Annotated in this window: 51 protein-coding genes (2 of these 51 cut by a window edge); 9 read left to right on the plus strand and 42 right to left on the minus strand. The window is 51.9% G+C overall.

The genetic code is table 11. The annotated features are described in order from the left end of the window. From ACI1P2_RS19605 to metH, 4 genes are all read right to left on the minus strand, one after another. On the minus strand, nucleotides 1–320 hold the 5' portion of the coding sequence (locus ACI1P2_RS19605; protein WP_355321756.1) for an Fpg/Nei family DNA glycosylase. Its footprint begins 502 nt before the window's first position; the window shows 320 of its 822 coding nt (coding positions 1–320); it begins with the start codon at nucleotides 318–320; the stop codon falls past the left edge of the window. Between the two features lie 48 nt (nucleotides 321–368). Next, entirely contained in the window at nucleotides 369–1,157 is a 789-nt protein-coding gene (locus ACI1P2_RS19610; RefSeq protein WP_355321758.1) for a TIGR01457 family HAD-type hydrolase, read from the minus strand. 377 nt (nucleotides 1,158–1,534) lie between these two features. Beyond that, nucleotides 1,535–2,458 carry a ribonuclease Z gene (gene rnz / locus ACI1P2_RS19615; protein WP_355321760.1) on the minus strand — a complete coding sequence of 308 codons (924 nt, stop codon included), beginning with the start codon at nucleotides 2,456–2,458 and terminating at the stop codon, nucleotides 1,535–1,537. A 135-nt stretch (nucleotides 2,459–2,593) separates the two neighbouring features. Next, nucleotides 2,594–6,025 (minus strand): methionine synthase, encoded by a 3,432-nt coding sequence (metH, locus tag ACI1P2_RS19620; RefSeq protein ID WP_355321762.1) that lies wholly within the window; start codon nucleotides 6,023–6,025, stop codon nucleotides 2,594–2,596. 326 nt (nucleotides 6,026–6,351) lie between these two features. Between metH and ACI1P2_RS19625 the strand changes: the two genes are divergently transcribed. Next, entirely contained in the window at nucleotides 6,352–6,894 is a 543-nt protein-coding gene (locus ACI1P2_RS19625) for an acireductone dioxygenase (RefSeq protein ID WP_355321764.1), read from the plus strand. A gap of 152 nt (nucleotides 6,895–7,046) precedes the next feature. Here the strand turns inward: ACI1P2_RS19625 and ACI1P2_RS19630 are convergent, their stop codons facing one another. The 4 genes from ACI1P2_RS19630 to ACI1P2_RS19645 form a co-directional block, all read right to left on the minus strand. Next, a complete protein-coding gene (locus tag ACI1P2_RS19630) occupies nucleotides 7,047–7,841 on the minus strand; it encodes an HAD family hydrolase (RefSeq protein ID WP_355321886.1) in 795 nt (264 codons plus the stop codon). Nucleotides 7,842–7,909: 68 nt separating this feature from the next. Next, nucleotides 7,910–8,434, minus strand: coding sequence for a hypothetical protein (locus ACI1P2_RS19635; protein ID WP_355321766.1), 525 nt, complete (start codon nucleotides 8,432–8,434; stop codon nucleotides 7,910–7,912). 113 nt (nucleotides 8,435–8,547) lie between these two features. After that, on the minus strand, nucleotides 8,548–8,751 hold the full coding sequence (locus ACI1P2_RS19640; RefSeq protein ID WP_355321768.1) for a DUF896 domain-containing protein: 204 nt from the start codon (nucleotides 8,749–8,751) through the stop codon (nucleotides 8,548–8,550). A 159-nt stretch (nucleotides 8,752–8,910) separates the two neighbouring features. After that, nucleotides 8,911–9,276 carry a LysM peptidoglycan-binding domain-containing protein gene (locus tag ACI1P2_RS19645; RefSeq protein ID WP_355321770.1) on the minus strand — a complete coding sequence of 122 codons (366 nt, stop codon included), beginning with the start codon at nucleotides 9,274–9,276 and terminating at the stop codon, nucleotides 8,911–8,913. Nucleotides 9,277–9,560: 284 nt separating this feature from the next. On the opposite strand from ACI1P2_RS19645, the gene lexA reads away from it, so the two are divergent. Next, nucleotides 9,561–10,187, plus strand: coding sequence for a transcriptional repressor LexA (lexA, locus tag ACI1P2_RS19650; RefSeq protein ID WP_355321772.1), 627 nt, complete (start codon nucleotides 9,561–9,563; stop codon nucleotides 10,185–10,187). A 206-nt stretch (nucleotides 10,188–10,393) separates the two neighbouring features. Next, nucleotides 10,394–10,609, plus strand: a complete 216-nt coding sequence (locus ACI1P2_RS19655; RefSeq protein WP_355321774.1) for a hypothetical protein — start codon at nucleotides 10,394–10,396, stop codon at nucleotides 10,607–10,609. Nucleotides 10,610–10,753: 144 nt separating this feature from the next. Here ACI1P2_RS19655 and glnA read toward each other — a convergent pair whose 3' ends face one another. The 20 genes from glnA to ACI1P2_RS19755 form a co-directional block, all read right to left on the minus strand. After that, complete coding sequence (glnA, locus tag ACI1P2_RS19660; RefSeq protein ID WP_355321776.1) at nucleotides 10,754–12,082, minus strand: type I glutamate--ammonia ligase; 1,329 nt, start codon at nucleotides 12,080–12,082, stop codon at nucleotides 10,754–10,756. A gap of 74 nt (nucleotides 12,083–12,156) precedes the next feature. Continuing rightward, a complete protein-coding gene (locus ACI1P2_RS19665) occupies nucleotides 12,157–12,570 on the minus strand; it encodes a MerR family transcriptional regulator (RefSeq protein ID WP_305754158.1) in 414 nt (137 codons plus the stop codon). Between the two features lie 86 nt (nucleotides 12,571–12,656). Next, a complete protein-coding gene (locus ACI1P2_RS19670; protein ID WP_355321778.1) occupies nucleotides 12,657–13,910 on the minus strand; it encodes a methionine gamma-lyase family protein in 1,254 nt (417 codons plus the stop codon). Nucleotides 13,911–14,037: 127 nt separating this feature from the next. Beyond that, nucleotides 14,038–15,324, minus strand: coding sequence for a GTPase HflX (gene hflX / locus ACI1P2_RS19675; protein ID WP_355321780.1), 1,287 nt, complete (start codon nucleotides 15,322–15,324; stop codon nucleotides 14,038–14,040). Nucleotides 15,325–15,426: 102 nt separating this feature from the next. Beyond that, entirely contained in the window at nucleotides 15,427–16,392 is a 966-nt protein-coding gene (locus tag ACI1P2_RS19680) for an AAA family ATPase (protein WP_355321782.1), read from the minus strand. A 114-nt stretch (nucleotides 16,393–16,506) separates the two neighbouring features. Next, the gene (locus ACI1P2_RS19685; RefSeq protein WP_355321784.1) at nucleotides 16,507–17,178 is read right to left on the minus strand and encodes a YdcF family protein; all 672 of its coding nucleotides are present in this window, start codon (nucleotides 17,176–17,178) and stop codon (nucleotides 16,507–16,509) included. Next, on the minus strand, nucleotides 17,175–17,729 hold the full coding sequence (locus ACI1P2_RS19690) for a DUF402 domain-containing protein (RefSeq protein ID WP_355321785.1): 555 nt from the start codon (nucleotides 17,727–17,729) through the stop codon (nucleotides 17,175–17,177). The genes ACI1P2_RS19685 and ACI1P2_RS19690 overlap by 4 nt, the downstream gene beginning before the upstream one ends. 126 nt (nucleotides 17,730–17,855) lie before the next feature. Next, nucleotides 17,856–20,492 (minus strand): PBP1A family penicillin-binding protein, encoded by a 2,637-nt coding sequence (locus ACI1P2_RS19695; protein WP_355321787.1) that lies wholly within the window; start codon nucleotides 20,490–20,492, stop codon nucleotides 17,856–17,858. Between the two features lie 175 nt (nucleotides 20,493–20,667). Next, entirely contained in the window at nucleotides 20,668–20,916 is a 249-nt protein-coding gene (hfq, locus tag ACI1P2_RS19700) for an RNA chaperone Hfq (protein ID WP_355321789.1), read from the minus strand. Nucleotides 20,917–20,943: 27 nt separating this feature from the next. After that, entirely contained in the window at nucleotides 20,944–21,915 is a 972-nt protein-coding gene (gene miaA / locus ACI1P2_RS19705; RefSeq protein ID WP_355321791.1) for a tRNA (adenosine(37)-N6)-dimethylallyltransferase MiaA, read from the minus strand. Next, nucleotides 21,899–22,711, minus strand: coding sequence for a class I SAM-dependent methyltransferase (locus tag ACI1P2_RS19710; protein WP_355321793.1), 813 nt, complete (start codon nucleotides 22,709–22,711; stop codon nucleotides 21,899–21,901). Before ACI1P2_RS19710 ends, miaA begins: the two co-directional genes overlap by 17 nt. 241 nt (nucleotides 22,712–22,952) lie before the next feature. Next, nucleotides 22,953–24,962: a DNA mismatch repair endonuclease MutL gene (mutL, locus tag ACI1P2_RS19715; RefSeq protein WP_355321795.1), complete on the minus strand. Its 2,010-nt coding sequence runs from the start codon at nucleotides 24,960–24,962 to the stop codon at nucleotides 22,953–22,955. Nucleotides 24,963–24,998: 36 nt separating this feature from the next. Further along, the gene (gene mutS / locus ACI1P2_RS19720; RefSeq protein ID WP_355321797.1) at nucleotides 24,999–27,764 is read right to left on the minus strand and encodes a DNA mismatch repair protein MutS; all 2,766 of its coding nucleotides are present in this window, start codon (nucleotides 27,762–27,764) and stop codon (nucleotides 24,999–25,001) included. A 319-nt stretch (nucleotides 27,765–28,083) separates the two neighbouring features. Continuing rightward, nucleotides 28,084–29,319: a putative amidoligase domain-containing protein gene (locus tag ACI1P2_RS19725; protein ID WP_355321799.1), complete on the minus strand. Its 1,236-nt coding sequence runs from the start codon at nucleotides 29,317–29,319 to the stop codon at nucleotides 28,084–28,086. Nucleotides 29,320–29,612: 293 nt separating this feature from the next. Then, a complete protein-coding gene (gene cotE / locus ACI1P2_RS19730) occupies nucleotides 29,613–30,170 on the minus strand; it encodes an outer spore coat protein CotE (protein WP_355321801.1) in 558 nt (185 codons plus the stop codon). 324 nt (nucleotides 30,171–30,494) lie between these two features. Next, nucleotides 30,495–31,466, minus strand: a complete 972-nt coding sequence (locus tag ACI1P2_RS19735; RefSeq protein WP_355321803.1) for an aromatic acid exporter family protein — start codon at nucleotides 31,464–31,466, stop codon at nucleotides 30,495–30,497. A 238-nt stretch (nucleotides 31,467–31,704) separates the two neighbouring features. Beyond that, entirely contained in the window at nucleotides 31,705–32,499 is a 795-nt protein-coding gene (locus tag ACI1P2_RS19740) for an ABC transporter permease (RefSeq protein ID WP_408976280.1), read from the minus strand. Nucleotides 32,500–32,542: 43 nt separating this feature from the next. Then, entirely contained in the window at nucleotides 32,543–33,319 is a 777-nt protein-coding gene (locus ACI1P2_RS19745; protein WP_355321807.1) for an ABC transporter ATP-binding protein, read from the minus strand. A 41-nt stretch (nucleotides 33,320–33,360) separates the two neighbouring features. Continuing rightward, nucleotides 33,361–34,365, minus strand: a complete 1,005-nt coding sequence (locus ACI1P2_RS19750) for an ABC transporter substrate-binding protein (protein WP_355321809.1) — start codon at nucleotides 34,363–34,365, stop codon at nucleotides 33,361–33,363. Nucleotides 34,366–34,647: 282 nt separating this feature from the next. Further along, entirely contained in the window at nucleotides 34,648–36,168 is a 1,521-nt protein-coding gene (locus ACI1P2_RS19755; RefSeq protein WP_355321811.1) for a carboxypeptidase M32, read from the minus strand. Between the two features lie 156 nt (nucleotides 36,169–36,324). Between ACI1P2_RS19755 and ACI1P2_RS19760 the strand changes: the two genes are divergently transcribed. The 4 genes from ACI1P2_RS19760 to ACI1P2_RS19775 all read left to right on the plus strand — a co-directional run bounded on the left by ACI1P2_RS19760 (nucleotide 36,325) and on the right by ACI1P2_RS19775 (nucleotide 38,507). After that, entirely contained in the window at nucleotides 36,325–36,888 is a 564-nt protein-coding gene (locus ACI1P2_RS19760; protein WP_355321813.1) for a beta-class carbonic anhydrase, read from the plus strand. A 203-nt stretch (nucleotides 36,889–37,091) separates the two neighbouring features. Next, on the plus strand, nucleotides 37,092–37,658 hold the full coding sequence (locus tag ACI1P2_RS19765) for a PadR family transcriptional regulator (RefSeq protein WP_355321815.1): 567 nt from the start codon (nucleotides 37,092–37,094) through the stop codon (nucleotides 37,656–37,658). 102 nt (nucleotides 37,659–37,760) lie between these two features. Then, nucleotides 37,761–38,225, plus strand: a complete 465-nt coding sequence (locus ACI1P2_RS19770; protein ID WP_408976281.1) for a hypothetical protein — start codon at nucleotides 37,761–37,763, stop codon at nucleotides 38,223–38,225. Nucleotides 38,226–38,228: 3 nt separating this feature from the next. Continuing rightward, nucleotides 38,229–38,507 (plus strand): YxcD family protein, encoded by a 279-nt coding sequence (locus ACI1P2_RS19775; protein ID WP_355321819.1) that lies wholly within the window; start codon nucleotides 38,229–38,231, stop codon nucleotides 38,505–38,507. A 141-nt stretch (nucleotides 38,508–38,648) separates the two neighbouring features. Here the strand turns inward: ACI1P2_RS19775 and ACI1P2_RS19780 are convergent, their stop codons facing one another. The 5 genes from ACI1P2_RS19780 to ACI1P2_RS19800 form a co-directional block, all read right to left on the minus strand. Further along, nucleotides 38,649–40,121: an efflux RND transporter periplasmic adaptor subunit gene (locus tag ACI1P2_RS19780; protein WP_355321821.1), complete on the minus strand. Its 1,473-nt coding sequence runs from the start codon at nucleotides 40,119–40,121 to the stop codon at nucleotides 38,649–38,651. A gap of 65 nt (nucleotides 40,122–40,186) precedes the next feature. Then, nucleotides 40,187–41,710 carry a DHA2 family efflux MFS transporter permease subunit gene (locus tag ACI1P2_RS19785; protein ID WP_355321823.1) on the minus strand — a complete coding sequence of 508 codons (1,524 nt, stop codon included), beginning with the start codon at nucleotides 41,708–41,710 and terminating at the stop codon, nucleotides 40,187–40,189. 14 nt (nucleotides 41,711–41,724) lie between these two features. Further along, entirely contained in the window at nucleotides 41,725–42,378 is a 654-nt protein-coding gene (locus ACI1P2_RS19790) for an HlyD family secretion protein (RefSeq protein WP_355321825.1), read from the minus strand. A 516-nt stretch (nucleotides 42,379–42,894) separates the two neighbouring features. Continuing rightward, nucleotides 42,895–43,674 (minus strand): hypothetical protein, encoded by a 780-nt coding sequence (locus tag ACI1P2_RS19795; RefSeq protein WP_355321888.1) that lies wholly within the window; start codon nucleotides 43,672–43,674, stop codon nucleotides 42,895–42,897. 16 nt (nucleotides 43,675–43,690) lie between these two features. Then, on the minus strand, nucleotides 43,691–44,143 hold the full coding sequence (locus ACI1P2_RS19800; RefSeq protein ID WP_355321827.1) for a flavodoxin: 453 nt from the start codon (nucleotides 44,141–44,143) through the stop codon (nucleotides 43,691–43,693). A 149-nt stretch (nucleotides 44,144–44,292) separates the two neighbouring features. Here ACI1P2_RS19800 and ACI1P2_RS19805 point away from each other — a divergent pair, with 149 nt between their 5' ends. Beyond that, on the plus strand, nucleotides 44,293–45,156 hold the full coding sequence (locus ACI1P2_RS19805) for a class I SAM-dependent methyltransferase (protein WP_355321829.1): 864 nt from the start codon (nucleotides 44,293–44,295) through the stop codon (nucleotides 45,154–45,156). A 5-nt stretch (nucleotides 45,157–45,161) separates the two neighbouring features. Continuing rightward, complete coding sequence (locus ACI1P2_RS19810) at nucleotides 45,162–45,887, plus strand: RluA family pseudouridine synthase (protein ID WP_355321831.1); 726 nt, start codon at nucleotides 45,162–45,164, stop codon at nucleotides 45,885–45,887. Between the two features lie 124 nt (nucleotides 45,888–46,011). Here the strand turns inward: ACI1P2_RS19810 and ACI1P2_RS19815 are convergent, their stop codons facing one another. The 9 genes from ACI1P2_RS19815 to parE all read right to left on the minus strand — a co-directional run. Then, complete coding sequence (locus ACI1P2_RS19815; protein WP_355321833.1) at nucleotides 46,012–46,602, minus strand: DUF6320 domain-containing protein; 591 nt, start codon at nucleotides 46,600–46,602, stop codon at nucleotides 46,012–46,014. A gap of 74 nt (nucleotides 46,603–46,676) precedes the next feature. Continuing rightward, nucleotides 46,677–47,954 (minus strand): alcohol acetyltransferase, encoded by a 1,278-nt coding sequence (locus tag ACI1P2_RS19820; RefSeq protein WP_355321835.1) that lies wholly within the window; start codon nucleotides 47,952–47,954, stop codon nucleotides 46,677–46,679. A 39-nt stretch (nucleotides 47,955–47,993) separates the two neighbouring features. After that, entirely contained in the window at nucleotides 47,994–48,833 is an 840-nt protein-coding gene (locus ACI1P2_RS19825) for a GNAT family N-acetyltransferase (RefSeq protein WP_355321837.1), read from the minus strand. Between the two features lie 12 nt (nucleotides 48,834–48,845). Continuing rightward, nucleotides 48,846–49,442 carry a TetR/AcrR family transcriptional regulator gene (locus ACI1P2_RS19830; RefSeq protein WP_355321839.1) on the minus strand — a complete coding sequence of 199 codons (597 nt, stop codon included), beginning with the start codon at nucleotides 49,440–49,442 and terminating at the stop codon, nucleotides 48,846–48,848. Nucleotides 49,443–49,955: 513 nt separating this feature from the next. Next, entirely contained in the window at nucleotides 49,956–51,458 is a 1,503-nt protein-coding gene (locus ACI1P2_RS19835; protein ID WP_355321841.1) for a DHA2 family efflux MFS transporter permease subunit, read from the minus strand. Beyond that, a complete protein-coding gene (locus ACI1P2_RS19840) occupies nucleotides 51,436–51,900 on the minus strand; it encodes a MarR family winged helix-turn-helix transcriptional regulator (protein WP_355321843.1) in 465 nt (154 codons plus the stop codon). Before ACI1P2_RS19840 ends, ACI1P2_RS19835 begins: the two co-directional genes overlap by 23 nt. 416 nt (nucleotides 51,901–52,316) lie before the next feature. Then, a complete protein-coding gene (locus tag ACI1P2_RS19845; protein ID WP_355321845.1) occupies nucleotides 52,317–52,733 on the minus strand; it encodes a MarR family winged helix-turn-helix transcriptional regulator in 417 nt (138 codons plus the stop codon). Nucleotides 52,734–53,487: 754 nt separating this feature from the next. Continuing rightward, complete coding sequence (gyrA, locus tag ACI1P2_RS19850) at nucleotides 53,488–55,950, minus strand: DNA gyrase subunit A (RefSeq protein ID WP_355321847.1); 2,463 nt, start codon at nucleotides 55,948–55,950, stop codon at nucleotides 53,488–53,490. A 116-nt stretch (nucleotides 55,951–56,066) separates the two neighbouring features. Next, nucleotides 56,067–57,671, minus strand: partial view of a DNA topoisomerase IV subunit B gene (gene parE / locus ACI1P2_RS19855; RefSeq protein WP_355321849.1) — the 3' portion only. It continues 378 nt past the right edge of the window; the window shows 1,605 of its 1,983 coding nt (coding positions 379–1,983); its start codon lies off the right edge, out of view; the stop codon is at nucleotides 56,067–56,069.

The raw sequence follows: 57,671 nt of genomic DNA on the forward strand, positions 1-57,671 counted from the left end.
ATGAACAGCAGCCTTTGTCCGCCGAATTCGATTTCAACCTGGGTTGAACGCTCGATGGATTCGCCGGGATCGGCCAGATACAGCATACCTCCCAGCATCAAGTGCAGCAGCAGCCGCTTGCCTGAGTTCAGATGAAAGATCAGATGTTTTCCGCGCCGCTCAATGTACACAATCGAGCTGCTTAGCAATTGCGAGCGAAAGTCCGCCGCATCCAGATTGATTGATTTTTCCCGGTGGACCGTAACTCCGGTAATCGGTCTATCCAATAAACGCCCGGACAATAGTGCCCGGTAGTTCTCCATTTCAGGAAGTTCCGGCATATCGTATCTACCCTTTCTAGGCTGTTATATTTTGGTCAATTACAATGATTATTTGGCCGGCGGCAGACAGCCTCCCCAGAGCTCGCTCAGACTGCTGCATACATAATCAGGCCGTACCCCAGCCGTCTGGATGTGCTGTTCCATATTGGAGGGCGTTGTCACCCCGGTCATGACGAGTGCCGTTCTGCAGCCTGCGGCTGCGCCGGCTGCAATGTCTGTCAGCATATTATCCCCGATAACGACAGCTTGCTCCGCCTTGATCCCCAAGCGGTTAAGCGCGTAATCCATCAGGATGCCGGACGGCTTGCCGATGACGACGGGACTGGTCTGCGAGGCAGCCTCTATGGCCGCCCCGATCGTACCCGCGCCCGGGATGAGCCCTTCATGTGAAGGAAGCTGCACATCCGGGTTGGTCATAATAAAGGCCGCGCCCTGCATAATGCATTGCATGGCGGCTGACAGTTTGGCATATGTAAAATTGCGGTCAATTCCCTGCACAACATAATCCGGCTGCTCCTCAACGAGATGCAGGCCTGCGCTGATAAGCGCCTTTTGCAGACCTTCTTCTCCAATACAGTACACCCTGGCTTCGGGACGTTCCCGGGATACATACTGTGCGGCTGCCTGCGCGGAGGTGCATATTTCTTCTCCTGCTGCCTCGATGCCCATTCCGCGCAGCATATCCGCGATCGCCTCCGGGGCACGTGAAGAGTTGTTCGTCACGAATAGGAAAGGAATGTGCTGATCACGGCATGTACGGATAAACCGATCGGCTCCTTCGATCATACGATTCCCATGGTACATCGTTCCGTCAAGATCAATCAGTAGAGCTGTCAAGTTGTCTTCCTCCCTGCCCAAGCCCTAATTCATTTCATTAATTATTCAGGGCATAAGTCGATTTGCCTGCACTGCAGCGGCCTCATCTATCTATCTTAAAAAAATCAGAGCCGTACGTCCAATGATTTCCCCTTGAATTTAGCAGAGGAATTAGCGGATTTGTCAAAAAATTGTTATGTAAGCCATCTTTGCGCATAATCTGCGTCGAAAACCATCGACAGCTGTTTTTTCAAGGAAGCATTTTCTCCACACATTTGTCAGTTTCTGCGCTTTCCCGGAAAATAATCAGCCTCTCCTTAGCAGCTTTCTGAAAATAAAAGGTACCGAAACAGCTCCGGCACCTTTATTTCTTGGACACATGCGAGCCTTGCTTCGGCTCAGCAGGGAACCTGGAACAGCAAATGCTCTTCTGCCAGCATGCTGTTTGGAAAGACAGACTTGGCCTCATCCAGCAGTTCCTTCAGCTGCTCCATATCCTTGTACCTTGAGCTGAAGTGGGTCATGATCAGCCCGCACGCTTGTGCAGCTTTGGCCGTCTCGGCTGCCTGCAGCGCAGTGCTGTGATGGTATTCATGGGCTGTTTCCGCCAGCTCATGAAGAAATGTGGCTTCATGGATGACCAAGTTTGCGCCTTCGGACAACAGTACCGCGTTCCGGCAGGGACGCGTATCCCCCAAAACGGTAACGATCCGGCCTTTCTTCGGCTCGCCAAGCACCTCCTGCGGCTGCACAATACGCCCATCCTCAAGCTCAACCGGCTCCCCCCGCTTAAGCTTGCCGTACAATGGGCCAGGCCGGATACCGTATTCTGCCATCGCCTCTGCGTCCAGCTTGCCCGGCTTATCCTTTTCGGTCACCCGGTAGCCATAGCTGTCGATCCGGTGCTCCAGCAGCGCTGCCTCCACCTTGAACTGATCGTCCTCGAAAATCAGTCCCCCGTTATGCTCAATAACATCCAGCTCATAGTTGATGCGCGACTGGCTGAGCTCCAGAGACATGTCAATATATTGCTTCAGCCCGGCAGGCCCGTATACGGTCAGCGGAGACGTCCCCCCCTGGTACGCCCTGCTGGACAGCAATCCGGGCAGTCCGAACAGATGGTCTCCGTGAAGATGTGTAATGAATATTTTCTCTAGCTTGCTCAGCTTCAGGGGCGACCGCAGAACCTGCTGCTGTGTTCCTTCTCCGCAGTCGAACAGCCACATCGTTCTGCGCTCTTCCAGCAGCCGCAGCGCCACTGAAGTAACATTGCGCTGAAGCGTCGGAACGCCGGCGTTTGTGCCCAAAAAATAAATGTCCATACTTATCCAACCTTCTTCCTCTGGGCAGCAAAAAACCTCCGAAGCCCGGAGGATTCTGCTGCCAACCTCTTCTGCTCCTATACGCTGCGCACAACCCGGGAAGAGGCAGCACTCCTCCCGCTTGCCTCAGACCGCCTAGGCTTTATCCACATTGAAATATTGAGCCTGCGGATGGGCGAAGACCATGGCGGAAACGGAAGCTTCCGGCTCCATCATGTAGCCCTCCGTCAAAGCGACTCCGATATCCTCCGGCTTCATCAGACGGAACAGAGGCTCCTGATCCTCAAGATCCGGACAAGCCGGGTAGCCGAACGAGACACGGATTCCCTGGTATCTTGCCCCAAGCCGCTGCTTCATCGTCATATCTGGCGGATCCGGGAAGCCCCAGTTGTCCCGCATCATATGATGAATCCGTTCGGCAAGCCCTTCGGCCACCTCCAGGGCAACCGCCTGCAGCGCATGTGAGCGCAAATAATCCCCCTGATCCTTCCATGTCGTGGACAGCTCGCGGATTCCATGACCGGCTGTAACGACCAGAAAGCCGACATAATCCATTGTACCTGAACTTACCGGTTTAAGGAAATCCGCCAGACAGAGGTAAGGCTCAACCTGCTGCCGCGGGAAGGAAAAGCGATGCAGCACCTTGCTATGATCAGCCGGATCATAAATCAAAATATCATTGCCCTCCGATTGGGCGGGAAAGAAGCGGTACATCGCATGTGCCTGCATGATCGCATCCAGAACAGCCGACTGCAAAATCTCGTCCACCGTCTCCTTCAGGCTGACCGCTTTGGGGTCGCCTGCTGCCAGCAGCTGCTCAACATTGCCTTTCAGGCCCAGGTGGTGTCCCAGCAGCATCTGCATATTCACATATGGCAAAATGTGGCTGATCGGATAGTTGCGGAGCACATGGCGCTCAAGATCAGGCGGAATATAGACAGGTACATCCGTTGAGATATTGGAGCGTTCGACGCGGCTCAATTTCGGCAGCGGTTTCGGCTCGGCGATTGCTTCTGTATCTTTCTCGTTCTCCGCCTCTTCGATCATCACCCTGCGCGTGTCGGGATTCATTAATTTGTTGGCCAGATCCAGGCCGTCCATGGCATCCTTGGCATACAGGACAAGACCGTTGTATTCCGGCCTGATCCGGTTTTTGGTAAATTTTCGGGTTAACGCTGCCCCTCCAACCATGATTGGAGCATCAATACCCGCGGTTTTCAAATCCTGGGCGGTCACGACCATCTGCTGCGCGGATTTCACCAGCAGTCCGGAGAGACCGATGGCATCCGCCTTCTCTTCGCGATACGCTTCAATAATCCGCTCAGGTGGTACTTTTATACCCAGATTAATGATGCGGTAACCGTTATTGGAGAGAATGATTTCAACCAGGTTCTTTCCGATATCGTGAACATCCCCTTTAACGGTGGCGAGAATAATTTTACCCTTTACCGAGCTCTCGTTCTTTTCCATAAATTGTTCAAGATGCGCAACGGAAGTCTTCATCACTTCAGCGCTTTGCAGAACTTCAGCGACAATCAGCTCATTGTTGTTAAACAGCCGCCCAACCTCTTCCATGCCAGCCATGAGCGGACCATTGATGATTTCCAGCGGCGCATATTTCTTTAAAGCCTCATCCAAATCCGGAACAAGCCCCTCTTTGCTGCCCTCTACCACATAAGCGGCCAGACGTTCTTCAAGCGTCAGATTCGAGACCTGCTTTTTCTTTTCTACCTTTTTGTCCCGGAAAGCCGCCACAAAGAGCGCCAGAGTCTCATCATTCGTATTGTAAATGAGATCCTCCGCCAACTTCCGTTCATGCACCGGAATGGAAGCATAGCGCTCCAGCTTCTCCGTATTGACGATGGCATAGTCCAGCCCGGCTTTGGTACATTCATAGAGGAACACGGAATTAAGCACCTCGCGCCCGGCTTCCGGCAAACCAAAGGAAACGTTGCTGATGCCGAGAATGGTGTGCACGCCCGGAAGCGCCTCTTTAATGAGACGAATGCCCTCAATGGTCTCTTCGGCCGATCCGATATATTGCTCATCTCCCGTTCCAACCGGGAACACAAGCGTATCGAAGATCAGGTCTTCAGGAGAAAGGCCGTACTTGTTCACCAGCAGGTCGTATGACCGTTTGGCTACCTCCAGCTTATCCTCCCTTTTAATGGCCTGCCCTTGCTCATCAATCGTGCCGACCACAACGGCCGCCCCATATTTATGAATCAAAGGTACGACCATCTCAAATTTTTCTTCCCCGTCTTCAAGGTTAATGGAGTTAATTATTCCTTTTCCTTGCGTATATTTCAGGGCAAGATCAATTACGGCAGCGTCTGTCGTATCGATCATGAGCGGCACCTTCACTTTGTTGACGACAAGCTTCAGGAAGGCTTCCATATCGTACGCTTCATCACGGTCCGGGTCCTGTACACAGATATCCACGATGTGCGCTCCGCTCTTGACCTGCGCACGGGCGACTTCCGACGCTTCCTCATATTTGCCTTCCACGATCAGACGCTTAAACTTGCGCGAGCCGAGAACGTTCGTGCGTTCCCCTACCATATAAGGGCGGTTGTCCTGCTCAATGTAGACCGTTTCAATGCCCGCAATCGCTGGCGGATGCTGCCCGCGCAGAGGACGGGGCGGGTACTTTGCCATTTCGTCGGCCATCGCCCGGATATGGGCGGGTGTCGTACCGCAGCACCCTCCAGCAATGTTCAGCCATCCTTTTTCCGCGAATCCCCCCATTTTTCTCGCCAGCGATTCCGGAGATTCATGATACTGGCCGTTTTCATCCGGCAGCCCTGCGTTAGGGTAACAGCTGATCGCAGAGGAGGACATGTCTGCCAGTGAGCGGATATGGTCCCTCATAAATTCAGGGCCGGTCGCACAGTTCAATCCGATGGAAACTGGGCGCAGATGCTCCAGTGATATATAGAAAGACTCGATATTTTGACCGGCAAGTGTTGTGCCCATAGGCTCAATCGTACCGGAAATCATCAAAGGCAGTTCAATTCCGCTCTTGGCATACGCTTGCCGGATTCCGATGCTGCCTGCTTTTACATTTAATGTATCCTGTGACGTTTCAAGCAGCAGCAGGTCCACCCCGCCCTCAATGAGAGCCAGCGCCTGCTCCTCGTAGCTGTCAACAAGCTCGCTAAAAGTTACACCGCCTGTAACAGACAGCGTTTTCGTTGTTGGTCCCATAGCCCCTACCACAAACCGGGGTTTGTCCGGTGTCTGGAAGGCATCCGCCGCCGCACGGGCGAGGCGGGCTGCAGCGAGATTGATCTCCCGCGCTTTATCTGAAATGTCATATTCGGCAAGGACAACCGAAGTAGCGCCGAACGTGTTCGTTTCAATCAGATCCGCCCCTGCCTCCAGGTAGTGCTCATGAATCCGTTGAATGACGTCCGGTCTCGTCAGCACCAGCATTTCATTACAGCCTTCGAGCTCCTCACCCCCAAAATCCGCCGCGGTCAGCTCCTCCTGCTGTATCATCGTGCCCATGGCACCATCGAGAATAAGTATCCGCTGCTGTATTGCATGCTGCAAACTTTCTTTCATTGCCCTTGTTCCCCCTCGCAAAACGTTAAATCTTAGTTTAGCAGAAACGCTTCCACTTGAATACATACAACTGTGATATTTAGAATCTATAGTATTCAACAAAACTGAACAATTCTATAAGCCGGAAGAGAAAACTTTCTCATATCACAGTCAGTCTCCGTATACGCAGGTCCAATTCATACTTATAAGCGGTATCCTCTGTACGTTCTTTATAATCACCATGATATAATGGATAAAATATATCAAATTCACATCGACAGGTGACCCAATATTCGCTATAATGCATAATTAATATGATAATTCCAAGTGGAAAAGAGGGAGAAAAAATGGCTGAGATCGTAATCCGCAATACGAATGAACGCATCAGCGATGAGGCTGCTGTACAGGAATTTCTGGCCAAGCAAGAAGTACTGTATGAGAAATGGGATATCAGTAAGCTCTCTGACGAGCTTAAGGAGAATTTTACTTTATCAGATGAACAAAAAGCCCGGGTTCTGAGCACCTTTGACAGCGAAATCAAAGACCTGGCCGCCCGCCGCGGGTATAAAATTTGGGACATTATCACATTGTCCGAAGCGACTCCGAACCTTGAAGAGCTGCTGGCCAAATTTGAAAACATCCATACCCACACGGAAGATGAAATCCGGGCGATCGTAGGTGGCAAAGGCATTTTTATCATTAAAGGCGCCAGCGATCTCGGGTACTTTAATGTGGAATTGTCGCCTGGCGATGTCATTTCCGTACCGGAAGACACACCACACTTCTTCACTTTGATGGAAAATCAGAAGATTGTGGCTGTCCGTCTCTTTATTGAAGAAAACGGATGGGTGGCACACAACTATGATGATCCGACTTTCGTTAAAGCTTGAGAAAAACGTCTATCGACATACATTCACCGAAGAAGACCGCGTTTGTAAACAACCCTGTTGCAGTCTATCCAGGCTGACAGCAGGGTTGTTTTGTCGGTGAGCAGAAATTGAAAAACCGCCCGGCGCGCATTTCGCGTCCGGACGGTTAAAGATCAGGATAACGATTGAATTACATTCTCGAGTTCAGCAAGATGCCTGATTTCAAAGTCAGGCTGAATGCTCTCCGTATTTGTCTTGCTGTTCCGGTTTACCCAAACCGCATGAACCCCAGCTGCGAGCGCACCTTTGATGTCCGTCGTCAGCTTGTCGCCAACCATAACCGCCATGTGCGGATCAATCCCGAGCAACCCCAAAGCATGTTCAAAAATGGAGGGATCAGGCTTACCTTTGCCGAACGTGCCCGAAATGACGATATGATCAAAATAAGGGATCAACCGTGGCACTCCGTCCAGCTTTTCCTGCTGCAGCGAAGGAGATCCGTTCGTCAGCAGCAGCAGCTTATATCTGCCCCTGAGCTCGTCAAGCACCTGGAATGTTTCTTCATATACAAATGGGCGCGCTCTCCGTTCAATCCCGAACTGTTCGGCAAGTCTGCCTGCCAGCTCTTCATCGGCTACCCCCACCTTTTCGAGTCCTCTTCTCCAGGATTCCTTGCGGTATACAGGCGCCAGCTGTTCCAGCTGCCGGAATTCGGGCTGATCTCCGCCGGCAAAGGTTGCCCACAGGCCTTCAAAAGGATTAATGCCTATCATTTTGGTAAAAGGAAAGGTTTCATAGGATTCATAAAGTAATCTGGCCTCTGTCCTTACCGCTTCCTCCAGCTTGACCGGATCCACACCGGTTGCCTTGGAGGCCGTCTGACATACGGCCGCAAATGCTTCCTCAACACTGCGCTCATCCCAAAGCAGCGTATCATCCAGATCAAACATTACCGCTTGAATCGTCATCCCGCTCGTCCACTCCTTCATTCAATTAACCTGATGGCTGCTGTATCCTGCTCCCCGCATGTGATTACTTATTTATTTGACCCTTTCGCTTGAAACGAAAGCTGATTGGCGGTTGCAAATTTCTCAAGCCGTTCCGCGATGGAATCGGTATCATAACGGCCCAGTGTTTTATTAAAAACCCAGTTGCCGCCTTTGCCCTGCTTCTCAACGATAACATAACCGGACTGAACCTGGATGCTCTTGATCTGATCCGCAGGCATCGAACGCTCCCTTCCGCCCTTCAGCGTATATAGCGTGTTTTTGCCAACCCGCAAATACGGACGGCGGAGAAAAAATACGAGCGCAAGCAGCATATAGAGCCCAAACACAAGCCAATCCATGCCCCTCATGCCTACCTGTGTCCATAACATGGTCAAGACCAGATACAGGACGGACAGACCCGCCAACATAATCGGAACCGTTACATTACGCCCATAATATGTATCACCGGCATTTCCCGTGCTGCTGCCGATCGGTTGGCCCCCCTGCTTTTTACGCTGCTTGTTCACCTTCTCCATGTTTTTGCGAATTTTTCTTTCAAATGAACCAGCCATATGCACATTTCCTTCCTCTAAATAGTAACGGTTATATAGTGACGGTGCCTCCGCCCGGGCCGCCAGCAAGTGGACCGGACCAAAGCACCGGCTGTATATCGTTATAAATGTATTTAATGCTTCGGTCCTTTGCCATTGTCCGGCTCGTCATCCACAAGCTCGATGGATTCCAGCTGCTGCCGGAAATTTCGGCGGATGTTGCCCAGGTAAATTTCACGAAGCTCGGCTCTTTCCTTTGTTTCGGCTTCGGTCAGGCCCTCTCCTTTTGCTTTGCGCGCCAGCTCATTAATGCGCGCCACCAAGCTGTCAATATCCAAATTTTGTCCCCTCCAAATACGCAAAGATACTATACACTTTGACACGTTAAAAAGAGCTTGTCAAGGTTCCCCCGCAAGCTCCGTTCCATTCGTTCATATTCGTCTCAATCCCATATGTTGAGAACTATATATATGATTCGGCTGCAGTAGGCAAATCCCTCAAAATTCCGGCAGCAGCAGCACATCCCCTGCCCTGATTCCGGAGCTTTCGAGCCCGTTGATCCGAATAATTCCTTCTATATAAACTCTCGTATCCATGTAGTCCGGTTTATGCTCCTGTGCAATTCCCCACAACGTATCCCCCGAAAGCACAACCACTTTCTCATCAGATGCATGTAAATCGGACGAACCTGCAAATACTGTAAACAGGCCGGCAAAAGAAATCCAGAGCACAATTACGGCAACGAATAAACGAAGCATGCTGACCAGTGAGCTTTTGTTCTGCACAGCAGCTCTTCCGTCCGTGTGTCCGCCCTGCACCACTGCCGTATTATATATGCTTTGATAGGAGCTGTATTTTAACATGTTAACAACCTCCAAACATTTGTTCTTGTTTATTTCGAGAACACTATAACACGAACACATGTTTTGTTCAAGCAAAAATTAGAACACAAGTTCTCTTTTTTTCGCTTCCAGATTTCACAAGAAAAACGCAACTGTAAAAGCCCGGTTTACGGCTGTACTGCTTGCTGTCACAGCAGACATTCTGCCATGCAAATTGTTTGCCGACTTTCAGAACTTATGTTTGTACGAACGGAAGTTCTATGTTATAATTTTCCCAAACGTTACTTAAATGGGGTTGATGGGACATGTCTAAGATTTCCAGCAGACAGCAGGCAATTTTGGAATTTATACGTAATGAGGTTCGCTTAAAGGGATATCCTCCCTCTGTAAGAGAGATTGGAGAGGCGGTTGGACTTGCTTCCAGTTCTACTGTCCATGGGCACCTGGACCGGCTTGAGAAGAAGGGGCTAATCCGCCGGGATCCCACCAAGCCGCGGGCCATCGAGCTGCTCGGCCAGGAGGATTCGGATCAGACACATATGTTCAGCTACACGGTAACCCGCGTTCCGGTGGTCGGCAAGGTAACCGCAGGCATTCCGATCACGGCTACGGAGAATATTGAGGATTATTTCCCGCTGCCTCAGCAATTTGTCGGTGATGACAAGATGTTTATGCTGTCTGTTGTAGGGGACAGTATGATTGAAGCAGGCATCACTAACGGGGACTTTGTCATTGTAAGACAGCAGCAAACGGCCAATAATGGAGACATCGTCGTGGCGATGACCGAGGAAGACGAAGCGACCGTGAAGACCTTCTACAAAGAGAAAGATCATGTTCGGCTTCAACCCGAGAATCCGAAATACGAACCGCTCCGCTTGACCAAAGTCAGCATATTGGGCAAGGTAGTCGGTTTGTTCAGGGATTTTCACTAGCTCATATTAGACCTAAGACACCCCTGCAATTTGTGTGATCGAGCATAAATTGCAGGGGTGTTTCTGTCTATTCAAAGTTAATGCCAATGAGCGGTTGATTCTGCTTCTGTGCGAATGCTGATGAATGCCTGTCGTCAGGCAATTGTCCAGTCAAGCGCGGCTAAATGGCATATGTTATATCAACATATCCGAAAGGAGTTGTCAGAATGTCTTTTTATCCAACAGCAGGGCCTATCGTCTACCCTCCGATTCGATTCATCAATGATCGCTACTTTCCAACGGTCGTTCCGGTAGTTCACCCCATTGAAGTGATCAACCGCTGCCATCCGGTTCCAGTTCCGCATCATGTATTCCCTGTATCCGTGAGAAACGACCCAAGCTGTTACATCTGCTCTGTAGGCAAAAAAAGAAGAGGCCGCTAAGCAGCCCCTTCCAAATGTGACGAATCACAATCAAAAGCCTTGGACGCTCCAAGGCTTTTTCCGTTCGACATTCATTTGCACGTTTATTTTCCATCACCAAAAAAGATAAAGCCCTCAGCGCTGGCGCGCCAAGGACTCTCCTCCTTAATAAAGAGTCAAATACTGATCTCTCTCCCATTGGTGAACCTGCGTGCGGTACATATCCCATTCGATCTCTTTGAGCTCGTAGAAGTATGCAAGAGCGTGGTCGCCAAGAGCATCGGCAATGACTTCGCTGCGCAGCAGCTCGCCAAGTGCCTCTTTCAGATCAGCCGGCAGGCTGGCGATTCCTTCTTCTACCAGTTCTTCTTCCGTCATGACATAAATGTTGCGGTCGATTGGAGCTGGCAGCGAAAGCTCACGCTTGATACCGTCCAATCCCGCTTTAAGCATAACAGCCAGTGCAAGATAAGGGTTCGCAGCAGGGTCCGGATTGCGGACTTCAACGCGGGTGCTCAGACCGCGCGAAGCAGGTATACGAATCATCGGGCTGCGGTTGCTTGCAGACCAAGCTACGTAGGACGGTGCTTCATAACCAGGCACCAGACGTTTGTACGAGTTCACAGTCGGATTCGTAATTGCCGCCATGGCACGGGCATGCTTCAGAATACCGGCCATATAATGACGGGCTGTCCGGCTCAGGCCGAGCTTGTCATTTTCATCATAAAAAGCATTCTCGCCGCCCTGGAAGAGCGATTGGTGGCAGTGCATACCAGAACCGTTTACACCAAACAGCGGCTTAGGCATGAACGTTGCATGCAGGCCATGCTGTCTGGCAATCGTTTTCACCACGAGCTTAAACGTTTGAATCTGGTCGGCTGCTTTAATAGCGTTGGCATATTTGAAGTCAATCTCATGCTGCCCAGGCGCCACTTCGTGGTGGGAAGCTTCGATTTCAAAGCCCATCTCTTCCAGGGTCAGCACGATTTCACGGCGGCAGTTCTCACCCAGGTCTGTAGGGGCAAGGTCAAAGTATCCGCCTCTGTCATTCAGCTCTTCGGTCGGATTGCCTTTTTCATCGGTTTTGAACAGGAAAAATTCAGGCTCAGGCCCCACGTTCATGGACGTAAAGCCCATTTCCTCCGCTTCCTTCAGCACTCTCTTCAAAATGCCGCGTGGATCTCCTGCAAAAGGAGAACCGTCAGGCATGTAAACGTCACAGATAAGACGCGCAACGCGATCCGTGGCTACCCAAGGGAAAATGACCCAGGTGTCCAGATCAGGATATAAATACATATCGGATTCTTCGATACGCACATAACCTTCGATCGAAGAGCCATCAAACATCATTTTGTTATCCAGTGCCTTCTCAAGCTGGCTCACCGGAATTTCCACGTTTTTGATCGTGCCGAGCAAATCCGTAAACTGCAGACGGATAAAACGCACATTCTCTTCCTGCGCAATGCGGAGAATATCTTCTTTAGTGTAACTCAATGTAACCTCTCCTTTTATCTGTTATGTGTGGACGATATTCAAAAGGATTTTACATCAGAAGCAAGACGATTGCCTCACTTATTATTAAAAAAGCGTGAAAGCTCCCCTTGAATGAGCGATACCTGTCCCGGTCGCTTGCCCGCCACCAGCTGCTGCTTCAGCAAACGGTGCAGCTGCGTATCGGACAGCTCGCGGCGCTTGACCTCCGTATCGGCCGTGATGACCGTTGCCTCCTCGGATTCCTTGCTGACAGGGTTCATCACCTGCTTGATTCCTGCTATATTTACACCTTTTTCGATCAAAGCTTTAATTTCAAGCAGCCGTTCCACATCATTAAAGGAAAACAACCGCTGGTTGCCTGAGGTCCGCGCCGGAACGATCAGGCTGTGCTGCTCATAATAGCGAATCTGTCTTGCAGACAAATCAGTAAGCTTCATCACAATCCCTATCGGGAACAAGGCCATATTTCTGCGAATTTCGTCACCCATCGTTTCATCAACCTTCCAGTGATCTTTTCTACTGACCCCATTGTACATTTACCTGATGTAAAATGTCAACGGCGTGTTAGGTAAACTCACAGTAAATTACGGTCCTTCATCGTTTGCAGGGCCTTTAACACCCCGAATTTGACGTGCGAGTACGTTAGTCCGCCCTGCATATAGCCGATATACGGCTCCCGAATGGGTGCATCTGCGGACAATTCCAGACTGCCTCCCTGTATGAAGGTGCCTGCCGCCATAATAACAGGATGCTCGTATCCCGGCATATCCCATGGCTCTGGCACCACATGACTGTCTACGGCGGCAGCCTTTTGAATCCCCTGCACAAAAGCAATCAGATGCTCCGGCCCGTCAAAGGACACGGCTTGAATCAGATCGGTCCGATGCTCGTCCCAGGCCGGCTTGCTTGTAAAACCGATGGCTTCAAATACGGCGGCAGCAAAAATGCTGCCCTTCACCGCCTGTCCCACGAGCGTCGGAGCCAGAAACAGGCCTTGATAAATGCTGCGTGTCGTCCCCAGCATTGCTCCAACCTCGGCGCCAATTCCCGGTGCCGTCAGCCGGTACGCGGCCAAATCGACGTACTTTTTGCGTCCGCAGATATAACCGCCGGTTTCGGCAATGCCTCCGCCCGGATTTTTGATGAGTGAGCCTGCAATCAGGTCCGCTCCTGCCTCGGTAGGCTCCATCTCTTCCGTAAATTCCCCGTAGCAGTTGTCGACGAACACGATCAGATCACTGCGGATCGCTTTGATCCGCCGGATCATCTCCCCGATCTCCGCAACAGAGAAAGAAGAGCGCCAGTCATAACCGCGGGAACGCTGGATACCGATGACCTTCGTTGCAGGCGTAATGGACGACTGCACCCGCTCCCAATCAACTTGCCCATTCGCCGTGAGCGCCGTCTCGCGGTAGCTTACGCCAAAATCCTGAAGCGAGCCCGTTCCGTCCCCCGGCGTCCCAATAACCTTGTGCAGCGTGTCATACGGACGGCCTGTAATATACAGCAGTTCATCACCTGGACGCAGCACACCGAACAGCGCCGTTGCGATCGTATGCGTACCTGACGCAAAATGAGGGCGGACCAGCGCCGCTTCCGCGCCAAATACGAGGGCATACACTTCATCCAGCACTTCTCTGCCGCGGTCATTATAGGCATATCCGGTAGAACCGGCAAAATGAAAATCGCTCACCTGGCGGCTCTGGAACGCCTCAATGACCTTCCATTGATTGTGGTCCACAATCCGGTCAACCAGCTGCAGTCTGTCTTTGATCTTTGCTTCCGCTTCTTCTCTGATGCGTTCAATTTCCTCTGAAAATAAGGCCATTCCCTCTCAAGTCTCCTCTTCATGCAATCCCGATAACCGATTAGATCCGCCGGATCATATAACCCGCAGCTTATCTAACCTGTATCATAAAGCTCCTATTAAAATAACCTGGACACGCCACGAAATGTTAACCTTCTGTAAAGTTTTCGAGGGCGTGGCCGTATTTTTCGTACTCCCCTGTTTGGATGCGCACCTCGTACAGAACATCGTTGCCGTCGTATTCTGTGGCGATCACATCACCGATCCGGTACAGCACAGGAGTCAGATCGCCGCGCTCCGCCGGAATCCGGAAACGTCTCGTTTCGCCGGTTACGGCGTTCTGCACCGTCTCCCTGATGCGGAGCAAATCTCCTTCATCGAAGGCGCTGATTTTCAGGTAGCCTTCACCGGAAGGCAGCATCTCCAGCTGCTCCGGAGTGCAGGCATCCTTCTTGTTAAAGAGAACCAGCTGCGGCTTATCGGCAGCGCCCAGCTCCTCCAGAATGCTTTGCACCACTTTCATATGATCCTCACGCATATCCGAGGAGGCATCTACCACGTGCAGCACCAAGTCGGCCTCGTTCACTTCTTCAAGCGTGGCTCGAAAAGCGGCGACCAGATCATGGGGAAGATTCTGGATGAAACCGACCGTGTCGGTCAGAACCATCTCTTTGCCGCTTGGCAGCTCCATCGTCCGTGAGGTTGGATCAAGCGTCGCAAACAGCTGGTTTTCAATATATACGTCCGCCGCCGTCAACGATTTCAGCAGCGTTGATTTGCCGGCATTGGTATAACCGACGAGAGCCACCTGTACAATTCCGCTCTTCTGGCGGCGCTCGCGGTGCAGCCGCCGGTGGCGTGTTACCTCCTCCAACTGGCGCTTGAGCTCGCCGATGCGGCCGCGAATATGGCGGCGGTCCGTTTCAAGCTTGCTTTCCCCCGGACCGCGCGTACCGATGCCGCCGCCAAGACGGGATAAATTTTTACCCTGCCCTGAGAGGCGGGGCAGCAGGTAGGAGAGTTGTGCCAGCTCAACCTGTATAATCCCTTCTCTGGTTTTGGCCCGTTGTGCAAAGATGTCCAGAATAAGCTGGGTGCGGTCAATAATTTTCATATCCAGAGTCATCTCAAGATTGCGCACCTGGGCGCCGGACAGCTCCTGGTCAAAAATGGCCGTGTTGGCCCCGAGCGTGTCGCCAATGGCGCGCAGCTCCTCCACTTTGCCCTTGCCGATAAACCATTTGGAATCCGGCGTTTCCCGGTTCTGGCTGAGCACGCTCAGCACCTCCACGCCGGCGGTCTCCGCCAGCTTGACCAATTCATCAAGCGAGTATTGGGGATCAATCCCGCTGCGCTTTACTTGATCCGTTACAAGACTGACCAGAACGGCACGATCCTGAACCTCGGTTTGCGTATCATATGTAGAATTCGCCATGAACGTCAGCTCCTTTATTGGCAATAGGTCTCATCTCGTGCAGAAACCGACCTGATTACAGGCCGGCCTTGGTAAAACTTCCATGGAGAATCCTATTATCGTCTATTTCTTCCCGATTTTCAAATCCTCCGGGCGCAGCGTCATCAGCTCCAGTCTGCCCGGCTGTCCGCTGGCATATTGATTCAACAGCCGCACGGCCTGGTGGCGGATCGATCTTTCGATCACATTGCGCACATAGCGGGCGTTACTGAAATTATGAAGGCTTTCATCCTTGGCGGTGATCAGATGCTGCTTCATTTTAAATATGGTCTGCGGCATTAAAATATAATCCCGTTCCTTGGCCATCAGCTCACTGATTTGAATGAGCTGGTCAATCGTATAATCGGGAAATTCAAGCTGCAGCGGGAAACGCGAAGGCAGGCCGGGATTGGTGCTCAGAAAAAAGTCCATCTCTTCGCTGTACCCGGCCAGAATCAGAATGAACTGGTTTTTCTGATCCTCCATGGCCTTCACAAGCGTATCAATCGCTTCTTTGCCAAAATCCTTTTCCCCCCCTCTCGCCAGACTGTAAGCTTCATCCACGAACAAAATTCCGCCCAGCGCCTTTTTCACAAGATCCCGTGTTTTCTGCGCCGTATGACCGATATATTCGCCCACCAGATCCGCGCGCTCCGCTTCAATCAAATGCCCTTTGCCGAGCACGCCCATTCTTTGCATCATTTTGGCCACGATCCGGGCGACCGTCGTTTTTCCCGTCCCGGGATTTCCTTTGAATATCATATGATATACGTGCGAACTGCTCTGCAGCCCGGCTTCCGAACGCATCTTTGCAATCTGCAGGAAAGCGTAAATCTCGAATACCAGCTCTTTAATGCTGTCCAGTCCGACCAGCTGGTCCAGCTCTTTTTGAATTTCCTGGTACATGCTGTAGTAAGGCAGCTCTTTGACAGCCCCGGCTGTATCAGCTTCAGGCGTGCTTGGAGGCTCCTGGCTGCGGATTACGACATTGATCTGTCTGGAAGGTCTCTCCTCCGGCCGCTTACCGGCGGCTGCTCCCCGTCCGTTCATGCATCCATCACCTCGATATTTGTTCGGACTTCGGTCCCTTACACAAATGTATTCAAGGCGGCATGTCCTTATTAGCATTTTGCTGCAAGCCTGCTAAGTCAATATTGCTTGTTTTTACAACACGGTGAGCTGCAGCCGGTCGAGCTGCCATTTTACATACGCCAGCACCTCGCGGGAATGGTATTTCCAGGGGGACAGCACCCTGGATTTGACGAGCGCCAGCTGCGGTTTCTCATAGCCGAGATAATCCGCAATCTCCGCGGCGCGCGGCCCGTGAAACGTGTGCGTGATAATGATCGCTGAGGTCCAGCCCCTTTCCTCCATAATACTTTGGCTGTACAACAGGTTTTCATACGTGCTGGTCGCCTTGTTTTCCAGTACCATATCCGCTGCGGGAATACCCCGGTCAAGCAAATACCGCTGCATGCCTTCCGCTTCCGTGTACTTGAAGGACGGATCATCCAGCCCGCCGGTCAGTATAAGCTTGTTAACTTTTCCGCTCCTGTACTGCCGGACCGCTTCCTCAAGCCGCTCACGGAGTCCGGGGCTGGGAGAATCCCCCCACATAGAAGCTCCCAGCACGATGCCGACATCCGCAGCCTGCAAATCCGGTGTGCCTGCCGCAGTGCCGATCGTCCATAGAAAGGATGCTGCCCATATCAGAAAGGCAATAATCACGGCCGCCCCAGTAATCGTAAAGATTTTTCCCCTGCCAACCGGGAGGAGCAGCCTTTTCCAGAGCGGACGGCGCGGTGCTGGCTGCAGTTCATGCATCACATCTTTCATTTGCGCTTGAACTCTCCGTTGTGAAACCACTCCGCCCGATGGCGGAGCGACATCTGAAAATAAGGAAACTTGTGGGCATCAATCAGCCGCAGCAGCTCCGCAGCCGTCTTGTTGGCCAATTGCGCTTCACCGGCTGTGATATGACCCTTCTGGAGCGCCTCCTGCAGCTCATCCTCATCCACCAGAAACACTTCGCCATTGCCGAGCACGACAATGTCCAGATACAAGTCGTCAAACCACGGTACACCCTGATCGGTTACGCCCTGACTGCGGCATGTATCGATATACCACTCCACAATTTGCTGCTTGTCATTAAACATGGCGGTCACTACAAAATGTGCATCCTTCGGATAATACTGCAGCCAGGAATAACCTTTGTCCGCAATGCAGAAGGTGTGGCCGCCGTAGGTTTTCCACAACGGTTCTTTCAGCCCCAGCATCGTATACAGTGTTACATACCCGGTAAAAGAATCGCTTTGCACATATTTGCAGGCAAATTTTCGGCTCGTTATTCGCCTCCAGTTTGCCCTGTCTCCGAATTTCCGTTTCATTGTAGACTGTCCTCTCCAACATTGGTAAATTCAGCTTACCATATTTGCAGATTACACTCAAAAATGAATCAAGCAGCAAAAAACCTGCGGCTGTCAGACCGCAGGTTAACATAATTTTTTATACGTTTATCTGTTATGTCCATTTCCATTTCCGTTGCCGTTCATTAAACCATTGCCTTGGCCAGGGTTCTGATCTTGTGTAGTCATATCCCCGGGGTTACCTTCAGCTCCCGGATCGGGTGTATCCACCTGGCCGCTGCCCGGAACCTCTTCTCCGGCAGGCTGATCCTGGCTGCCCGGATCGGTCTGCCCATCCGGAAAGCCGGTGCCCGTGTCAGCACCCGTGCCGTCACCGGCATTCTGATCGGGCGGCGTTGTATCTCCCGGAACACCGCCGTTCTCTCCGGATCCGGTCCCGTCACCTGGAAGCGAATTGCCCGGATCAACCGGCGTGCCATCGCCCGGAGGCACCGTCTCGCCATCACCCGGCTGTTCGCCCGTTGTATCTTCCGGAGGAGCCTGGGCCTCGATGGAAATTTGCACCGTACCGGACGGCTCGGATTCCCCTTCAGCATTGTAGGCTGTCACATAGTAGTCGAACGTACGTCCTTCAGCCGCATCGATATCATCCGTATTGGTGACCGAAAGCCCGTCGATAATCGGTGTAAAGCTGCCCTCGGAGGCTTCCTTTCTAAATACCCGATACTGGACATTCTCTCCTTCCACCGTATTCCACGTCAGGGATACGATCTGTGTATCCGGATTGTAGGATGCGGACAATCCGGCAGGAGCTGTCAGCTTCTGCGGCGCCTCTGGCGGAGCTTCAGTCTCCGGCAGTCCTTCAGGCTTTTCAAAATCCTGCACCGGCTCGCCTTCCAGCGCCTGGCTCATCACCTTGGCAAAGAACGAGGCTGCGAGGCTTGAGCTGTTCTTCAGCATATGGGTGCTGTCAGGCTGATCATATCCCATCCAGATGGCACCCGTATATTGTGGGGTATAACCCACAAACCATACGTCACGGTTGCCGCTGTTGCCTGCGATTCCGCTTTGTGTCGTACCGGTCTTGCCTGCCAGCGGTCTGCCGATGTCCGCGCGTCGGCCTGTACCGCTGTTCACGACCTCCCGCATCATATCCGTCATCTGATAAGCCGTCTGCTCGCTCAAGACTTGTCTTGTATCGGATTTATGCTCATAAACGACGGTGCCTTCGCTGTTCTCGATCTTTTTGATCGAATAAGCGGACTGGAATTGGCCCTTGTTGGCAAATGCGCTGTAGGCCTGCGCCATTTCCAGCGTGTTTGTCCCTTTGCTCATGCCGCCAAGCGCAATGGCCAGCGACTTGTCTTCCTCGGTCATCGTAATGCCCAGCTTTTGTGCAAATTCGTAGCCTGTTTTTACGCCGATTTGGTTGAGCAGCCATACCGCAGGAATGTTTTCCGATTTCGTAATCGCGTCCTGCATGCTGATCGTTGAAGAGTATCCATGCAGGTTCGTCGGGCAGTAGTTGCCGAAACACTGCTTTTCATTGCTGAGCTGCGAATCGGATGTAAAGTTGCCCGTTTCCAGCGCAGGCGCATAGGAAACAATCGGTTTCAGTGACGAACCCGGCTGTCTGCGGCTGGCATTTACCCGGTTAAAGCCCTGACGCTGGTAATCCCGCCCGCCCATAAGGGCCGCGATGCTGCCGTTCTGGTTGTTCATAATGACCATGGAGCCCTGCACCGGCTTGTCGTCAGGACTTTTCTCGAACAGATCGTCATCATCAAAAGCCTTCTCAAGCGCATCCTGTGTTTTTGCATCCATCGTGGTATAAATCTTGTAACCCCCGACGTTCAGGTCATCACTCGTTAAGTTGGTCTCTTTCTCAGCTTCATCCATAACGTAATCGATAAATGCCGTGTACTTGGTTTCCGAAGCAGGTGGCTCATAGTTATAATTCACAGCTTTCGCTTCATCCATCTGTGCCTTTGTGATATACCCCTGCTCGTACATAAGCTGCAGCACAACCCCCCGGCGCTCCTTGGAGTTTTCCGGATTGGAGAGCGGGTTATATTTGGACGGCCCTTTCGGCAGCGCCGCCAAGGTGGCCATCTGCCACAGCTTCAGCTTGTTTAGATCGCTCTCACCGAAATAATATTCGGACGCGGCTTTAATCCCGTAACGCTGATGGCCGAAGAAAATCCGATTCAGATACAGCGTCAAAATTTCATCCTTGGTCATGTTGCGTTCCAGAGCCGTTGCGATGGACACTTCCGTTGCTTTGCGGAAAAACGTTTTGTCTCTGGTGAGGAACAGGTTTTTCGCCAGCTGCTGGGTGATCGTGCTTCCGCCCTCCACGGCCGCCCGGGCGATCACGTCACGGACAGCCGCGCGTCCGATCGACCATATGTCAACACCCTGATGCTCGTAGAACCGCTTGTCCTCGGTCGCTACGAAAGCATCCTTTAACAGCTTGGGGATCTCGTCGCTTTCAACCGGCTCACTCTTCTGGATGGAAAGCTCCCCCATGAGCTTGCCGTTGCGGTCGAAAATCTTGGAAGGCTCGTTAAGGGTGATTTTATCCAAATTCGCCTGATACAGCTTCTCTCCATTAACCATGACGTACAAATATCCAGCCAGTGCTACGATTACTGCAAGCGCCGCCGTAAAGAAGAGCGTCCAGCCGACACGCTTTGCCGTAATTTTTTTCTTCTTGCCCTTCGGCTTGCCCGCGGCATTTTGCCGATTGCGGTTACCGGACCTGGACAATGAATCGTTTGGCATTACTCTGACTCCCTTTCGGTGTTGCGTAGTTTTTTCTCTCTCTTTTTTCGAAACGATAAAACCTCTGAAACCGATGAGACCTCTTAATGAAAAGAACAACCTCTGTCAGGTTGCTCCGTATCAATTTCTATTCAACTAGACGAAATTTTACACTCAAAAGTTTCATCCTGAGGGGTCAGCTTTCGCTGCCGCCTTCCTGCTGCTGCTGCATCAGGGAAACATTCCGCTGCGGTGTAAATGTTGAAATGGCATGCTTGTAAATCATCTGCTGCCGTCCATCGGAATCGATCACAATTGTAAAATTGTCAAAAGCTTTAATGGTCCCCCGCACCTGAAACCCGTTCACCAAATAAACGGTGACTGGAATGCTTTCCTTGCGAAGCTGGTTTAAGAACGTATCTTGGATGTTGATGGACTTGTTCATTAGCCGTACCCCCAATAATCATTTGAGTTATTCTGAAATATATTCAAGATCTGTACCGAACTTTCCTGCCACAATTTTCTTCATCTCATCAGCAGTTTCCGAAAAATGTGCAGCATTCGTCACATCCATCCACCGGATATCCTTCATGTGCCGGAACCAGGAAAGCTGCCGTTTTGCAAAATGGCGGGTATCTCTCTTCAACAAAGCGACCGCGTCTTCAAGCGTTGCTTCCCCACGCAGATAGGATGAAATCTCCTTGTAGCCCAGGCCCTGCATCGAGATGGCATCACTTCTGACTCCGCGCTCCATTAAAGTCGCCACTTCCTCAACAAGCCCTTGCCGCAGCATGCCATCAATACGGTCTTCAATACGGTTATATAGCATTTGCCTATCCATTGTCAAACCCACAATGCACAAGTCGTAGGGAGATTCCTTTTTTTGAGCGGCTAACAGGGAGCTGAAGGTCCTGCCGCTGACATGGTATACCTCAAGCGCGCGAATGACCCGGCGCAGGTCGTTCGGATGCAGTTTCGCCGCGCTTTCAGGATCTACTTCTGTCAATTTGGCATGCAGAGCCTCGTTCCCCGCGTGTTCGGCATAGGCAAATTGTTCCTGCCGGAAGGCCTCATCCGCACCAACCTCGGAAAAGCGGTATTCATAACAGACGGACTCTACGTACAATCCCGTCCCTCCTACAATAAACGGCAGGCTGTTCCTGGCATGAATTTCCGGGATCAGCCGGCGGCAATCCTCCTGAAATTCCGCGACCGAATAAGGGTATTCCGGCTCATGGATATCGATTAAATGGTGAGGAATGCCTCCCATTTCCGCTTTTTTTATTTTCGCCGTGCCGATGTCCATATGTCTATAGACCTGCATGGAATCACCGGAAATGATTTCGCAATGAAAAGAGCGGGCTATTTCAATACTGAGCTGTGTTTTGCCGACCGCGGTAGGTCCGACCAACACAAGCAGCTTCTGCTTAGGCTGTGCTGTCAATCTGAATCACTCCGTACACTGTTTTCGTTTGTCCGCGCTGCTCAACCTGGAATCCGAGCCGGCTGAATTCACTGCTTTTTCGTTTCTCTTTCATGAGCACGGTCTTTCTTGCCACCCTGCATGCCTCCCGCACGCTCTCCGCCTCAAGGGGAGCCGGATTGGCATAGGTCCGCAGAGGCCCGATGGCGCTTGAATCCGCAACGGGGTCACGGAACATCGGATCAAAATAGACGATATCCACGCTCCGGTCGGGAAGACTGCGGAGCACATCCAGATGGTTGGCGCTCGTGACATGAATGCGCTTGAGAGCCTCGTCCACGGCAGGAAAGCCGGAACGGTAATATTTCATGCCTTCCATGAGCAGCGCGCATACGGGCCTTGAACTCTCGACGGCTGTCACAAATCCGTCCGGGCCTGAAGCGACGGAAAACACGAGGGAATCGGCTCCCATGCCTGCGGTACAGTCCAGAACGGTATCCCCCGTCTCAAGCCTTGCGGCAGTCAGCATCGGGTCAGCCTCTCCCTTTAATACCCGTCTGGCGCGAATATATCCCATGCTGGGGTGATATTCCAGCGGGGGATGTCCCGGACGGATCAGCCGCACGCCGTCCTGTACAAGCACGAGCACGTCAGAGGCGACGTGCCGCTTCGCCAGTTTGGCTACGGAAAGGCTGCCGCGCGGGATGTAAGGCGCTCCGGTGGAAGCTGATAGCCGCGCTGCCCGCTCCAGCGTCGCTGCGCCGGGCGAATCGCCTGTTGTGATGATAAAGCTGTGATGATTGGGTTGTATCAACAATGTCTCTGGCTCCTTAAAGAGGTAGTTCAAAAAGTCATCTTTTGATCACGAGGGAAGTCAGGAAGCGGACTCGACATCGAATCTTGAATTCAGCCGGGCCTAAGCGGATGCTTCCGAAGCATGTTTCCTACGGAAACATTTCAGGTGCTCACGTACCCCCACGTACGCTCCGCTCCTCAGTCCCTAGCTTCATTCAATCTTCTCGGTGCTGAAAACCTGACTTTTTGAACACGCACTTATATTACATCACTCGTTTGAACAGCTTCTCCAAATCATAGGTGGAGAAGGAAACGACAATCGGGCGGCCGTGCGGGCACGTATAAGGCTGCTTGCACCGGCCGAGCCGCTGCAGCAGCACACTCGCTTCCTGTTCGGTGAGCTTCTGGTTCGCTTTGATGGATGCACGGCAGGAGCACATGATGGACGAAGCCTCGCGCAGCTTGGCCAGGTCAATCGTTTTTTCCTGCAGCACCCACTCTGCCATCTCTTCAATGACGTCGGCCTCTTCACCCTTGGGCAACCAGTAAGGGTAGGAAGTAACGCGGAACGTCTGTCCTCCGAAATGCTCCAGATGCACGCCCGCCTGCTCGAACCAGTTCAGCCTCTCCTTCAGCTTTTCCGCTTCGGATGGCGTAAATTCGAGCGTAATGGGGAGCAGCAGCTCCTGGGAGGCTGCCTCCGGGTTGCCGAATTTCTCATAATAAAATTCATAGTTGATGCGCTCATGGGCGGCATGCTGGTCGATCAAATACAGACCACTGTCATTCTGTGCGATCAGATACGTTCCATGATGCTGCCCGATCAGGGTCAGCTCCGGAAAACGCGGTATTTCAGGGGCTGGGCCTTGAAGCGCCCGCTCTGCTGCAAGCTGCTGGGCCTTCTGTGCCGCCTCCTGCCGATAGGGAATTCTCCGTTCCTCTGCCGCCGGCTTGTAGGTTGATGCCGCCGTCTCGCGGATACCGGGCTGCTGCCTGGAGAAGCCCCCTCCGTCCCGCCCTGCAGCCTGACCATCCCGCTCACCTGTTCCGGAAAGGGCTGTCTGTGTTTCATACGGCGCCGCATGCTGGCGATCGGCGGAAAACCCAAGCTCTGGTGGCGGTGACGGCAGGTCCGCTGGTGCCTCAAGGTCCTCCTCTGCAGCGCTGACAACCGGCTGACGCGGTTCAGCAATTTCCTGCTCCTTCGAGAATTGAAATTGCTCCTGAATGATCGATTTGCTTTCCCTGCTGGCTGGCTCGCGTTTGACTGCCTTCGGGATCAGCACCTGCTGCTGCAAGGCGGCTCTGACCGTCTCCTCCACGAATTGATAGAGCTCCGCCTCCTTGCTGAACCTCACCTCAAGCTTCGCCGGATGCACGTTCACATCCACCAGCGAAGGATGCATCTCCAGCTTCAGCACGGTCAGTGGATAGCGGTTAATGGGCAGCAGCGTGTGATAGGCCTTCAGAAGCGCCTGATTCAAGCCATAGCTGCGGACAAAACGGCCGTTGACCACCGTAGAAATCGCGCTGCGGCTGGAACGGGTCCATTCCGGCTTGCTGACATATCCGCTGACCTTGTAGTCCAGGCTATCGCCTTCCACGGCCAGCATCGCTTTGGCGGCGGAGGTGCCGTATACGGCGGCGATGACTTGCAGCAGATCGCCGTTGCCCAGCGTCTGCAGCAGCACATTATCGTTGTGGCGCAGCGTAAAAGCGATCTCCGGATGAGACAGGGCCAGACGATAGAGCACGTCCGAAATGTGGCCGAGCTCCGTCTGGATCGTTTTCATATATTTAAGTCTTGCAGGTGTATTGTAAAACAATTCGCGGACCGTAAAATCAGTGCCCTGCTGTGCGGCGGCATCCTCATGCGACACAAGCCTTCCGCCTTCAATGACGATGCGGCGGGCGCGCCCGTCATCGCTGGCGGAGGTCAGCACCTCGACCTTGGCTACCGCCGCGATACTGGGGAGGGCTTCTCCCCGGAAGCCAAGGCTTGTAATCTGAAACAGATCGCGGCCATGCACAATTTTACTGGTGGCATGCCTGTAAAAGGCCGTCTCGACATCTTCGGGCTCAATGCCGCTGCCGTTGTCCAATATGCGAATGCTTGCCAGCCCGCCTTCTTCAACCATGACATCGATGCGCGAGCTGCCCGCGTCGATCGAGTTTTCAAGTAGCTCCTTCACGACGGAAGCGGGCCGTTCAACAACCTCACCCGCCGCGATCTGGTTGGCGATGTGCTCGTCCAGCACCTTGATTTTCGCCATGACGTTCTCCCTCCCCGTCCGAATATAATAGGCCGGTTACAAATCAACCGCGCTATGCTTCAGCTCGTTCAGCAGCTGCATCGCCTGCAGCGGCGTCATATTCATGATGTCCGCCTGTTTGACCTTGCGGATGATGTCCAGAACCGACGGATCTACTTCTGCCTCTGGCTGTTCAGGAGCTATCTTCCGTTCAACCGACTCCTCTTCCTCACCAAACATGGACAGCTGGACAACCGTCTCCTTCACCTGGTTGTTCCTGTTTTCCTGGTAATTCTTGCTATCGGTATCAGACTGTAATCCGACTGCGGGCATTTCCCGCGCTTCTGGCATCTGTCCGGCATCGGAGTCGGCTGCCGCTTCCACGCCGGCGGTTACCTGTGCGGCAGCCTCCACACCGGCAGTCACCTGGGCAGCAACCTGCTCGAAGCCAGCCAGCAGCCCGTTTGCCCGGTTTATGATCACATCGGGCAGACCAGCAAGCCGGGCACAATAGATGCCATAGCTGCTGTCAGCCGCTCCGGGAATCAGCTTGCGCAGGAAATTCACCTTGTCTCCGCTTTCCTGTACCGCCATCGAGAAGTTGCGCAGCGAGTGCAGGCTCTCCTCCAGATGGGCCAGCTCGTGGAAATGCGTCGATACGAGCGCCTTACAGCCGATTTTGTCATGCACATATTCGATGACCGCCTGGGCGATGGCCATGCCTTCGCTCGTGGACGTGCCTCTGCCGAGCTCGTCGATAATGATCAGGCTGCGGGCTGTCGCTTTCTCCGTCATGACCTGGATGTCCGCCATCTCCACCATAAAGGTGCTTTGCCCTCCGATCAGGTCATCCGCCGCCCCGATGCGTGTAAAGATGCGGTCCAGAATCGGCACCTCCGCCTTCGCGGCGGGGACAAAACAGCCGATCTGCGCCATGATGGCGATCAGCGCAACCTGGCGCATGTAAGTGCTCTTTCCGGCCATGTTAGGCCCGGTAATCAGCAGAATGCGAGCGGCCGCTTTTTCCAGACCAGTGGCGTTGGCGATAAAACCTCCGTCCTTCATGACCGCCTCCACGACCGGATGCCGCCCCTGCTCCACCTTGAAATCATACCCGTCCGTCATCTCCGGCTTCACAAATCCGCGCTCCGCGCTGACGGAAGCCAGCGACTGGTAGACATCAATCTCGGCCACCTGCTCGGCCAGCTTCTGCAGCCGCTGAATTTCTCCGTTCAGCTTTGCCCTTAATTCGCTGAAGAGGCTGTATTCCAGATCGGCCATCTGGTCCTCCGCCTCCAGAATCAGCGTCTCCTTTTCCTTCAATTCAGGAGTTATGTACCGCTCCGCATTGGCCAGTGTCTGCTTGCGCTCATATCTGCCTGCAGGCAAGGCGGAAAGATTCGATTTGGTGACCTCGATATAGTAGCCGAAAACCTTGTTGTAGCCGATTTTCAGGGAGCGGATGCCTGTCGCCTCGCGTTCCTTCGCTTCCAGCTCGGCAATCCAGCGCTTGCCGTTCACGCTCGCTTCACGCAGCTCATCCAGCCGCTGGTGATAACCTGCCTTGATAATCCCGCCTTCGCGTACCGACACAGGCGGTTCCTCCGCGATGGCCTTGTCGATTTCGCCGCACAAATCGGCGCACTCATCCATGGTGTCCGCTATGCTGAGCAGAGTCGTCGAAGGCGACTCGCTGCAAAGCTGCTTCAGCTCCGGGATGCGCGCCAAGGACAGCTTGAGCGCAATCAGATCGCGCGCATTCGCATTGCCGAAAGCGATGCGGCCGACAAGCCGCTCCAGATCATAAATGTCCTTCAGCTGCCCGCGCACATCCTCCCGCAGAATGAACTGGTGATACAGCTTGTCCACGGCTTCCAGGCGCTCTTCTATAGCGCTGCGGGACAGCAGTGGTTTATCGATCCATCTCCGCAGCAGCCTGGAGCCCATGGAGGTCTCCGTGCGATCCAGCAGCCACAGCAGGGAGCCTTTTTTCGAGCGCTCCCGCACGGTCTCCACCAGCTCCAGATTGCGGCGTGTGAACGGATCGAGAATCATGAAATGATTCGGCTCGTAGGCGGAAATAGTTGTAAGCTGACCGAGCGAACGCTTCTGCGTCTCATGCAGATAGGCCAGCAGCCTGGAGACACAGACGCGCCGCTCCATGGTTGTCCGCGCCCATTCGGCTTCGCCGAACTGCTGGCGCACAAGATCATCCTTCGCCTTGTCCCAGGCCGTATAAACAACCTTGCGGCCTGTAACCGAACTTCTGGATGCAATGAGCTCAAGCAGCTTTCCGTCCCCGATCATTTCAGAGGGCTCGTAAATGTTGACTTCATCCATCAGCCATTCCTCGGAATAAGGCGCGGAAGTCAGATAAAGCTCCCCTGTGGACAAATCGCAGGCAGCAAGAGCCAGCATGCCGCCGCTCTCTGTCGCACAAACCATGTAATTGTTCGAGCGCTCGCCCAGCGCTTTACCCTCCATCACGGTGCCCGGCGTCACCACCCGCACAATTTCACGTCTTACCATGCCTTTGGTGACGGCCGGGTCTTCCATCTGCTCACAAATCGCAACCTTGTAGCCTTTTTCAATCAGCCTTTGGATATAGTTCTCAGCCGAATGATATGGGACGCCGCACATCGGAATTTTTTCACCGATTCCCCCGTCCCGTCCGGTCAGCGTAATTTCCAGTTCCTTCGCCGCCAGCACCGCATCATCAAAAAACATCTCGTAAAAATCGCCGAGCCTGAAAAACAAGAACGCGTCCTGTGCCTGCTCTTTTACCTTTAAATACTGCTCGATCATCGGCGTGTACTTTGCCATAACTACCCCCACCAAACTTGCTTTTTTATAAAATCAGCCATCCTGTTGATTGTGTTGTATTTCCCGAATCTCTATTGTGCGTGTTCAAAAAGTCAGGTTTTCAGCACCGAGAATGTTGGATGAAGCAAGGGACTGAGGAGCGGAGCGTACATTAGGTACGTGAGCACCTGAAATGTTTCCGGAGGAAACATGCTTCGAAAGCATCTGCTTAGGCCCGGCTGAATTCAAGATTCGATGTCGAGTCCGCTTCCTGATTTCCTTCGTGATCAAAAGATGACTTTTTGAACAACCTCTATTATACCAAAAAAGGCCTCCCGGATCATGGGGGCGACGGGAGGCCCCACAGCGGGCGAATATCCCGCGTCTCATCCCACGCCTCCCTGCCGCGGAGGCAGCGGATAAACGGGGCTGTAAATTCCCTGTACTCCTCATAAGAGGGCAGGCGCTCGATATCGTTCAGGAGCGGTTCCAATGCCTTATACAGCTTGGGCTTATCTCCTTTGTAAAAAGCCTCATGGATGGCATCCTCCTGCAATGGACGCTGCGCCAGCTCCCTGTAATGGCGGGCGATCAGGTAGGCAAAACCGATGACACCTTTGGCAAGCAGCGGGGAGACGAGAAAGCTGGGGAGCGTGCGGTATTCGAAGCCCCCGTGGGGCTTGCGGCGGAAATCTCCCAGTGTGCCATAACGCGGACGCCGCGCATGGGTCCGCTGATCCTCAAGCAGCGCTACCGGCAGGGCAAGGTAGTTATCCAGCACCCGCAGCAGCTCGCCGCTGAGCTCAATTCCGCTGAAATGCAGATGGCCGCCCAGGGGCAGCCCGCGCTGCGGCATGCCCCCGGCCTGCCAGATCAGCGTCCTGTCCGTGATGCGCCGCGAGGCAAACGCCATCGCGTTCCGCAAGTGGCGCAGCAGCCGTGATGGCTCAGGACTCGGCGCAGGGCGCAGCTCCGCCACCGGGAAAAGCGTCCTTCCGCGCCGTGACACGGCGTCGCAGCCCGCTTCCCCCTGCCGGTCAAGATACCTGGAGGCGGGAACCACTCTTTTCTCGGGCAGCCTGACGAGTAAAAATTCGGGGTCCATGCCGATGAGCGGCCGCTCTCCGGCCTGAAGCAGCTCCTTCTCCGCGGCAGATACTGCAGCAGATAACGCGGATTGATACAGCTCCCTCAAGCGGCTGTCGTGCCGCCAGGGCTCTTGCCTTACGCGCGTTACCCCGTATCCCCCGTTTCGGTCAGGCATAAGCACAATTTCCCCGGAATCAAGCCCAAGGGTATACAGACTGCGCACCGCAAGCCTCCCCAGGCGGGTATGCAGGAGGGAGCCTGCTGCCAGCGGGCTGCTTATGTTCGACGGTGCGGCAATACCCGATCCTATGCTGCGGATTTCCAGTACTTGAAGCCGCTGCACCTGCACAGCGTAACCGAGCGTAAATGCATCCGAAGCTGACCGCACGGTCAGCATTTCAGCGATCCCCGTCCGCTGTAATCTGCGGCATTTCTCACGGACAGACATTTTTCTGAACACCTCCGGCAAACGATCCAGTTCCTGCATGCCGACCGAGCCTCCCTATAAGAAGTTGTTCAAAAAGTCATCTTTTGATCACGAAGTAAGTCAGGAAGCGGATTCGACATCGAATCTTGAATTCAGCCGGGACTTCCGGTGCTCACGTACCCCGAGTACGCTCCGCTCCTCAGTCCCTATCTTCATTCAACCTTCTCGGTGCTGAAAACCTGACTTTTTGAACTCGTACTATAAGGCATCAAAACTTAAAAAAAGAGGGCATTCGCCCTCTACTTTGCTGCAGCCCCCGCATATGATGCTGCATAAACCCAAAACAAACCTGATTACAATTCGTCGTCAATAAGATCCAGATCGAGCTCTTCAAAATCTTCTTCGCCCGAGACGTACTCATAATCTTTTTCCTCAGCATCCCCGCAGCTGTCGCATACGAGTACACACACCTTGGTTTCTGCAACCATTTCTACCGCGAACTCGCGCTCCACGCGGATAATGACGCTGCCCCCACCGGGAGATACACTGGCTTCGACACAGCTTGGTTCCTGCGTTGCCTCCGCAGAAACCTCAACTGTTGACTTCCTGTGTTTCGAATCCAGATAGGAGAGGCCCACCTGCTCGACGTAGGATACCGTTTCTTTAGCCACGTCGGTTTGGGAGTTGTTATCATAGGAGTACCAGATGTTGATATGGTAAGTTCCAACAACCTCAATCCCTTCACCGGCAGAAACCGCTTCATACTGGTGGTTGATAACCCAGGCCCCCAGGATGCTTGTCGGATTATTTGGCGGAGTCACGGTATGAGTTACGGTAGAGAATTTGCGGCCTTTACCACAAACCGCTTTGGTTATGACTTCTCTACATTTGTGTTTATGACTCAATGACATTTTGAACCTCCTCCATACAATCATTCACTACATGTGTATGCAGGACATGGGCGAATGTTGAGTGAATAGACATAGAGAAATTGATATTATTTAGAAAAGCCGGAGGCCTGCGGTTACCTTGAGCTATTTTTAGTATATGGGCGACCGCCCGCAAACATGATTGTTGGCCAAGGGGAAAGCGCATGTTTTGATAAAACATATTCGGCCGGACATCCAGTTAACACCGCTCGCAGGCAGCGGTGTTCTTTTTTTGTTACCTCTTAATCTTTTTTCACAACAAAAAAACCGAATCTCACTGTTCTGAGAAACGGTATTTAGGATTCCTTATGCTTCTGCCTGCTTCAAGTCCACCGGTGACGGAGCCTTGTCCTTTTTGGCGATTTTCAGGTATTGCGACAGTTCACGGCTGAGCTGCAGGATGGCCGATCTGACTTCGAATTCCTCACGCGTAGCCGGCAGATCCATTTCCTTGAATTTCTCATCCACCTGCTGCAGCAGCTTCTCCGTACGGCCTGTGTAGTGCTCCGTCACAACATCGACGCTCAGCTGCTCAAAAAGCTCCGCCACAAGCTCCGCCTGCGGCATATGAAGGTACATCTGCGAGATCAGCTGCATCATGTTCTGGATGGAATCCAGCTGCTGTCTGCGCATATAGAAATACACCTTCCAGTCCTCGCGCGGGTGCAGCACCTGATTTTCCAGCGAGCGGCCCGCTTCGCTGATCCCTTTCGTTATGGCCTGATCCGCCGCAATCATTTCACTGCCGTCCCAGTCATCATCCGGATTCCGCAGCGTTTGCGCGATTCGGGTAAATATAATGGAAAAAGTCTGATCAATGTGCTGGCGAATTTCCAGCATCGTATTATCCGTCCGCGGCATGTAAGCCAGGTTGACCACCATCGCGGAGCCAAGCCCGATCAGCAGCAGCCACAGCTGGGTCAGCAGCACCTCCATATCGACCACGCCCTCGCTGAACACCCGGAAGACGACAACAGATCCCGTTACAATTCCTTCCTTGAAGCCAACCCTGACAATGACCGGAAAAGCCGTTAAGATGTACAGGGCCAGCACCCAATAATGAAAGCCGAACACATCGAATAAAACGCTGGCAAAAAGCAGGCCCACCACGGAGGCAAAAAAGCGCGCCGAAATGGTGCGAATGCTTCTTTTACGCGTGACATCCACGCCAAGTATCGCAAGCAGCCCTGCCGATGTGGGTCCGGGAATGCCGAGCCCGTCCGCGACAAGCACAGCCATCAGCGCAGCAATCGCCGTTTTAATCACACGAAAGCCCATGAAAAAATTTCGCCCTTCCTTGAAAACTGATTGATTATTTTCATAATACCTTACTTTGTACACTTACGTAAACTTGGAAAGCGGCAAGAAAGGCATTGACGTGTTACCGGATATCGCCGGGATCACTGTTTTTACGCCAGCATACTACACTAACACAATTTACGCCAACACAAAAACGGCCGGGTACAGGAACTCTTGCCCCTGCTCCGACCGCCGTTTACCATGTCTTTTAATGCTTTTAGTACCGTCTGCCCGCCAAAAGCCTTCGCTCCATATAAGCAACCCCCTGGTACATCAAGGCCGCAATGATGGAAATCAGCAGCAAGCTCGACATGACGAGCGTAAAATTGAACACCTGAAAACCATAAATGATCAAATAACCCAGACCCGCACGGGCCGCCAGAAACTCGCCGACAATGACCCCGATCCAGGCCATGCCGACATTGACCTTCAGTGTGGAAATGATGGCCGCAAAAGAGGCGGGAAGCACCACCTTCCGGAATTCGTCCCGCTTGCTTCCGCCGAAGGAACGGACCACCTTAATATAATTGGCGTCCACCTCGCGGAAGCTGTTATAGACGACCAATGTCGTAATGATGATAATGATGGATAAGGTTGTCATCAGGATCGCCGTAAAGCCGGCCCCAAACATCACGATGAAAATAGGGCCAAGCGCTACCTTGGGCATGCTGTTGAATACGACCATATAGGGGTCCAGCACCCTGGAGAGAAACGGAAACCACCAGATCAGTACGGCCAGCGCCGTTCCGAGCAGCGTACCCAATACAAATCCCGCAATCGTCTCACCGACGGTAATCGCCAGATGGCCCCATAATTCCCCGCTGACGGCATCTCCGTAAATTTGCCCAAAAACCTTGCTCGGATAGCTGAAGAGCAGCACATCGATCCAGCCGAGCCTTCCCGCCAGCTCCCAAAACAGAAAAGAGGCGATCAGAATCGCCAGCTGAACCGCACGCACCCGCCATTTGGCGGCCTGGTTGCGCCGCTTGTATTCCAGATGAATGCCCTGCATCCATACCTGCGTTTCCGCTTCCGTGCCAGTATTCATAACTGTGTCACTCCTTTGCGCCGGAGGCTTCGAGCTCGGCCCAAATATCACGAAAAAGCTCGTTGAACCCCTCCTGCTCCCTTGCATAAAAGGGCTGCGCCTTCCGGATCGGTTCGGGAACCGTGAACGAGCTGCGGATTCGTCCGGGATTGCGGTCCAGCACGAGAATCCGGTCGCTGATTGCAATGGCCTCAGCCAGATCATGCGTAACGAGGACAGCCGTTTTTCCGTGGGCGTGCAGCGTATCTGCGATCAAATCCTCCAGTTGCAGCTTCGTCTGATAATCCAGGGCGGAAAACGGCTCATCCAGCAGCAGCAGATCCGGGTCCGTCGCCAGCGTCCGAACGAGGGCCACGCGCTGACGCATTCCTCCCGACAGCTGGGAGGGGTACAGATTTTCGGTGCCTTTAAGCCCCATGTCTCCCAGCAGACGCAGCACCCGCGCTTGTGAATCCTCCTTAACGGCCCGGGTCAGCTCAAAGCCCAGCATCGTGTTTTCCAGTATTGTACGCCAGGGAAACAAGTAGTCCTGCTGCAGCATATAACCCACTCTGCGGTCCGGTCCCGCTACCGGCTTGCCCTGAAGCAGCACACGGCCGCCTGCTGGTTGAAGCAGACCTGCGATCATGGACAGAATGGTGGTTTTGCCACAGCCGCTCGGACCGACAAGACTGATGAATTCACCGGGCGCAACCGTAAAGCTTACGTTATCGACAGCAAGTGAGGCCTCTTTTTCCGTAACGTAGACATGTTTAATATTTTGCAGTTCCACCAGAGGGATCAATCCGATTCCTCCTTCCCTCGTAAGCCTATCTTTTTTACCTGTTACTTGGAGCTTGCAGCCTTTTCCGCATACTGATTGTTGACGATCTCTTCCAGCGGAACCCTGCGCTGCAGTTCGCCTGCACTATCCATTACGTTCTGAAGATTGGTCCATTCCTTGTCATCGATCACCTGATTTTCCGCATAAGTGCCCTGTTCCTTGTACCGCTTGACGCTGCTGATCACAATATCCTTCTCCGTGTCCTTGAAATAAGGGAGGATCGCTTCGGCGATTTCTTCCGGAGAATGCTCTTTCACCCACCTCTGGGCCTTCTGCAGCGCATTCGCGAATTTTTGAGCGGTCTCGCCGTTCTGCTGCAGATAGCTTTGTTTCGCCATATAAACCGTATATGGAAGCAGCCCGCTTTCCGTACCGAAGGAAGCAACGACACGCCCGCGCCCCTCTTTCTCAAAAATGGAAGCCTGCGGCTCGAACAGCTGTACATAATCCCCAGTGCCTGACGCGAATGCGGATGTGATGTTGGCAAAATCTATATTCTGGATCAGCTGCATATCCTGATGAGGGTCAATGTTATGCTTGCGCAGCGCAAATTCTCCGGCCATCTGCGGCATTCCGCCTTTTCGCTGTCCGAGAAATTCACTGCCCTTAAGCGACTCCCAGTTGAACTCCCCTTCGGTGCTCCTTGCAAACAGGAAAGTCCCGTCGGTCTGTGTCAGCTGAGCAAAGTTAATTACCGGATCCTGGGTCCCCTGCTGAACGACATAAATAGATGTCTCCGACCCGATCAGCGCAATATCCGCCTGATTGGACAGGAGCGCCGTCATGGACTTATCCCCACCGGGAATCGTCGTCAATTCCACATCCAGTCCTTCCTCCGCAAAAAAGCCCTGACTTAACGCTACATACTGAGGCGCATAAAAAATGGTGCGCGCCACCTCGGCGAGCCTAACCTTCGTCCCGCCCTGCTCCGGCGAGCATCCCCCCAGCAGCAGCAATCCGCACAGCGCTACCGCGGCCGCGGCCTTCATCCAACCTGCTGCTTTCATCACCTTTTCCTCCATTTCACTGTGCAAGTCTGTAGTATGTATATGCACAGCCCGGATGGTTGGTCAAAGTGAATCATACCAAAGCCGCTCCGAAAACGAAGCATTCCTCCAGTCGCTGTTGACCCTGCGGGCCAAAGGCGAACGCTGCGCTCTTCCGGAATTGCTTCGTTTTCTCCGCAGGTGCGTGCAAATCCACTTGTGAACCAACTAATAGGTTGGGAGGTAACAAAAAAAGCCGGGAACCAGAGCGTGATAGCTCGGTTCCCGACCCTTTGCGTCAAGTTATAGTTTATAGATTTCGGTATATTTCGCTTCCAGATAATCGGCCAGATAGTCCGGATTCAGCTCCTCGCCCGTAATGGACAGGATCAGCTCGGACGGTGTGCGGCTCTTGCCGTAAACATAAATTTTGTCCGTGAGCCATTCCTTGATCGGCAGCAGATTGCCCTGCCCGATGAACTGGTCGAAATCCGGCATCTGTTTACGCAGCGTCGCCATAATCTGTGCGGCATACATATTGCCGAGCGAGTAGGAAGCAAAGTAGCCGAAATCCCCTCCCGACCAATGCACATCCTGCAGGACGCCCAGTGAATTATTCGGCGGCGTAATGCCCAAATATTCTTTATATTTGGCATTCCATACTTCCGGGAGGTTTTTCACTTCAAGTCCTTCATTAAACAGCATCTTTTCAATTTCATATCTTACAATAATATGCAGGTTATATGTAAGCTCGTCGGCTTCGATCCGGATCAGCGAGTTCTCCACCCGGTTCACAGCCAGATGGAACTGCTCCAGTGAAACCCCGGCAAGCTTATCCGGAAAATGCTTCTGCAGCTCCTTGTAGTACCGCTGCCAGAACGGCTTGCTGCGGCCGATCATATTTTCCCACAAACGGGATTGCGATTCATGAATGCCCATCGAAGTGCCTTCCGCCAGCAGCGTTCCGGCCAGTTCAGGGCTGATGTTCTGTTCATACAACGCATGACCGCCCTCGTGCAGGGAGCTGAAGATTGCGCTCAGCACGTCGTCGTGAACGTAATGTGTCGTGATGCGTACATCCCCCGGATTTAATCCGGTTGCAAAGGGGTGTACGCTTTCGTCCAGGCGGCCTGCCTCAAAATCATAGCCCATCTGCTCCAGTAAATACAGCCCGAACTTTTCCTGCTGGCCTACATCATATACATCCTTCAGAAAGGATACATCAGGCTTGAGCGGCGAAGCCTGTATTTTCTCAAGCAGCGGAACGAGCCTTTTTTTGAGCCTGTCGAATACCGCATCCAGCTTCTCCACCGTCATGTCCGGTTCATACATATCCAGCAGCGTATCATAACGGGTATTTTTAACTCCCCAGTAATCTATAAATTCCTGCTTCATCGCCACGATTTTGGTCAGATAAGGCTCAAACCCCGCAAAATCATTGTCGCCCTTCGCCTTTTCCCAATAGCTTTCCGATTGGGAGGCCAGAACAGCGTATTCCTTGATTTTTTCGGCAGGCACAGACTTGTTCTGCTCATAATCCCTGCGGCATTCCTCGACCAGCCGGCGGTCGATGTCTGCGAGCTGCGCGGCGGCTTCCGGCGCCGACAAAACCTCCAGCAATTCCTTCATTTCATCCGATACCTGAAGCTTAAATACCTCCGTTGACAGCATGCCTACCGTCTCCGAACGGATCTCAATTCCTTTGCGCGGCGCTCCTGTCCGCATGTCCCAATGGAGAAGCGCGATCGCCTCGCCATAACTTTTGATCTTGTGCACCAGTTCCTTGAACTGCTGCAAACGGTCCGTTAACTGCTGCTGCTCCATTCCATTCACCTCAATTTAGGTTTAAATACCGGTTTATCAACGCTCCCGGTTTGTTCCATACATCTTGATGATAATAATTAATCGCCGTATAATCAAATGCTAAGGGATCAGAACGTCAGACTTCAACTACAATAAATAAAGTGAGGAGATGGAGAGATGAACCATATTCAGGCCATTTTGGAGCATAATAAACAGTTTGTGGCGAGCAAAGAGTATGAAGCCTATCGGACAGGCAAGTTTCCGAACAAAAGAATGGTAATCATCACCTGCATGGATACCCGTCTGGTTGAGCTTCTGCCCCGTGCCATGAATCTGCGCAACGGCGATGTGAAGGTTATCAAAAATGCCGGCGCCATCATTTCACAGCCCTTCGGCAGCGTTATGCGCAGTGTGCTCGTCGCCCTGTATGAGCTGGAAGCTGATGAGGTCGTCGTTGTCGGCCATCATGAGTGCGGCATGGCGGCTCTGAATTCCGAGGTCATGATCCAGCATATGCTTGAGCGGGGAATCGATCAAAAGGTGCTGGATACGCTGGAGCATTCGGGAATCAAGCTGAAAAAATGGCTGCGCGGGTTTGACAACGTGCAAGAAGGGGTAAAAAGTACTGTGGAGATCATTAAGAATCATCCATTACTTCCCCCCCGAGTACCTGTACACGGCATGATTATCCATCCCGAAACCGGGGCGCTTGATCTCGTGGTTGACGGGTACGAAAATTAGGCATCTCTCTGTTTTGGGCACGGATTTCATAATCCGTGTCCTTTTTTTGCGCTTTGCAGCGTAAAAAGACGGGCTGTCCGCGGGTAAAGTTGAATACCATACAGTTCTAGTGTACACTTTCATTATGACAGCAGCAAATGCTGCAGTATCCAGCCGCTGATAAATTTCTTTTCTTGTAATAATGGATGAAGGAGATAACGCTTATGAATTTATTGTCCTATGGTTTGTTGGGACTTTTGGCCCGGCATGAATCCTCGGGGTATGATCTGATGTTGCGTATTCAGCCTTTCTGGCAGGCCAAGCACAGTCAGATCTATCCGCTGCTTGCCCGGATGGAGAAGAACGGCCTGCTCTCCTCCCGCTGGATTCAGCAATCGGATAAACCGGACAAGAAAATCTATATGATTACGGACAAGGGGATCCATGCGCTGCAGCAGTGGACCCATGAATCGGTGTCTCCTCCGGTTACCCGGGACGAAATGAGCCTGCGGCTTTTCTGCCTGTGGCTAGCGGATAAGGGAAGCGCCATCCGTATGTTTGAGGAGAGAAAACGTCATTTTAATCAGCGTATTGCTCACCTGGAGGACTACCTGAGCACCGTTCCTGCGGAAAATCTGAGCTTCGGCAGCCAGGCCTTCGGCGATTACATTCTCGTGCAGAAAGGGCTGCTGAACGCCAAAGCCGGGCTGGACTGGTGCAATATGGTGCTGAAAATGCTCGCGGTCGGAGACGTTCGGGAGGAGCAAAATCCGTTTATGCTGAGAAATTAATTTATTTCTTTTTGAAACCAAACTCCGTATTCATCGTATATAGGGTTAGCGGCTGGAGAACAATTATTTTTACAATAATCATTTTACAGGGGGTAATAACTTATCATGAAAGCATTTTCTTTCAAGAAATTCACCATGATCATGATGGCTTTGACACTGCTGTTCGCTGTAGTTGCACCGTCAGACGTGGATGCACGCCGTGGAGGATTCAGCTCCGGCAAGAAATCTTACTCCACAACGCCAAGCAGGTCAAGTGACAGTACCAACAATAATAACGTGAACCGCAGCGAGACAAGAAATAATAATAACAGCACGGTGGCCGGCTCCACTACCAACAGAACCGGCGGCGGATTTTTCGGTGGCGGATTTATGCGCGGCATGATGATCGGCGGTCTGGCAGGCCTGCTGTTCGGCGGCCTGTTTGCAAATATGGGCATGCTCGGAAGCCTGCTTGGACTCGCCATTAACCTGCTCGGCATTTATCTGCTTGTGGTCATCGGTTTTGCCATCTACCGCAGCATCAAAAATCGCCGCAAGCAGCAAGATTCCCGTGAAGGACGTTACTAATCCATGGTTCTAAGTATGGATGAAATCATCAACGCCGTCTGTCTTCATATGGCGGCCCGCAAGGACGTAAAACCAAGCGAAGTAACGGTTGAGCTTTTGTGGGATGAGGAAACCGGTTATTCTGCAGAAGTGTGGGTTCAGGAGAGAAGCCAGTATCTTGTGGAATCCAATATTATTGAAGCGATTCTGCGGTATGTTCATTCCGAACACGGCATTCGTGCCTACCGGGAAGACGTTACATTGGAACTGGATGAGGAAATAACCGCTCACGTACGGGCATAACATTACTATTACAAAGGCTGTTTCAAGTTCTGTTTTCGATTTTTGATGCTCCATATAGTATTACATTTGGTGTGAAAAAGGACCTCATGACCCACCTTTAACGTGGATTTTGAGGTCCTTTCGTTTGTTTAGAACTGTTTCTTACTTATGGAGTGTGATTTTGACTGCCGTATTGTCATCAAGCAGTGCCAGATTATTAACAGCTACCGTTTCCCCTTTTTCAATGCCGCTTGTAATCAAGGCCTGCGAGCCGGACTCGCTTGCGACAGTTACTTCTTTACGGGCCACATGACCGTCATTCACGACGAAAACATAAGCTTTGCCGTCTTGCTCCAGCACGGCACCGGAAGGTACAATCATGCCCTGCTGCGCATCGTTATTCACAAAGCTGATGTCAGCCAGCATACCTGATTTCAGCATCATGTCCGGATTGGCCACCGAAACTTTCACCGGATATCCCTTGCCGCTTGAATCCAGCGGACTTACATTTTTAACCGTTCCGGTCGTAATCAGGTCGGAAGCCGACACACGTACCTGAACTTTGTCACCGACTTTGACCTGATTAATCTGTTCCGCAGGGACATAGATAAGTGTATTTACCGTGCTAAGGTTTGCGATCACAAGAGCTGGCGATGAGGCGGATACCATTTCTCCCACCTCTGTATTTTTAACGCCCACAATCCCGTTAATCGGGGAAGTAATCACGGTATCCTCCAGTGCGTCCTGTGCGATGGAAATGTTGAGCTGAGCCTGCTTGAGGGACTCACGGCTCGATTCAACCGTTGCGGTGCTTTGCGAAACCTGCAGCTGCCGCTGCGCGTTGCTGTATCCGCTGTTAGCATTCTCATAGCTGCTGGTTGCATTTTTATAGGCCTCCTGGGCTACCGCCAGCGCTTTTTGGGCTGCATCCAGCTGATTGTCAGCATTGGACTTGGCATTCACTGCGTTTTCGTATGCCGTCTGGGCGCTTACCACTGCGGTTTGAGCCTGTTCCAACTGAGCCTGTGGAACAGAGCCTTCATTGAACAAAGCTTGTGTCCGGGTGAGCGTCTTTTTGGCATCAGCCAAAGCCTGCTCTGTCTGCTTGATGGTATTGCCTGCGCTGGATAGGCCGTTCTTCGCCTGCTCCACGGCCGTTTTCGCCTGATTTACGCTCCCCTGCGCCTGGTTAATGGCACTTTTGGAAGAAATGACGCCGTTCTTTGAGCTGACAATACCGGAGGTTGCCGATACGACACCGGACTCGTGGGAAGCTTCCGCCGTGCCGACGGCGGCTTCGGCAGCGGAGGCCGCAGCCTTGGCCTTGGCCAGATTATTGCGGAGATCGTTGTCCTCCAGCTTGAACAGTACCTGGCCTTTTTTTATCTCAGAGCCGACATCCACCGGTAGCTCCACGACTTTGCCCGCCATCTTAGGAACGATGTTGACCGTCTCGGCCGGAGTAACCACCCCGGTATAAATTTTGCCTTCACCTAAAATACCTTCCTGAGCCTGACCTACCTTCACCGGCACAACCATTTCCTGAGCCGCTCCTCCGCTGCCCGAGCAGCCGGCTAACACAGCTGTTCCGAGCAGAACCGCGGCTAACGTAGTTTCCAATTTTGTTATCTTCATTATGTTCCCTTTCTTTCTATCATTTTTAATGAGGGCGCATCACGATTGTCTGCCTTGCCTTGCCATTACTCGCTTGCTGCAGCTTCCTTCTCCGCTTTCTTCCGTCTGATAAACAGGAAAATAAGCGGGATGGAACAGAACAGCGGTACCGAGGATACCAGGAAGGTGTCCCCGATGCCTCTAGAATAAGCATCCAGCGATATTAGACCGGAAACCGTAGACTGCCAGGAGCTGCCAAGCAGTGCCTGGAATGATCTGGCGGAATCAGGCGTAATGGATTCGGCAATATGCTGGGAATGCATGGCCGTCCGGCTCTGCATAATGGAAGTGAATACCGCAATCGCCATCGAGGCCGCTACCGTCCGCACCAGATTCGATGCCGTGGAGGCGTTGCCTACCTTGCTTGGCGGTACTGCGTTCATGCCGACCGTGGATAATGGCATCATACAGATTCCGATTCCAAGACCGCGCAAAGCCATTACGATTTCCAGCCACTGGTGAGGCGTGTCCGGAGTAAGCTGGTGCAGATGATACGTCATAAAGCTGGTCAGCGTGAGACCGACCAGGCCCAAGGGCACAATCCCGAATTTATCGAACAGCTTGCCCGCGATCGGCATCATGACGGCCATTGCGAGCGCCTGCGGAATGAGCAGAATGCCGGTGTCTATCGGAGACACGGACTGGATATTTTGCAAAAACAGCGGTGTAAGGAACATCCCGCCGTACATCCCCATCATAACGAGACTGGAAGCAATAACGCTGATCGTATATCTGTAGTTTTTAAATAAGGAAATTTCGATCACCGCATTGTCTTTGCCGGCTTCAACGTAAATAAGGAACACCAGCGCCCAGAATGCAATGAAGAACAATCCCACAATTTTAAATGAAGTCCAGCCGTCGGATGAACCGTTCGACAAAGCGTACAGCAGGGTGCCTGCACATGTTGCTGCCAGTAAAAAACCGGGCAAATCAAATTTTCGCGGTTCCCCTTTAGGCGGTTCCTTGATCAGAACAATGACCATCAAAATCGCAAACAAAGCAAACGGAAGACTGATGATAAACAGAAAACGCCAATTGAACCATTCGATCAAATAACCGCTTAGCGTCGGGCCAATGGCGGGTGCCGCCATCGCGGAGATACCCCAAATGCCAAGAGCCATGCCAATTTGCTCCCGCGGCATTATTTTGTACACAATCGTCATACTGAGCGGCATAATGACACCGCCACCCAAACCGGCAATGATCCGCGCGGCAATCAGCGAAGAATCATTCCAGGCAAAAATACAAATCGCAGTACCAAGCGAAAAAACGCTAAGCGCTAATATGAGAAACTTTTTGTAACCAATGCGCTGCTCCATAAAACCTGTAATCGGGACGATCACCCCGGATGCGAGCGTATATCCCGTAATAACCCATTGAATCTTCGTCGTGGTCGAGCCGAGGTCTGTGGTCAGACTGGGGATGGCCACGTTGATCAGACTGTTGTTGAGAATGGCGACAAACGCCCCCAGGATAATTGCTAAAAAGGCAAGCCAGCGTTCTCTGACCGAGCCTGCGGAAGGAGCAGCGGCAGTATCTGCGGAAGACACATCGACTCCCCCTTTTATTTGGTATGAATTTTAACTTCCACGTTGGTTCCCGGAATCAGCTGCAGGTCCTCCGGCGAGTTAAGCACGATTTCCACCGGGATGCGTTGGGTCACTTTATTGAAGTTTCCGCTTGTGTTCGTGGCGGCAATGGCTGCGAATACCGAATTAGAAGCCTGCCCCACCTTGCGCACCTTGCCCTGGATGGTCCGGTCGCTCGCGGCATCAAGCGTAATGTCCACCAGCTGTCCCGGCTTCACCCGGCTGATGTCGGTTTCTTCAATGTTGGTCGTTACATAAGCGCTGTTCAAGTCAGCCATGACCGCAACAGCGGCGCTCGGCGATCCGATCTCGTGCACCTTGGAATTCACTTTGATCACAGTGCCGTCGATCGGCGCCCGCATGACCGACTTGCTGACGGAAGAGGCGTCAAGATTGGCAACGTCCTGTTCGGCAACCGGCTCATTTTGCTTGAGCACATCGCCTTCCTCCACATCGATATGGGTAATCTCTCCTGTAATCTGCGGCATCACCTTATACTGGTCCACCGTAATGCGGGCATCGTCACTGGTAACAAAATGGCTTCCCTGATACCAGTAATAATAACCAAGCGTGCCACCGCTTAAGATCAAAATCACAATGAGAATCGGCAGTACAGTCTTCTTACTCACTTCTTCCACCCCTGTTACTTGAAAAATTATTATTTAACGCTAATATTTTAAATTTAAAATATACGCGGTCAAATCAATAGATACAAATATGCTGAATAAAGAAAAGCATGACTTTTAAGCCATGCGCTTAGCGATACAAAAGCGATCAACAACTAATGTAACTAATTATATTTAAAAAGTTTCATATCGAGCTCACAAAAATTAATTATAGTTAAATTTATCAAATTGGCAAGTAGTTCTTTTGGACTATTTTAGGGATTGTACCGCTTTCAACACGCAAAAAGACGCCCAGGGTCATAGACCCTTTGGGGCGTCATCGATACATTTTTCGCACTAAGAGGTAGTTCAAAAAGTCATCTTTTGATCACGAAGGAAGTCAGGAAGCGGACTCGACATCGAATCTTGAATTCAGCCGGGACTTCCGGGGCTCACGTACCCTAAGTACGCTCCGCTCCTCAGTCCCTAGCTTCATCCAACCTTCTCGGTGCTGAAAACCTGACTTTTTGAACACTCACTTTAAGAAATGTAGAGTGTGCCGCTTTTTTTCTCTGTCCGCGGAAGCAGATTAGTTTGATGCCGCTTCGCGCAGCCCGGACAGAGACATCCCCCTGACATATGGCCTGATTCCTGCAAGGAGTCACGCAGCAGCATGACATAATCCATTGATCTGCCCAATGAGGACGGGCCAATCACATAAGACACCTTCTTCCCTTCCAGCAGGCAGTAGAATTCAATCATTTCGGGCACATAACCAAAGGCGTAATGGCTGAACACGGTAATAAGATGCATATATGTGCTTATTAAATAAGGGTCGTAAGAAAGCATGTATTTCTGAATAAGCAGCGAATCGGAATGCTGCCCCATCATCCAGGCTGCCTGTATGATCACCGACAGTTCCACGTTCAGCTCTGCTGCTGGAATCTGAAACTGCTCGAACAATATGGCAGGCTCGTGGAGTTGCCGGTTAGCCGCCCCGATTTTACATATCCCGCCGGTCACCTTGTCTTTAACCTCCCAATAATGGGAACAGGACTCAAAGTCTGCGTGCTGCTTCGGCCACCACTTTTCAAGCATGTACTGCACAGGGATTTCACTTCTGACCTCATATGGGGTGCTGTAGTATTCATGCAAAGCATGGCTGACCGCATACAACACATGTTCCCGCCAGTGTCTGCCCGGCTTGCGCTTGTCGCTGCTGCTGGACTGCTGAAGCTTGCGGGGGAGGTCCCACATGTATTCTATTTGATAATCGTAAAGCACAGGCACGGAACTGCTGCGCTGCTCTTCTCCCATCATCACATCGGTCCTTTCCTCAGGATACCGTAATGTCTGTCTGCAAAAACCTGCGGCCGAACTCACGGCATGTTTCCTTTTCCGCATCCTGCGGATTAAATTCAATCTTAAGGCTGTCCTGCACCAATAACGCTCCCCGCTCCTTCAGCTTCTGCTCCAGCACGTCAACTGCACCGCAAAATTGCGCATAGGACGTATCCCCGCTGCCAAAAACCGCCGTTTTGGACCCTTCCAGCTCAAGCTCGTCCAGTTCCTCATAGAAATCAAGAAACTCATCGGGCAACTCTCCGTCGCCCCATGTGTAGACTCCAAGCAGGTAACCGTCATATTCAAGCAGCTCCGCTGCATTGCATTCATAAGCTTCCTTAAGCACCGCCGTATGCCCTGTCTGCCTGATGCCTTCAGCAATCAATTCGGCGATTTCTTCGGTATTTCCCGTCATCGAAGCGTAAGCAATCAAAATCTTGGCCAAAATGAATCCCTCGCTTTACTATCATCTTGTTAAGATGAATATAAATGATAATGATTCTCATTGTCAAGTTCTTCCCCTCCCTGCTGGCGGCGCAAGCTGCAATTGTGTACAATAGTGTGCATACGACTTTTTGAAGGATGGATTATGACATGTATGTAGCTGACAAGTGGAAAGATTATGAAGTGATTGATACCGGCGGCGGCGAAAAGCTCGAACGCTGGGGAGATGTAATTTTGCGGCGCCCTGATCCGCAAATCATTTGGCCTTTGACCAAGGAAACGGCGGAATGGCGCAGCACGCACGGCCATTACCACCGCAGCTCGTCCGGTGGCGGCAGCTGGGATATGAAGAAGCCTGTTCCCGAGCGCTGGACGATCAGCTATGAAAACCTCAAGTTCCATATTCGCCCGACCAGCTTCAAGCATACCGGCCTCTTCCCTGAGCAGGCGGCCAACTGGAGCTGGATGATGGATAAAATTGCCGCGGCAGGCAGACCGATCTCGGTGCTGAATCTGTTCGCTTATACAGGCGGTGCAACGGTTGCCGCCGCTTATGCCGGAGCAAGTGTCGTTCACGTGGATGCGGCCAAAGGCATGGTGCAGTGGGCGAAGGAGAACGTGCAGCTGTCCGGCCTCGCTGACAGACCGGTGCGTTTTATTACGGACGATGTGTTCAAGTTCGTGCAGCGGGAGCAGCGGCGCGGCAACAAATACGATGCGATCATCATGGACCCGCCTTCCTACGGCCGCGGACCCAGCGGCGAAACGTGGAAGCTGGAGCAGAGCCTCTATCCTTTCCTGGAATCGTGCATGAGCATCGTATCGGACAACCCTTTATTTTTGCTTATCAACTCCTATACAACCGGCATTTCGCCTACCGTATTAAAAAATATGCTCAGCATGACGATGCAGCCCAGATATGGCGGCAGCATCACTGCCGGCGAAATCGGGCTTCCGATCACCCGCTCTGGGCTCATTCTGCCCTGCGGCATTCTCGGACGCTGGGAGGCGTAGCCCCCATGCCGCTTGTGCCAAACGAGGAATCCGGGATCAAGGTATTGTATGAGGACAACCACGTGCTGGCGGTTGAAAAGCCGGTCAACGTTCCCACCCAGGAGGATGCGAGCGGAGATCCCGATCTGCTGACCCTGCTGAAGCAGGATTTGAAGATCAGGCATCAAAAGCCGGGCAATGTGTTTTTGGGGCTGGTTCACAGACTGGACAGGCCCGTTGGCGGCGCGATGATTTTTGCCAAAACGTCCAAAGCCGCATCCAGGCTGTCCGAGGCCGTCCGCAGCCGCGGCTTTCACAAGCTGTACGCAGCCGTGGTGCACGGCTCCCCTGGAGCGCAGAGCGGCCGGCTTGAGCATGATCTGCTCAAGGACCCGCGCACCAATACGGTGCGGGCGGTCAAGCCCGGCACACCGGGAGCCAAGCAAGCCTTGCTGGACTATAAGGTTGTAGGAGAAATGGGCGGATTAAGCCTGCTCCTGGTCGAGCTGCATACCGGCCGTCCCCATCAAATCCGTGTGCAAATGCAAAGCATCGGCTGCCCGCTATACGGGGATCAGAAATACGGGGCCAATGTGAACCGCCCGGGCCAGCAGCTCGCCCTTTGGTCACTCTTGGCCGGCGCTCCCCATCCTGTCACTAAGGAGCCTCTGTTGTTCCGGTCGCTTCCACCGCGCCAGTTTCCGTGGAGTGAATGGCCGGAGGAGGTTTATGAAGAGACTCATACTAAATAAAATATCGGCTGCCAAAGACGTAGGATTTTGTCTTTGACAGCCGAAACCCTCAGAACCCTATAACCAGTTCGTACTTCGAGTGCCGTCCGTCACTTCAAATTGAACTCACTGTTCGTGCCTTCTGTTAAAAATGTAATCTGCGCTTCATTTCCTTGCGGAATCCCTTGTCTGTGAGCAGCCACATACCGAAAAATGTTAACAGGGAATATAACCCGGCCGCAACAGCTGTCCATAATACTTGTGACATGCCTACGGCATATAACAGCAAAGGGATAAATCCAAGGAGAATCAAAGCCAGCAAGTATCCTGTGAACTCCCGCCACCGCATACTGCACATAATAGTAACCAAAAAGGTTGCAGCCATCACCAGGAACGGAATGACATAACCGGTCGACCAGTAATTCTTGCCTGCCACCGCATTGATCCACAATAGCAAACCAGACAGCCCGAGCAATTGAACGATGACTTTGGCGCCGAGGTGTGATCGTGATATCACAGTATGTCTTATGAACAGCCAGACGTACAATACACAGGGAATCAGATACAGACTCCACCAGACATCGCTTTTTCCTAACGTGTTGATAAGGATGGAGAGGCTGATAACGACTAGCACGATAAAGGCAAGCCACTTGGAAAAAAGATTGCTAACATGCTGCTCTTGTGTAAATGTATAAACAGGGTACCAGCGATTGCCGGCCGTTTGTGTTGCACCCATGCCACTTAAGTTTCTTCGGCATAAGGGACATGCGGTATGCGCCGGATCTACGGATACGCCACAGCTCATACACCTCATACTCCCATCCCCCAATCATTGCTGACAATCCTCAAGTCCAGTCCGCTTAGACTGGAGAGATGGCGAAAAAAATGCATGATCACATCGCTTTCGACAATATTGCGTGCGAAGGTGATCGTGAGTTCCTCATTGATGGAGCATACAGCACAATTTATCGGGCTTTTAGCTGTCGGGTACAACGTGGCCTCCATGGCCTCGACATGCGCTGACATACTGGAAGGAATAGCGATTCTGCCCAGATTGGTAAGCGTAAGCGTTTTGACTTCTTCACCGTAATGGTCGAAGCCATACCGGAGAGCCAAGTTCTTCAGCTTGAGCGGTGTAAATCTGGACAAAAGATTATTCTCGTATTTCATGCTGGCAGCCATTACTTGACTTAAATAGGGCTTGGTTGTTTTTTCTTTCATCTGTGCATGTACGATTTCGAGCACTTGCTCGAATGTCATGTCTTCACCCATCTCCACACCAATGTTAATCACTGCAAAAAAGTTCCTCAGACTGCTGGAAGGGAATATTTTTCGCAGATTCACCGGTATGCATATTACAATGGGCAACTTCTCGTTATTGAAAGGCAATGTGGAGGCATGAACCGCCATGATCAGAATCGCTGTCAGATAAGCCGTGAGGGTTACGCCCTTCTGCTTGGCCACCGTATTCAGCCGGGAAGCGTGAATCATTCCATGTATCACATTGTGTCCATAAGGCGTAAAACGTGTACCCGGAATCTGCAGGGCCTCCGGTGTCCTAATTTCCGTTTCTGATGAGACAGGAGCGTAATGGGCTTTAAAGCTGTCCTGTTCTTCAGCATAACGAGCAAACGACGCGGGGGGTAAAATCAGACCTTCCTTGTCCTCCACGTTCTCGCCGCTCAGATATAAATATTGGAATACCAAGGTTTTGAGAAACTCAAGTGCCCCTCCTCCGTCTGTCAGTGCATGAAAAATCTCCACGCTGACTTTGTTGCCATAATATAAAACTTTTACCAGACCTCCGCTCTTATCCGAAAGGGTTACTGGCGCACAGGGATAGGTCGTTTCAGGTTCTATCGTCAGAGGCGTCTCTTTCTCGCGCAAAAATTTCCAAAAAAGCCCATTTCTCAATTCCATCTTCAAGAGTGGAAACCTCTTAATCACCCCGTCCAAAGCCTGCTGCAAGAGCGGCGGATTTACGGGACTTGTGAGTATCATTGACAACCGAAAAGTTGAGGAGTTCTCCTGACCCGCAACTGCCGGGAACAGCTTCCCGGCGTGGTCAAGTTTATACCATTCTGCCATACGTTGATCTCCTTCTTTTGTAACATCGTTTCCAAACTCTTATAGCTTGACCTGCAGCACATGAAAATCCAGTGTTTTGCGAAATCCGATCTTCTCGGCTACACGGATGGAAGAAAGATTGTCGTCGTCGCACACCCAAAGCGGGAGGCGGCCGTTCTCCAGACAATACTCAACGCAAGCTGCAGAGACCATTTTAGCGTAACCTTTGTTGCGGAAGGCCTCGTCTGTAAACAAGGCAAATTCCAGCTGATTCCCGGAAGCAAAGACGGACAAACACCAGCTGGCTATTGTCCCGTCCTCTACGATGCAATAGCCGATTCCCTTCCTTGCAAAATCGCCGATGGATCGCCAGGATAGCCGGATCCACTGCAGAAGCGCATCCCTATTGTTGAGCAAATCGTCATTCAAGAGACTTTCATCGATCTGCTTCAGACCGGATTGTGTCTGTATTTCCTTCCTGGGCGAACGGTTGGCCGGATCGAACGTATAAAATCGTTTTCTGACAGTCATTAGCTCCAGCCGGTCGGACAATGCCCATTGAAGCGCCCTTTTCCATGACTCGGAAGGAAAGTACACATTGATACCCGGCATCCCGTACGTTCTGGCATTCGGGATCAGTTTGTGAACAAATAAATTAGCAATCTCTCGATGGAACGACGCATCCCTCGGATCTCCTGAGCATAACACCTCAAATCCTATTCCGTAAATGATCCCTGTCTTCGGGTCCTCGATATCGTCTACATAAATCTCACCACGAGTGTTCCCGTCGATGACGGAGGAAACGATCAATTGGTGATCATAACCGTCGAATATCGGCCTTGCCTTCGGATACCGCTCTGTGGGCAGTGCATGCACGGCCTTCATCCCCTTCCTGATCATTTGAAAATCGCATTATTGATAGAGAAAAGTCATCACATCCTCGACCGGAGGCACCATGAAACGATCTCCCATAAACAGCTTCATATCAGCAATCCCCTGAATCACGGAAAAGAAGAAGAGCGACAATTGATAAGGATCCCCTTGCTTAAATTCGCCCAGCTGTTGCCCTTCTTCAATTAAGCGGGCGGCCTGTTGGAACAGCAGCAGATCGATCTTTTTCAGCTCCGCCATTTGGGGCAAAGGCTCCAGTGCCAGCAGCGAGCGGGTCATCAATATAAAATACTGCGAAATCAGCTCATTCTCCTGAATATCCTTAAGCAGACCGGACGCCACCTGAGTCAATGTCCGGGAAGGATTCCCATCGGAATCGAGAAACTGTATTGTTTCCGCCATTTCCATCATCGTATTGTCAATCAGTTGGGTAAACAGCTCCTGCTTGGAGGCAAAATGCCGATAAATCAGACCTGTGCTGATGCCCGCCGCTTTCGCGATATCCTTCATGCTGGTTAAGGCAAGGCCCTTTTGGACAAAACATGCTAGACCGGCGGATTCGATTTTTTTTCTTGTTGCCGCCGACATTTGGTCGTTCTGTTCCTTTGTGCGGGCCATTACGATTTCTCCTTTATATAATGAATTAAAGGTAAATTCATTATATTTTATTGGGGATGGCACGTCAATAAAAGTACAGACACGGCATCACCTTGTACTTATCTTTGCTTTATTCGCTATTTTAGAAAGGCTTGTGCTGTGATATTCAATTTCCGCCAAGACCACTATCAGCTTTAATGATTTGTTCTCTCCGTGCATCAGCTATCAAATATTGTTTGTTTTCCATTTATTCATCCACCTTTATATTATTGATTGTTCGTTTTTTATTTTGAACGATTAATCAATTTTTATTTCAAACACTTTTCTGGCTCCTGTCAATGGTTATGGCGCTTCTATAATCAGCGCTGCTGCATGGAAAATGACATTAAAGAGGCTAAAACATAGACACGGGCACGATATTGCATCCTCTTCTTGTCCTGTGACAGAGAACAAAAAGACGACATTCCTTCATATATTTCCGAGTGAAATGTCGTCTTTTTTGATGAATTCTTTTTTTGAGCTTTTGAAAAGTTATTACGAAGAAACAGCCGTGCGTCTCTTTTTCTCCACCACTTCACGCTGCTTCTGCGGATTTGTATTTTGAATAAAGAATGACAGGATCAGGGCGGCAATGCTCAAGCCTGTGGCAATCATAAACGCATAGTTGATGCCATAAGTCATAGCATGGTTGGTGATGCCCGCCAAGCCTGTGCTGTCCGTCATGGATACTCCTTGCGCTGTGGCCAGCTCCTGCGTGCGGCTCTGCGTTTTCATCGTCATGACCGTTACGAGCAGAGCTGTCCCGATCGAGCCTGAAATCATGCGCAGCGTATTGCTCATTGCCGTGCCATGAGCATTCAAGTTTTGAGGAAGCTGGTTCAGCCCCGCCGTTTGGATTGGCATCATAATCATTGACATGCCGAACATGCGGGCTGTATAGATGATCATTAGCTCCATAAACGATGTGGTTTCAGTAAGCCGTGTAAACTCCCAGGTCGTGATGCTCATAATGGCTAATCCGATGACGGTCAGCCAGCGGGCTCCGATTTTATCGAAGATGGTGCCCGTAATGGGAGACATGATGCCCATCAGAATCGCTCCGGGCAGCAGCAGCAGCCCCGACTGCATGGGTGTAAAACCGCGGATGTTTTGCAGATAGAGCGGCAGCAGGATCATGCCCGCATACAGAGCCATGGTGACGATCACATTAATAATCGTGGTCAGACTGTACATGTTGTAATTAAAAATACGGAATTCCAGCATTGGCTCATCGCTTTTAAACTCACGTATAATGAATAATACCAGCGCAATGGCGCCAATGGCGAGCGTTGCAAGCACAACCGGGCTGCTCCAGCCGGCATTGGCCGCCTCACTGAAACCGTACAGCAGGCCGCCAAAGCCCAGTGTGGACAAAATGACAGCCGGAATGTCCAGCTTCGGATTGGACAATTTCGTCACGTTTTTCAGAAAAAACGCACCGATTAACGTTGCGAGCACCGCGATCGGCAGGATAATCCAGAACAGCACACGCCAATCATAATGCTCGACAATATATCCGGAAAGCGTCGGTCCAACGGCCGGGGCAAAGGTCATGGCAATACCCATCATGCCCATTGCCTGTCCCCGTTTCTCAATGGGGAAAATATTCAGAAATACAACGGTCATCAGAGGCATCGTAATACCGGCCCCGGCGGCTTGAACAAGTCTTCCGAGCAAGACAACAGTAAAGTTAGGAGCAACAGCACACAGAAGCGTTCCGATGCTAAATAAAATCATAGAGCTTAAAAAGAGCTGTCTGGTGCTGAACCGGGCAATCAGAAAAGCGGTCACCGGAATCAGCACACCGTTGACCAGCATGAAGCCTGTTGTCAGCCACTGGGCTGTCGACGGCTCGATGGCCAGATCAGCCATCATTTTCGGTAATGCGATATTGATTAACGTCTGATTCAGCAAACCTACAAATGCGCCGAGCAGCAGCGCGGCAACGATCGGCGCTTTTCGTATTTCGCCTGTGTCAGCAGTTTGGGGATTGTTCACGTTGTGTCATTCCTTTCTCTCGAAGCTTCTGTACGATTTGCTGATGGACCTGCAATGTAAAATCAAGATCCTCTTTCGGAATCTCCAATATGCTTGAAACTCGCTCCATCCAAAGTGTATCAATGCGTTCCCGGACGTCCTCTCCCTCAGCAGTCAAATTCAATGTCAGCGACCTCCGGTCGTTCATGAGACGGGCACGGGTTATATACCCTCCCTTGCACAGCCGCTCCACAACGCCGCTCATCGTACTGCTTCCCATGTTGGCCAGCTTTGCCAGCTCGGCGAGACCGATGTCCGGCCGCTCATGCAGAATGGAGAGCACGAGATACTGGACAGACGTTAACTCCAATTGCAGATCACTGTGCCAAAACACCTGGAACAGCGTCTTGTTAACCTGCCTAAATGATTGAACGATGCGGTATATCTCATGCTTATCGTCCAATGTTTAAGCCTCCTTCATTTCTAATTAGCATCATAATCATTCGTATGCGAATTGTTATGACTCCATCCATATATTTTAACCTTTCATTTATGTAATAGTCAACATAACACGCTCTTTTTTTCTGTAAATTAGCAAAAATAAAAGACAGTTTTCTGAAAATCGAAAATAAACTGTCTGATTGCATCCATTATTAAGATTCCAGAAAGTATAAACTTCCTGGTATAAGCTTCCTGGAATCGCAAGAAAAACTACCGCTAAACGCGGTCTGTCTTCTGTGAATGTACGTCGATGGACGTTTTTCTTTAGATTATAGAATTTACAAGTTTTCAGCGGAGCTGAACAATTCTATAATCGCAAGAAAAACTACCGCTAAGCGCGGTCTGGCTTCTTTGAATGTACATCGATAGACGTTTTTCTTATACTTGTCCGGCCGCTGTAATTTTACCCAATAGATAAACGAGCAGGCTCTGGTTATGAATGGAGATTCGGCCAAGCGCTGCAGACAAAAAATCATTACGAATTTGAATGCCCCGGTCTGCTTCCTCCTTGCCGCGGTCCGTGATCAGGATCCATACGATTCTGCGGTCCTCCTGATCCCTCACCCGGGTGACAAGCTCGTTCTTCTCCATTCTGTCCAGCAGCATGGTAACTGCGGCGGGTGTCGTGGCAAGGACCGGGATCAGCTGGGAGGGCTTCATACGGCCGTTCTCCTTAAGCACTTCCAGCACCGTTAGCTGGGACTCGGTCAACGAAGGCGCCAAGTGCTGTTCCATATATGCTTTATAATCTTTGGTCAACTTAAACCACAGCTTGGCAAATTCAGACGTTTGCACTCTTTCATCTCCTCTCAGAAGTCATCTGTATGCACGTCGTAAAGCAACTTATTCATGCTGTTAAATTTCGCCGTGGCGCCTTCTTTTCCTGCCCTGTTCTGCTTAAGACAACCAAAACAGGAAATTAGTCATACATACACCCAAGGGGTATGCTGCATTTCGACAGCCGTCTTTAAAAACCTTGCCTTCCTGACAGACAGAGCCCGACAATAAGCGGAAAAGCCAAATCGGAAGCCTCATAAGACTCGGCGATCCTTTATACGTTCTGAGGCGCTCCAAGAACGAAGCATTCCTACAATCGCTGTTGCCCCCAAATTTCTCAATGATTTTTTGAGCGGTAGAAATTCGGAGGCAAAGGCGAACGCTACCGCTTTTCCGGAATTGCTTCGTCCTTTCCGCTGCTTCGTGCGCGTGCCTAATTAAAAGGAATCGCCAAGCTTACGCGATTCCTAAAATAATAAGAAAGGTCGAGAACAGGTGAAACCCTCGTTCTCGACCTTTGTGATCATTAAAAAGCTTTTTATTCTTTTCATCTTCGAATCAGCAAACAAAAAAATATCCCTTGAACAGGCAAAGTGTTCAAGGCATACTACCCTGCCAAGTGCCCGGAATTGTCCTGAAGAAGCGGAGCGCTCGCCTTTGTCCCCGGATTTCTTCCGCTGCCTATTCAATCAGGAAATCCGGGGACAACAGCGATCGGAAGGACAATCCGGGTACGCCCAACCAGCGATCGGAAGGACAATCCGGGTACGCCCTACTCGACTTCCGACGAGCTCTGCGGCTCTGGACGGAGCAGCACGTCCGCGACAAGATCCTTCTTCTCCATCGTAACGAGCACTTTTCCTGTATCCTTGCGATCCATTAACGGCGCTTTCTCGGAGAGGAAGGACAGGACTTGCCCTTCGGCGGTAACGACGCTCACTTGCACTGCGTCCGTAACGTAGAAAGCGGCCACCAGCCTGGAGCCGTTCGGACGCACCCGCTTCCCTTCCTTGAATTCAAAAGTCGCGATGCCTTTGCCGCCCCGGCCCTGAGCCGGATAATCGAGCAGCAGCGATCTCTTTCCGAATCCGAGATCAGACACGACCAGAATCTCTCCTTCATCTTCCTGAACCCACAGCGCGGCGATGACTTCATCATCGTCCGCCAGTTGGATGCCACGGACACCCGCAGACACACGCCCCATCGCATTCACCTCGTTCTCACGGAAGCGAATGCTCATTCCGGCACGGGTGACCAGCAGCAGACCACGCGAATTGTCGCTCAGCGTGACCGACAGCACTTCGTCATCCGCAGCCACCCTGGCCGCGGCCACCGCGCTGGAACGCTTGGTCGCGTATTCCTTCAGTTCCGTGCGTTTGACCTGTCCTTTGCGGGTGACAAAAACAAGACTTTTACCCTCTTCTTCTATGTTCTTCACCGGAATAATGCTGACAATCCGGTCTTCCTTGGATAAAGGAATGACATTGACAATCGCCGTGCCTGGCTCTTTCCACTTGTATTCAGGGATCTGATGCACTGGCAGCAGGTAGTACTGTCCCCTCTGCGTAAAGATGAGCAGCGAATCCAGGGTGTTCACATCCAGCAGCTCTGTCACATAATCGCCTTCCCTGACACCGGAGCTGTAGCGTTCTCCTCCGGAGCGGGTAAAGGATAACAGGCTGGTCCGTTTCACATAACCCTGTTTGGACAGCGTCACGAGCACATCCTCGGAGCTGACCATAACCTCAAGGTTCACCTTGATTTCTTCAACTTCCTCCTGAATCGCGGAGCGGCGGTCGATGCCGAAACGCTCGCGGACTTCAAGCAGCTCCTTGCGAATGACATTGATCAGCTTGCGGTCGCTGTCCAGAATGGCGCGCAGCTGGGCAATTTTCTTTTGGATGTCAGCCAGCTCTTTTTCCAGAGAAGTAATCTCCAGATTGGTCAAACGGTACAGCTGCAGGGTCAGGATAGAATCCGCCTGGCGCTCGCTGAAGCCGAACATCCACTGCAAATTGTTCTGTGCATCCTGACGGTTCTTGGATGCCTTGATCGCCGCGATCACCTCATCGAGAATATTAAGCGCTTTAACGAGGCCCTCGAGCACATGAGCACGGTCCTCCGCCTTCTCCAGCTCAAATTGGGTGCGGTGGGTAACGACTTCGCGCTGATGCGCAATGTAAGCCTCTAGAATCGGTTTCAGCCCCAGCTGATGCGGCGCCTTGTTCACGATGGCCACCATATTGAAGTTGTAGGCCACCTGTAGATCCGTTTTCTTCAAAAGATAAGCCAGAATGCCTTCCGCATCGGCGTCTTTCTTCAATTCAACGACAATGCGCAGCCCTTCGCGGCCGCTTTCGTCACGAACCTCGGCGATGCCCTCCACCTTTTTCTCCAGGCGGATATTTTCCATAGCTGTCACCAGCCGGGATTTAACCACCTGATACGGAATTTCCGTAATGACAATCTGCTGCTTGCCGCCCCGCAGTGATTCAATCTCCGTCTTGGAGCGGATATAGATACGCCCTTTGCCTGTTCTGTACGCGTCCAGAATGCCGTCCCCGCCCATAATCAGGCCGCCTGTCGGGAAGTCGGGACCTTTGATAAAGGTCATGATCTCCTCCAGCTCAATGGAAGGCTTCTCCATAACGGCGATGCAGGCATCGATCACCTCACGCAGATTATGGGTCGGGATTTCAGTGGCAAAACCGGATGAAATGCCGCTGACGCCGTTGACCAGCAGATTCGGATATCTTGAAGGCAAGACGACCGGCTCCTTGGCCGTATTATCGAAATTGTCCTTGAACAGAACCGTGCGCTTCTCGATATCCCGCAGTATTTCCATCGCGATCGGTGAAAGCCTTGCTTCCGTATAACGCATCGCCGCAGCCGGATCATCATCCACAGAACCCCAGTTGCCATGACCGTCGATCAGGACATGGCCCATTTTCCAAGGCTGGGCCATGCGGACCATTCCTTCGTAAATGGACGAGTCGCCGTGCGGATGATAATTACCCATCACGTCGCCGACGGTCTTCGCCGATTTCCGGTACGGTTTATCCGGCGTGTTGCCCGAATCGTACATGGCATACAAAATGCGGCGCTGCACGGGCTTCAGACCATCGCGCACATCAGGAATGGCGCGGTCCTGAATAATATATTTGGAATATCGGCCAAAGCGGTCGCCGACAACCTCTTCCAGAAAAGCTGGCAAAAACTGTTCTGATAAGCTCATCTAAGCACCTCTTTTTAAAAATAACCGTTAATCATCTAAGTAAAAAACGCCGCCTGTAGCGTGAAAGGCGGCGGGGCAGGCTGAAAAACCGCCCGCCTTTTTTTGCAAACATGGGTTTACTCTTCATATTCGGTAAAATCCACATTTTCGACAATCCATCTTTTGCGCGGATCGACCTTGTCGCCCATCAACGTTGACACTCGGCGCTCAGCCTTGGCCGCATCCTCGATCTGCACCTGCAAAAGGATGCGCGTCTCCGGATTCATCGTCGTTTCCCAGAGCTGCTCCGGATTCATTTCGCCAAGTCCTTTGTACCGCTGCAGCTCGAAATTCCTCCCGAATTCCTTCAGGTAATTCTGCAGCTGCTCTTCGCTCCAGGCATATCTGACCGTTTCCAGCTTTCCTGATTTACGGGTGATTTTGTACAGCGGCGGCTGTGCGATATAGACCTTTCCGGCATCGATCAACGGCTTCATATAGCGGTAGAAGAACGTAAGCAGAAGCACTTGAATATGGGCGCCATCCGTATCCGCGTCCGTCATGATGATAATTTTCGAATAATTGCTGTCATCGACGGTGAATTCCGTTCCAATCCCCGCTCCGATGGCGGAAGTGATGGCACGATACTCCTCATTCTTGAGAATGTCGGCCAGCTTCGCTTTCTCGGGATTCATCGGTTTGCCCTTCAGCGGCAGAATGGCCTGAATCTTGGAATCCCGTCCCTGCTTGGCAGAGCCTCCCGCCGAGTCTCCTTCGACGATAAACAGCTCGTTGCGCGTAAAGTCCTTGGACTGCGCAGGAGTCAGCTTGCCGTTCAGGTTGGAGCTCTCGCTGCGCTTCTTGCCCGAGCGCATTTCATCCCGTGCTTTTCTTGCCGCTTCACGCGCCTTGGAGGCCTGAATCGATTTCTTGATCAAGGTTTGCGCCACCTGCGGGTTCTCCTCCAGAAAACGCTGCATGTTCTCGGCCACAATTGCATCCACGGCACTGCGCGCCGATGCGCTCCCCAGCTGATCCTTGGTCTGTCCGACAAATTCCACCTCAGACATTTTTACGCTGATGACGGCCATCATGCCTTCGCGCAGGTCGTTGCCCTCTAGATTTTTTTCCTTTTCCTTGAGCATGCCCGTACGGCGGGCGTAATCGTTCATCACTCGCGTATAGGCTGTCTTGAATCCGGTCTCATGCGTGCCGCCGCCGCGGGTCGGAATGGAGTTCACGAAGGAAGCAAGCGTCTCCGTATAACCTGCATTATACTGAATAGCCACTTCAACCTCGATCTCTTCCTTTTCACCGGTGAAATGAATCACATCGTGCAGGACGTCCTTACCCTCGTTCAGGAACGCGACAAACTGGCTGGCTCCGCCCTCATAATAAAATTCATCGCTTCTTCCATTGCGCTCATCCTTCAGGGCAACGCGGAGACCTGAGTTGAGGAAAGCAATTTCCTGCAGTCGCTCGGCGAGCGTGTCGTAATTCAGATTAATGCCGTTCTGGAAAACGCGAATATCGGGTTTGAACGTGATTTTGCTGCCGGTCTTGTTCGTATTGCCGAGCACCTCAAGCCCGGATACGGGTTCGCCGACATGCTCAACCCCTTGCTCATCCTGCCAATATTCAAAACGCTGGCGGTGAATTTTGCCCTCCCGGTAAATCTCTACCTCCAGCCACTCGGAAAGCGCGTTGGTTACGGACGCCCCTACACCGTGCAAGCCGCCCGA

Origin of the sequence: Paenibacillus jiangxiensis (assembly GCF_046098255.1) — a bacterium.
In the GTDB taxonomy this organism is placed as follows: domain Bacteria; phylum Bacillota; class Bacilli; order Paenibacillales; family Paenibacillaceae; genus Paenibacillus; species Paenibacillus jiagnxiensis.

Excerpts from the sequence above, each read along its gene's own strand:
- ACI1P2_RS19625 (WP_355321764.1), top strand. The coding sequence starts at position 6,352 with ATGGCTGAGATCGTAATCCGCAATACGAATGAACGCATCAGCGATGAG.
- cotE (WP_355321801.1), bottom strand. The coding sequence starts at position 30,170 with ATGTCATTGAGTCATAAACACAAATGTAGAGAAGTCATAACCAAAGCG.
- ACI1P2_RS19825 (WP_355321837.1), bottom strand. The coding sequence starts at position 48,833 with ATGATCAGGAAGGGGATGAAGGCCGTGCATGCACTGCCCACAGAGCGG.
- ACI1P2_RS19630 (WP_355321886.1), bottom strand. The coding sequence starts at position 7,841 with ATGACGATTCAAGCGGTAATGTTTGATCTGGATGATACGCTGCTTTGG.
- ACI1P2_RS19760 (WP_355321813.1), top strand. The coding sequence starts at position 36,325 with ATGAACCATATTCAGGCCATTTTGGAGCATAATAAACAGTTTGTGGCG.
- ACI1P2_RS19755 (WP_355321811.1), bottom strand. The coding sequence starts at position 36,168 with ATGGAGCAGCAGCAGTTAACGGACCGTTTGCAGCAGTTCAAGGAACTG.
- lexA (WP_355321772.1), top strand. The coding sequence starts at position 9,561 with ATGTCTAAGATTTCCAGCAGACAGCAGGCAATTTTGGAATTTATACGT.
- ACI1P2_RS19765 (WP_355321815.1), top strand. The coding sequence starts at position 37,092 with ATGAATTTATTGTCCTATGGTTTGTTGGGACTTTTGGCCCGGCATGAA.
- ACI1P2_RS19735 (WP_355321803.1), bottom strand. The coding sequence starts at position 31,466 with ATGGGCTTTCGTGTGATTAAAACGGCGATTGCTGCGCTGATGGCTGTG.
- mutL (WP_355321795.1), bottom strand. The coding sequence starts at position 24,962 with ATGGCGAAAATCAAGGTGCTGGACGAGCACATCGCCAACCAGATCGCG.
- ACI1P2_RS19795 (WP_355321888.1), bottom strand. The coding sequence starts at position 43,674 with ATGATGGGAGAAGAGCAGCGCAGCAGTTCCGTGCCTGTGCTTTACGAT.
- gyrA (WP_355321847.1), bottom strand. The coding sequence starts at position 55,950 with ATGAGCTTATCAGAACAGTTTTTGCCAGCTTTTCTGGAAGAGGTTGTC.
- ACI1P2_RS19805 (WP_355321829.1), top strand. The coding sequence starts at position 44,293 with ATGTATGTAGCTGACAAGTGGAAAGATTATGAAGTGATTGATACCGGC.
- ACI1P2_RS19725 (WP_355321799.1), bottom strand. The coding sequence starts at position 29,319 with ATGCAGGAACTGGATCGTTTGCCGGAGGTGTTCAGAAAAATGTCTGTC.
- ACI1P2_RS19670 (WP_355321778.1), bottom strand. The coding sequence starts at position 13,910 with ATGGCCTTATTTTCAGAGGAAATTGAACGCATCAGAGAAGAAGCGGAA.
- ACI1P2_RS19820 (WP_355321835.1), bottom strand. The coding sequence starts at position 47,954 with ATGGCAGAATGGTATAAACTTGACCACGCCGGGAAGCTGTTCCCGGCA.
- ACI1P2_RS19695 (WP_355321787.1), bottom strand. The coding sequence starts at position 20,492 with ATGCCAAACGATTCATTGTCCAGGTCCGGTAACCGCAATCGGCAAAAT.
- ACI1P2_RS19665 (WP_305754158.1), bottom strand. The coding sequence starts at position 12,570 with ATGGGTGACGAAATTCGCAGAAATATGGCCTTGTTCCCGATAGGGATT.
- ACI1P2_RS19680 (WP_355321782.1), bottom strand. The coding sequence starts at position 16,392 with ATGAACGGACGGGGAGCAGCCGCCGGTAAGCGGCCGGAGGAGAGACCT.
- ACI1P2_RS19690 (WP_355321785.1), bottom strand. The coding sequence starts at position 17,729 with ATGAAACGGAAATTCGGAGACAGGGCAAACTGGAGGCGAATAACGAGC.
- metH (WP_355321762.1), bottom strand. The coding sequence starts at position 6,025 with ATGAAAGAAAGTTTGCAGCATGCAATACAGCAGCGGATACTTATTCTC.
- ACI1P2_RS19655 (WP_355321774.1), top strand. The coding sequence starts at position 10,394 with ATGTCTTTTTATCCAACAGCAGGGCCTATCGTCTACCCTCCGATTCGA.
- ACI1P2_RS19775 (WP_355321819.1), top strand. The coding sequence starts at position 38,229 with ATGGTTCTAAGTATGGATGAAATCATCAACGCCGTCTGTCTTCATATG.
- ACI1P2_RS19635 (WP_355321766.1), bottom strand. The coding sequence starts at position 8,434 with ATGGCTGGTTCATTTGAAAGAAAAATTCGCAAAAACATGGAGAAGGTG.
- ACI1P2_RS19830 (WP_355321839.1), bottom strand. The coding sequence starts at position 49,442 with ATGGCCCGCACAAAGGAACAGAACGACCAAATGTCGGCGGCAACAAGA.
- hfq (WP_355321789.1), bottom strand. The coding sequence starts at position 20,916 with ATGAACAAGTCCATCAACATCCAAGATACGTTCTTAAACCAGCTTCGC.
- ACI1P2_RS19780 (WP_355321821.1), bottom strand. The coding sequence starts at position 40,121 with ATGAAGATAACAAAATTGGAAACTACGTTAGCCGCGGTTCTGCTCGGA.
- ACI1P2_RS19750 (WP_355321809.1), bottom strand. The coding sequence starts at position 34,365 with ATGAAAGCAGCAGGTTGGATGAAGGCCGCGGCCGCGGTAGCGCTGTGC.
- ACI1P2_RS19740 (WP_408976280.1), bottom strand. The coding sequence starts at position 32,499 with ATGCAGGGCATTCATCTGGAATACAAGCGGCGCAACCAGGCCGCCAAA.
- mutS (WP_355321797.1), bottom strand. The coding sequence starts at position 27,764 with ATGGCAAAGTACACGCCGATGATCGAGCAGTATTTAAAGGTAAAAGAG.
- ACI1P2_RS19810 (WP_355321831.1), top strand. The coding sequence starts at position 45,162 with ATGCCGCTTGTGCCAAACGAGGAATCCGGGATCAAGGTATTGTATGAG.
- rnz (WP_355321760.1), bottom strand. The coding sequence starts at position 2,458 with ATGGACATTTATTTTTTGGGCACAAACGCCGGCGTTCCGACGCTTCAG.
- ACI1P2_RS19815 (WP_355321833.1), bottom strand. The coding sequence starts at position 46,602 with ATGGGTGCAACACAAACGGCCGGCAATCGCTGGTACCCTGTTTATACA.
- ACI1P2_RS19685 (WP_355321784.1), bottom strand. The coding sequence starts at position 17,178 with ATGAAAGATGTGATGCATGAACTGCAGCCAGCACCGCGCCGTCCGCTC.
- ACI1P2_RS19645 (WP_355321770.1), bottom strand. The coding sequence starts at position 9,276 with ATGTTAAAATACAGCTCCTATCAAAGCATATATAATACGGCAGTGGTG.
- hflX (WP_355321780.1), bottom strand. The coding sequence starts at position 15,324 with ATGGCGAATTCTACATATGATACGCAAACCGAGGTTCAGGATCGTGCC.